Consider the following 56,841-nt stretch of genomic DNA (forward strand, 5'->3'; position numbering starts at 1 on the left):
CCGTTATAGTTACGGCCGCCGTTCACCGGGGCTTCAATTCAAAGCTTGCACTTCTCCTTTTAACCTTCCGGCACCGGGCAGGCGTCAGACCCTATACGTCGCCTTACGGCTTCGCAGAGCCCTGTGTTTTTGATAAACAGTCGCAACCCCCAGTTTTGTGCCCCTCAGACCTGGTTGCCCAGATTGAGGCCTCCTTCTCCCGAAGTTACGGAGGTAATTTGCCGAGTTCCTTCAACATAGTTCTCTCAAGCGCCTTGGTATGCTCTACCTGACCACCTGTGTCGGTTTCGGGTACGGTCTTATAGGGAGGCTATTTCCAGGAACTTCCAGGCTGCATTCCCAATCCAATAAGGGAATACAACTTTCGAAATCCGTCACTCATCCCTTGGCCCACGAATATTAACGTGGTTCCCATCGACTACGCCTTTCGGCCTTGCCTTAGGGGCCGGCTAACCCTGCGCAGATTAGCTTTACGCAGGAACCCTTGGTCTTTCGGCGACAGGGTCTCTCACCCTGTTTGTCGCTACTCATGTCAGCATTCTCACTTCCGATACCTCCAGCAAACCTCACGGTTCACCTTCACAGGCTTACGGAACGCTCCGCTACCACTCTTTCGAGTCCGCAATTTCGGCGAATAACTTTAGTCCCGATACATTTTCCGCGCAGAGGCGCTTGATCAGTGAGCTGTTACGCTTTCTTTAAAGGATGGCTGCTTCTAAGCCAACCTCCTGATTGTCTCAGCACCTCCACATCGTTTCGCACTTAGCTATTACTTAGGGGCCTTAATTGGCGGTCTGGGTTGTTTCCCTTTTCACGACGGACGTTAGCACCCGCCGTGTGTCTGCCACGCATAACTTCTGGGTATTCGGAGTTTGAGAAGGTTTGGTAATCCGGTGAGGACCCCTAGCCCATTCAGTGCTCTACCCCCCAGAGTCTAATCGTGACGCTCTACCTAAATAGATTTCGCGGAGAACCAGCTATCAGCAAGTTTGATTGGCCTTTCACCCCTAGACACAGGTCATCCGAGAGCTTTTCAACGCTCAACGGTTCGGCCCTCCAGTGCATGTTACTGCACCTTCAGCCTGCCCATATCTAGATCACTTGCCTTCGGGTCTAATGCTACGTACTCATTCGCCCTATTAAGACTCGCTTTCGCTGTGCCTACACCTATCGGCTTAAGCTTGCACGCAACACTAAGTCGCTGACCCATTATACAAAAGGTACGATGTCACTCCGAAGAGCTCCATCAGCTTGTAGGCATCCGGTTTCAGGATCTGTTTCACTCCCCTCATCGGGGTTCTTTTCATCATTCCCTCACGGTACTTGTTCACTATCGGTCGGTAAGGAGTACTTAGGCTTGGAGGGTGGTCCCCCCATGTTCAGACAGGATTTCACGTGTCCCGCCCTACTCTAAAAGGTCTTCATTTTACGGATACGGGGCTATCACCCACTACGGCGTACCTTCCCAGATACTTCTCCTTATTTCAGACCAGGCCTGGTCCGCGTTCGCTCGCCACTACTAACGGAGTCTCAATTGATGTCCTTTCCTCCGGGTACTTAGATGTTTCAATTCCCCGGGTTCGCTTTTTAACCCTATGTATTCAGATTAAAATATCTCACTATTGAAATGTTAGACAGGTCGAGCGCCGAAGCGCTCGAATTATCCAACATCTCGGAGATGGGTTTCCCCATTCAGAAATCACCGGATCAAAGGGTGCTCTCGCCTCCCCGGTGCTTATCGCAGAGTGCCACGTCTTTCATCGCCTCTTACCGCCAAGACATCCCCCGGATGCCCTTTTGACGCTTGATCGTTATTTGAAATCCATGTGCAGTGGAAAACGCATTTGCGCTCCACACACTGGATCTCGATCAGACATGTTGGTTTCTTGCAGACTGACCCTTTACCAATACCGCACATTGCTGCGCGGCCGGTTATTCGGCTGAGGCTGGTGACGCAGACCCACGAGGGGTGGCGGCCAGCCGGATCAATCTTTCCCTTACGATAACAAACATCCTGGAACCCTGAGGCCCCAGAAACGGACTAAACTTCTTTCGTTCGTACACCCACCAAGTAAATGGTGGAGCCAGACGGAATCGAACCGACGACCTCCTGAATGCAAATCAGGCGCTCTCCCAACTGAGCTATGGCCCCGTAGTCTGGCATCCCGCCAGGTCGCGTGCCCTGCCCTGCGTTGCCGCAGGCTTCGATGGTGGGCCGAGGAAGAGTTGAACTTCCGACCTCACGCTTATCAGGCGTGCGCTCTAACCACCTGAGCTACCGGCCCGTGACCAAGTCAGGGCCAGGCCCATCGCGGTCAAAGTCGAAGACAGGCGATAAAGCGCCCGCGGGGCTCGCTTAGTATCCAGACTCACTGAAAGCAAGCCTGAACAACGAACGAAGGAAGAGAAACGGAGACGGCGCGATAGCCGCATAGTTTTTTGTCCATCAAAGTGGACTGTCTATAGAGCTCTAGAGCCTCGCGTGAGCAAAGCAATCCAGAAGCATCCTTAGAAAGGAGGTGATCCAGCCGCAGGTTCCCCTACGGCTACCTTGTTACGACTTCATCCCAGTCACTGATCCTACCGTGGCCGCCTGCCTCCGAAGTTAGCACAGCGTCTTCGGGTAGAACCAATTCCCATGATGTGACGGGCGGTGTGTACAAGGCCCGGGAACGTATTCACCGTGGCATGCTGATCCACGATTACTAGCGATTCCACCTTCATGCCGTCGAGTTGCAGACGACAATCCGAACTGAGACAGTTTTTGGGGATTAACCCATTGTCACTGCCATTGTAGCACGTGTGTAGCCCTACCCGTAAGGGCCATGAGGACTTGACGTCATCCCCACCTTCCTCCGGCTTACCACCGGCAGTTTCCTTAGAGTGCCCACCCAAACGTGATGGCAACTAAGGATGAGGGTTGCGCTCGTTGCGGGACTTAACCCAACATCTCACGACACGAGCTGACGACAGCCATGCAGCACCTGTATCCGATCCAGCCTAACTGAAGGAATCCATCTCTGGAAACCGCGATCGGTATGTCAAGGGTAGGTAAGGTTCTGCGCGTTGCTTCGAATTAAACCACATGCTCCACCGCTTGTGCGGGCCCCCGTCAATTTCTTTGAGTTTTAATCTTGCGACCGTACTCCCCAGGCGGAGAGCTTAATGCGTTAGCTGCGTCACCGACAGGCATGCCTGCCAACAACTAGCTCTCATCGTTTACGGTGTGGACTACCAGGGTATCTAATCCTGTTTGCTCCCCACACTTTCGCACCTCAGCGTCAGTACCAGTCCAGTTAGCCGCCTTCGCCACTGGTGTTCCACCGAATATCTACGAATTTCACCTCTACACTCGGTATTCCGCTAACCTCTCCTGGTCTCTAGACTTCCAGTTTCAAATGCAGTTCCGAGGTTGAGCCCCGGGATTTCACATCTGACTTAAAAGTCCGCCTACGTGCGCTTTACGCCCAGTAATTCCGAACAACGCTAGCCCCCTTCGTATTACCGCGGCTGCTGGCACGAAGTTAGCCGGGGCTTCTTTACTAGGTACTGTCATTATCATCCCTAGCGAAAGAATTTTACAACCCTAAGGCCTTCATCATTCACGCGGCATGGCTGCATCAGGCTTTCGCCCATTGTGCAAGATTCCCCACTGCTGCCTCCCGTAGGAGTCTGGGCCGTGTCTCAGTCCCAGTGTGGCTGATCATCCTCTCAGACCAGCTATAGATCGTCGCCTTGGTAGGCCATTACCCTACCAACTAGCTAATCTAACGCGGGCCGATCTTTCACCGATAAATCTTTCCCCCGAAGGGCGTATACGGTATTACCACTCGTTTCCAAGAGCTATTCCGTAGTGAAAGGTACGTTCCCACGCGTTACTCACCCGTCTGCCACTATATCGTTCGACTTGCATGTGTTAAGCCTGCCGCCAGCGTTCGTTCTGAGCCAGAATCAAACTCTCAAGTTGAGTTGATCTGACGATACCATCCATTGGAATATGGATGGCTACTTTAGCTGTTAAGCATCAAGTATTGCGTTCTTTGACGAGAAACCCTTAGTCACAAAGGTCGGGCCGAAACCCAACCGATGGAAAAAGAATTTTCTCTTAAGAAACGCATCCGTCGTGATCGTTTGGACCGTGGCCGAAGCCCGTGTCCGCAAGCCATCACGCCGCCTGCGTTTCTCTTCCTAATCTCTTACGATGTCAAACAGCTGGAACCGAAGCTCCTAAGGTCTCCATCAGAAGCCCGTGGGCCCGTCCGGAAGAGGCGGCTTATATGGGCCGCCGCTTAGCCCGTCAACACTCTTTTTCGCGCCTTCTGCAGTTGAGTGTTTAACCACCGTTCCCGCATCAATTTAAGCGCAAAAGAACCACTTGCCGAAAAGATCCGGCTCGCAAATTCGAGCGTTTCGAGGAACCGCATATATAGCCCCTGTTCGACGAAAAGTTCAAGAACTTTTTCACCAATCAGGTGAGCTTTTCAGCGGGCCCGCTTCAGATGCCCGAGGGCGTCGTCTGCGGAAGAGGCGGCTTATATGGACCGCCCTTCTTCCCGTCAACACTCTTTTCCGCCTCTTCTGCAGTTAGGTGCCAGGCACCGTTTCCGCTTCAATTTTAGCGCAAATGAACCAGCCTGCCGAAATCATCCGGCCCGCAAATTCGAGCGTTTCGAGGAACCGACATCGACGCTCTGATTGGGGAAGAATAGAAACTTCCAAGCCATTCAGAGAACCCGGTGCCGGGCCGCCTCAGAGATCCGAAGGACTCGTCAGCGAGTGGCGGCTTATATGGACCGCCGTTCTTCCCGTCAACACCCTTTTCTGCGCTGTGTGCAGTAGAATGTTTAACCATCCATCCTGCTATGTTTACAGCGCAAAAGATCCCGTTGGCCGAACATGTCCGGCTCGCAGATCCGAGCGATTTTCAGGGAACCGATATCGAGCTCTGTCTGGGGAAGATTAGAAAACTTCCGAACCAATCAGGTGCGCCGTTACCGGGCCCCGCGTCTGAAACCCGAAGGCCTCGTCAGCGGAGGTGGCGATGTACCCCCGCCCCCCGGATGCGGCAACCCCCTAATGCAGGAATTCATCACAAAACTGCAGGAAAAAGACGGAAGCTTGTCGCGGCTTCCTGCCGGCCAATCCCAAAAGCCCAATGAATACGGGGGCTGCCCCCTAATACTGAGCGGACAGGTACGATTTCATCGCTTCTGCTTCAGCTTCCGTTTCAGCGATCTTCCACTTCACCAGATCCCCGATCGAGATCACCCCGACGAGGCGTCCGTCTGTCATGACGGGCAAATGACGAATCCTCCTGTCGGTCATAAGCTGCAACGCGTCATCTATCTTGGTGGTCGATTCGACCTTGATCACGTCGCGTGTCATCGCGTCGCCAACGTTCAATTCCAGCGCCATGGCACCCTGACGCGCCACATGGCGCACAATATCCCGCTCAGACAATACGCCGATGATGGTGCCATCATCGTCCAACGCGACCACCGCGCCGATTCGCTTACCATCCAGCGTGCGGGCTGCGGCCGCCAATGTTTCGCCGGCCTTCACCGAAATGATGGCGAATCCCTTGTCTTTCAGAATTTGGTCGATGGTCATCCATTGCCTCCCTGTGCATACGGCCCCTTTTTTGAGTGCCTGATTTTCAGAAAGCCTATCATAATTCCAATCATGACGCGATCAGGCGTGAAATTGTGCCCGGCCGAGATTGCGTGCGAGGTACCGGAACAACAGGGCCCCGGCGATGTATCCACCAATATGGGCCTGCCAGGCGATTGCCGAGCCGAACAGCGAAGGCCCCAGGAAGGCGAGAATCAGGTTGCCGACAAAAAAGACCGCGCTCGTCGTCAGGAATTTTCGGTCCAGAAGCCTGACGGGAAGCCCATTCTGGATCATCAGAGCCCCGGCAATCAGGCCGGAGACGCCACCTGAGGCCCCGATGGCCGGTGGCCCATCCGGATAGTGAGCCAGGAGATGGGCAACGGAGCCACCCACGACGCTCACCACAAACAGGCCGAGAAAGGCCAGATTGATGCTGAGGCGAGATCGCGCGATTCGCTCGATCACAGCATAGACCGGCTTGCCGACCGCAATCAGCATTACTGTATTCATGAGGACATGGGACCAGCTGCCGTGAACCAGCGCCGTTCCCGCAAGGGGAATCAGCGCATCCAGCGCATTTCCATACGGAGCATAGCCTCCAGCAATGGGAGAACCGCCTATCCAGCCCCAGAAGCGATCCGGGAAGACTGCGCCTACATCCACGAAAAGCGGGTCCAGCGCGGAGCCCGTGATGAGTCTCAGTCCGTGCATTGCAACAATGGCGAGCGCCAATGCGGTTACAAAGGGAGGCGCATTGATAATGGGGGGCGCTCGCCGTGATTGGCGCATGGACGGTCTCCTGAAACACTCGCTCACTGATAGATGGGCCTTTGAAACAGGATGTCACCCCGATTCGCGGAATGATCATCGTCGCCCTGATGCTCTACAGAGCCCACATAGGCCCGACGGCTAGCCCAGCGCGCCACCGCCCCTTTACACCTGCAGCTTCCGATCTAGTTCCTCGGGCATGTTCATACGTATCTTTCTCGGCATTATTGCCCTGACGTTCCTTGTGTTCGGAATATGGTCCTTGCTCGACCCGGCGGCCATGAGCTCATCAATGGGCGTGATCACAGGCGGCCCGAATGGGGTGTATGAAACGCGCGGGATCTATGGCGGCGTCAGCCTTGGCGCAGGTCTACTGGCAATTGCAGGCGTTTTTCGCCCGCGCATGGTCCGCCCTGCCCTGTGGTTTATCACGACTTACATGGGTGGATATGTCTTCGCGCGCATTGTCGGCCTGATTGCGGGTGATGCCCCAACGACGGATTTCCTCATGTTTGCAGGCTTCGAGGTCGCCTGCCTCGTTGTTGCCGTCGTCTCATTGGTCGCTTACCGGCCGGATTGAACTGACCAGCGCCGCATGGAAAAAGCCCCGCCGCAAGCGACGGGGCTTCCTGTTGATTCGAGGCCAAAGCCCTAGAAGGATTTGCGAACCGTCAAGCCATAAGTCGCTGGCTGGATCGGATAGCCAGAGATAGACCCCGCCTGCGCAACGGCCGGAAAGGCAACGGTGATGTACTCGTCATCAAAGATATTCCGTCCCCAGAGCGTAAAGCTCAACCCGGACTCGGTCGTCAGACCTGCCGACGCGTTGAACGTACTGACTTCTTTCTCGTCGCCGATCAGGGCCTGGTTGGCCGGTTCGTCGAAATAGTCAGACGGGCTTTCATATTGCCAGTCTGCCCGCACGAAGGCGTCATAGGTCTTCACATCAAATGTGTAGGTCGCCGAGGTAGAGGTCGAAACATCCGGAATGCCGTATGGCTTCTGGCCGGAAATGTCGCCGCTCGCCGACTCCTCGAAGCTGTCATAGACGGGATCAAGGAACGTACCGGCAAAGCTGAGCAACAAATTGTCGGTCGCATTCCATTGCGCGTCAAGCTCAAGACCTTGCGTGGATTGTTCGCCCGCATTCGCCAGCGCAAAGCCGGTGCCCGTGAAGATGTTCGACTGGAATCCCTCAATGGTCTGGTCGAAGATCGCCACATTGAACGCAAAGTCAGAATAAGCGCCTTTGACGCCCAACTCGTAGACTTTCGATTCTTCCGGCCCGGCAAAGCGCGTACCTGTGGTCAGGTTCGGCACAAGCAAACCACCTTGGGCGAGCAGCGCGTAATCCGCAGATGTTGGCCGACTGTCACGGGACAGGTTCCAGGAAGATGCCTTGAAGCCCGTCGCGTAGGAACCATAGACATTGATCGAATCGGTCAGGTCATAAGCCAGACGGAAAGTGACGGACGTGTCCTCATCATCCGTTGAACCGGTTTCTACAGCATTCGGGAAGTTCAGGAATGGCGGCAGGAACTGCAACTGTTGCAACGCGCCGGGTGCGCCGGCTGCTGTTGCCTGAATGGTCGCAAACTCCGTCGGATAAGCCGCAGCGAATGCGCCGACCGCCGCAGGATCGGTCGGATTCACGCCCGCCTGCAACAACAAGCCACCAGCCGTGGCCTGAGTGATGAACGGCGCGGCGGTATTGAGGTCCACGGCCGCAAATGTGTCAGTCGAGACAGCATTCGCAAAGGCGTCCTTGTTCACCTGGGTATAGTTCAAGCCAAAGGTCGCCGTCAGTCGATCAGTGACTTCATAGTCAATTGTACCGAACAATGATGCGGACGTGTCATCCTGACCATAGAATTCAGTGAATCCTTGTCCGGGCTGGAAGAACGTGCCGGGCGCGACACCAAAGACAACCGGCTCCAGTGATGTCAGGAGGCCGGATGACAGGATGTCGATATAGCCCCGAATATCCTGACCGTAGAGCAGTTGGTTCTCGATATCGACGGTTTCATCGAAGTAGAAGCCACCCACCATCCAGCTCAGCGGACCACTGCCATTGGAGGTCAGACGCACTTCCTGAGTGAAGGTTTCGATTTCGACATCATCGGACTTTCGGCCGAGCAGATCTGCACTCGTGAAGTCGGAGTCCTGGTTCGTGCTGAGATCGGATGTCCGGTAGGAAGTGATGCTGGTCAGCGTGAAGGCGCCGAGGTCGAAATCCCCCTGCAGCGACAGGCCGCCATTCTTGATAAGGTTCTCGGACCCGAAATTGTAGGCCACATCATAAGAGAACGGATCCTCTGCAACCAGGTTTCCGCCCAGCGCCAGGATGGCCGCACCGGTTGGACCATTGATGACGTTCGCGGCTGCACAGCAGATTTCGTCGATCTCGTCATAGTCCGCGATCAGGCGGAACGACATGTCATCATTCGGCTCCCAAAGCAGATCGCCGCGCAGGCCCCAGCGATTGCGCTCATTGGTATCCGGGCCGTCGCCAAGGTCTTCGACATAGCCATCGCGCGTATTGAAGTTTCCGCCCAGGCTGAAGGCCAGCGTGTCAGAAATCGGGCCAGTGACAAATGCGCCAGCACGGTAACCATTATAGTTGCTGACAGTGCCCTCAACATTGCCGCCCCACTCAAATTGCGGCTTCTGGGTCACGATCGAGATCACACCCGCCGATGCGTTCTTGCCGAACAGAGTCGATTGAGGTCCGCGCAGGACCTCGACGCGCTGAAGGTTTGGCAGGTCAGAAATCTGCGAGGTCGACCGAGAACGATAGACACCATCCACAAACACACCAACCGACGGCTCAATGCCGGCATTGTTGGCGCCGTTGCCGAAGCCCCGAATGATGAAGTTCGTGTTGGACGAAGACTGCTGCTGGCTCACGCGCAGCGATGGCACGACAGATTGCAGGTCTCCCAGATCCACAATCTCTGCCTTTTCGATGACGCTCTCATCCACGACCGACACTGCGACTGGCACGTCCTGGAGTGTCTGCTCGCGCTTGGTAGCCGTAATTGTCACCGTCTGGAGCGTGCGGCTTTCATCTTGGTCGGTGTCCTGCGCGTGGGCAGGCGTGGAGAGGGTTGCGAATGCAGCAATGCCAGCACTGACATAGAGCGCCGACTTGAAATGAGCCATTTCAAGAACACTAAATTTTCTGGATTTCACGTGTGGGTCCCTTTGAGCAAGTTTCGATTTTTGTAGGTGGGAGGAATTCAACGGCAACGGATGCCATACTTAATTGTCTAGTCAGATGACCATTCATGACAAGTCATGACCATGAGTAATGGTTAAGAAACCGCATATGCTCTGCTTTCTGGATAGCAGATAGCGAGTTCACAGCCGATCGCGGCGCGAGAGTTCTCCGAGGGCGCGCCTGCGTGATTCGAGTTCGTCCAATCTGTGTACCGAGATGAGACTCGCGCACCGTGCCCCAAATGACGCTTCCTGAAAATTGCTGCCTTGGAGCCGGCAAAACCTCCTCAATGGGGAAAACCTGATCACGGCGCACCCGAAATTTCCCCCGCGGGGGGAAAGCGGAACTGGAACAGATATTGCGGAACTGGTCTCCGAAGCAGGCCCAGCGGGCTTTGATATCTTTTACGGAGCGAACGCCCCTCATGCACGACCGGTCTATTCACCCGAACACACGCATTATGCTTGAAGCCTGGAAGCGCATGAGCGTTGATCCAGCCTCAGAAGAAGACCGCACACCGCGTGCGAACGACCATCCAGACCTGATCACGAATATCTTCATGATCCAGTCCACACAGGATGGCGCATGGATCTTTCGCACTGCAGGTGACGGCGTATCACAGCTGCTCGGCCGGACGTTGCCGAATCATGACTTTCTCGCGCTTTGGACAGGTCCCGACCGGTCCATGGTCTCGGGCTTGCTGGATGCTGTAAGGCTGGACAGCGCTCCGGGCGTGATCCGCGGCAGCGGCGAAACCCTTACCGGCCAACGTGTTGAAGTAGAGATCACGCTGATGCCGCTGGCTCAGTCTTCCGTAGACGGAAATGTGACCCGTTTCCTCGGCCTTTACCAGACCCTCGGCGGCCTGCCGATGCTCAAGGGCAGACCAATCTGGCGCCACCGGCTGGCTATGCTGGTGCCCCCGGATACGCGTCGCTCGGAACCAGCCCTGAAACTGGTCGCAAGCAACGCGCACTGAACTCTTCGAGGGTCAGGCAGCCACAGTCTCCGGCTCTTCCGCCGCGAGAGGCTCCTTACCAAGAATCATGTCGGCAGCCTTCTCGGCGATCATGATCGTCGGTGCGTTGGTGTTGCCACCGATCAGTGTTGGAATCACGGACGCATCGACCACGCGCAAGCCTTCGACACCCCGTACACGTAATTCTCCATCGACAGGCGCGTCGTCGCCCGCACCCATCGCGACTGTGCCAATCGGGTGATAGATCGTCTCGCCGGTCCGCCGGATGAAGGCATCAATATCCTCATCCGTCTTCACGCTCTCGCCGGGCATCATCTCTGCGCCTGTGAACGGCCGCAAGGCATTCTGCGAGCATAGATCACGCAGCATCTTCACCGCTTCGCGCATTGCGCGGCGATCTTCCTCAGCTTCGAGATAGTTCGGATCGATGGCCGGATGCTGGAACGGATCAGATGAGGCCAGGCATACCGTACCGCGGCTTTCCGGGCGCAGCTGGCAAGCGTGGACCGTATAGCCGTCCTTGTTTGCCTGGTGCTTGGCGTGGTCCATCATGATGGCATTGACGAAGTGAAGCTGAAGATCCGGCATTTCCAGGCCCTCACGCGACTTCAGGAATGCTCCCGCCTGAAGATGGTTGTCGGCGCCTGCGCCTGTCTGGTTCATGAGATACTGCAAACCAACGCCGATCTTCTTGAGCCCCTTCTGCATGGAGTAGGCAGAAATCGGCTGGGTCATCTCATGGATGACGGTCAGGTCCAGATGATCTTGCAGGTTCTGGCCGACATTCGGGGATTTCACCTCCGTCTTGATGTCAAAGCGGCCCAGATGGTCCGGATTACCAATGCCTGAGAGTTGCAGCAATTGCGGCGACTGAACTGCGCCAGCACAGACAATGACTTCGCTTGATGCATGGATTTCCTGAGCCAATCGGCCCTTGCCTTCAACCACTTCGACGCCGGTCGCCCGCCCCTTCTCCATGAGAATCCTGGTGACAAGCCCCGTCGAGATCACGGTGAGATTGTCCCGGACACCAACTATGGGGCGCAAATAGCCATATGACGCGCTCCAGCGCTCACCCTTGTGGATTGTCCTTTGATAGCGGCCAAAGCCCTCTTGCTCTGCGCCATTGAAATCTTTCGTGCTGGCATATCCGGCCTGTTCTCCGGCTTGCAGAAAGGCCCGGTAGATCGGCGACGATAGCGGACTCTCGGAAACTTTGAGGGGCCCACTCGCCCCATGATAAGCGGAATCGCCGCCTTCATAGCCCTCTGATTTCCGGAAATAGGGCAGCACATCTGCGAAACTCCAGCCGCGCAGCCCCATTTGGGCCCACTGATCGTAGTCGCGAGCATGTCCACGAATATAGATCATGCCATTGATTGAGGACGATCCTCCCCAGCCCTTGCCACGTGGCCACCAGAGTTTGCGTCCATTCATGTGCTTTTGGGGTTCGGTCCAGAATCCCCAATTGTAAGCGCCCTCCGCTTTGATGAGATTTCCTACCCCAGCGGGCATTCTTACCATCAGAGCATTATCTTTCTTACCAGCCTCAACCAGACAGACCTTGATCGTCGGGTCTTCGCTCAACCTGTTGGCAAGAGCGCAGCCTGCACTACCTGCACCAACAATCACATAATCATACGTCTCCATGAATGGAGCACCTCCCATTAAACCCTATGGTGAAGGAATTCCGCAATTCCATCTGTTTCCCGCAACAGTTTGTGAACGAAACTGGCGTAAGTAAAGTCTAGATGGAGAAGTACAGGCAGGTTGCCCCAACGGCCTCAGGAGATTCCACATGCCAGCACTAGACTTGTCAGTGCCGCAGTTCAAACCGGTGATCAACACCGAAGAGGATCGTCGCCAATACAAGCGAGTCGATCTCGAGCTGGAAGGCTGCTTCCTCGATGAAACCAGCGAAGATCATCAACTTGTAACCGAAAACCTGTCCTGCTCCGGCGCCTTTATGCGGGCTGCTACGGTCCCAGTGCCGGGCTCCAATGTGATTTGCTATTTCGACGATCTGGGTCGCGTCGCCGGGACGGTCGTGCGCACTTCCAAGGATGGGTTCGCGGTTGAATTCAACGTCGTGCCACACAAGCGCAAGAAACTTGCAGACCGCCTGAGCTGGCTGATCAACAAGGATTTGATGGAAGCGCCCGAACAGCGCGCGGCCGCCCGCTTTCCTACCGGAGGCCCGGCCTTTATCGGCCGCAAGGATGGCATGCAGATCCCTTGTACGGTCGTCGACATCTCCCTCACGGGCGCCAGCTTCCAGACTAATGGCCAGTTCCAGCCTCCGCCAATTGGTGAAGTCGTCACAGCCGGCAACTTGCGGGGCCGCGTCGTGCGCTCCAGCCAGACCGAATTCGCCGTGAACTTCCTGCGCCCGGACGAGGACGACGCCTAGTCGATGCGTTTTACGCTGTTGCGATGGCGTTTCCAGTTCTCCACATAATGCACTGCTGACATTCGGATCACCTGTATCTGGTGGTCGGAGATCTCCTTCACCACCTTGCCCGGCGCGCCCATGACGAGCGAATTGTCGGGGATTACCTTGCCTTCGGGAATCAATGTGTGCGCCCCAATGATGCAATTCTTGCCAATCTTGGCGTTGTTCAGAATGGTCGAACCAATACCGATCAGCGTTTCTTCGCCGATCGTGCACCCATGAAGCATCACCATATGGCCGACGGTCACGTCTCGCCCAATCGTTAGCGGGCATCCGACATCGGTGTGGAGCACGCTGCCATCCTGGATATTGGAATTCTCGCCAATCGTGATCGGGTCGTTATCGCCGCGCAGCACGGCACCATACCAAACCGAGGCGTTCTCCTTCATCACGACATTGCCCATGACCTGCGCATTGTCGGCTACCCAGTAACTGCCACTCTCCGGTAGGGTCGGTCGGGTTCCGTCAATCTCGTAAATAGCCATGGGTCTTGCGTCTCCTCATTATTTCGCGGGCGGAATTATCATTTAATCTTCTGATAACCTTGGTACACTCTAATCATCAACAGATTCGGAGTTGGAGACGGTCATCACCAGACCTTGTCACACCCCGCCGCCCGGAGAACGCTCCCGGGAACTGGCCACACCGCCCACGGGGCGGATGGCCCTTTCTTCCTCCCAGTTTCCGCCAAGCCATCGCGCGATTCCGCCGGTGGCTTTTTTCTTGCCCGCAACCAAGGAGAACTTCCATGGGTAAACGCAATGCAGCAAAACGGATGAAGCAAGGTTCAGAGATGAACCCGAATATCTGGTTCGAGGAGGGTGCCCGCGGCAAAGGCCCGAAGCTGCAAGCCATAGAAGGCGGACGAGGCTGGCATCCAGACGATGCCGACCCGAAACAAGAACATCAGCGTGCTGAAGGTGGTCGCACACAACGTTACCAGAAAACAGTCAAGCCCCGCACCGAGAACCAGGCCGAACTGATGAAGGCCATGGATGACAAGGCGCTTGTCGCGGCACTCGGCCCTGCCGGGACGGGCAAGACATATCTTGCCGTCTGCAAAGCGGTCGAGGCGCTGCAGAAGGGCAAGGTCGCCCGGATCATTCTGTCTCGCCCTGCGGTCGAAGCTGGCGAGCAGATCGGTTTCCTGCCCGGCGCAATGGAAGACAAGCTTGCCCCGTACCTGCGTCCTCTTTACGACGCACTGTCCGACCGGCTCTCGCCCGGACAGCTGAAGCACATGCTGGCCGAAGGGGTCATCGAGATTGCCCCGATCGGGTTCATGCGGGGCCGAACCCTGAACAATGCCTTCATCGTCATCGATGAGGCACAGAACTGCACTTACACCCAGCTGAAGATGTTGCTCACCCGACTGGGCTGGCACTCGACGATGGTTATCACGGGTGATCCGGCCCAGTCTGACCTGCTGCCGGAATTCTCAGGCCTCGCGAATGCCGCCGAACGGCTCGAAAAACTCGGCGGAGCCTCAGTCATTCGCCTCGAAGGCAAGGATGTTGTCCGCCATCCACTTGTCGCGGAAATGCTCGACGTTCTTTAGTCTGACTTCAAATGAGTATCTCGCCCGCCCTGGAGATTCTTCGGGGCGGGCTTTTTTTAGCGTCAGGCGTTTCGCGTGATCCAGTCCGGATAGCTGACATTCGACCAATCGCCAAAGCCAAACCGGTCCACTTGCCGGGTGAGTTCAGCGGGGTTCTCATGTTCCAGGCACAGTGTGGAATACTGCTGCCCGCCCAGAGAGGCCTTCGCGATCTCCGCGCGCAGGCCACCCGCATCGGTAGCTATGTGACGTCGCTTGTCGACCACGACTTCGTCTCCTTCCGCGAGCAATGCCTCCCGTAACGCCGCCAGGCTGGTCAGCGCTGTGGGAATGGTGGGAAAAAGACGCGCCAGCGTCGCCCGGTCTTCATCATCCAATGGAAAACGGGAGGAAACGACCGGCCGCCAATGTTCGAGGCCGCCGTCACGAGTCAGCAATTCCTTGATCCCGAACTGCGCCCCGCCCCGCAATTTGGCTTGGGTTGGCGCGCGGGATGGCACACGGAAATAGATGTCGGTGCGGGGAGGCTCGGCGGCGAAATCCAGCGCGGCCCGCAGGCGCTGCTCAATCGCGACGACTGCCTCCGGCCAGATCCGGTATTCCCATAGAGCCGGATTAGCTGTCCCCATGCTCGTCCCCTTTTCCGATCGGGGGTTTTCCGAACCAATGTGTTTCCAACATTCGGATCGGCAGCAGGATCAGGACCGACAGCAGCACAGCAAGGAAAGCGAGCCGGAGATAGCCCGCCCCGCAAGCCAGGCCAATCGCGCCTGCGAGCCAGATACTGGCGCCGGTCGTCAGTCCTCGCACGGACCCACGGCCATGGATGATGGTGCCAGCCGCCAGGAAGGCAACCCCCGCCGTCACAGCTTGCACGACACGCGTCGGGTCAAGCTGGGTGATGTCGTCATCCCCGCCGAAGGAATGGATCATCTCGATGGCAATCAACATGAATACGGACGAAGCAAGCGCCGTCAGCATATGCGTTCGCAAGCCGGCGGGCCGGTCGCGAACCTCGCGTTCAAACCCGACGATCAGGCCCGCCACACACGCTGCCAGCAGCCGCGTAGACATGACGCCCAAGGGCACATCGCTGTCGAAGGAAAGCTTCAGCAGATCGTCCATTCAGGACGAACGTACAAGATGCCGTTTGGTTGCGCTGGAAGGCCTAGGCTTCGTCGTCCTCGCCCTTGGCTACCGACGCGGCGAGCGCCGCCGACAGGAAGAGATCAATATCGCCATCCAGCACGCCGGACGTGTCGGAAGTTTCGACCTCTGTCCGGAGATCCTTCACCATCTGATAGGGCTGGAGCACATAGGAGCGAATCTGGTGGCCGAAACCAATAGCGCTTTTCTCTGCATACTGCGCATCGGCGACTGAACGGCGGGTCTGCAATTCCAGCTCATAGAGCTTGGAACGCAGCATCTGCCAGGCCTGGTCCCGGTTGCGGTGTTGCGACCGGTCGTTCTGGCATTGCACCACGATGCCCGTCGGCTCGTGCGTCAGGCGGACGGCGGAATCGGTCCGGTTAACGTGCTGGCCACCCGCGCCGGATGCGCGATACGTATCGGTGCGCACATCCGACGGATTGATTTCGATCTCGATATTGTCGTCGATCACGGGCGTGACGGCGACCGACGCGAAGCTCGTATGGCGGCGCGCCGAGGAGTCGAATGGCGAAATCCGCACAAGGCGATGCACGCCCGTTTCTGATTTGAGCCAGCCATAGGCATTCTCGCCCTTGAACTGGAGCGTAGCAGACTTGATCCCGGCTTCCTCGCCTTCGCGCTCGTCGAGTTCCTCGACCTTCATATCGTGCGCCTCGGCCCAGCGGACATACATGCGGCGCAGGATATTGGCCCAGTCCTGGCTTTCTGTGCCGCCTTCGCCCGCATTGATCTGGATGAAACAATCATTGCCGTCGGCTTCACCGGACAGTAGCGCCGCGAGTTCGGCCTTCTCGGCGCGCGCCGCGGCCTTTTTCAGATTGGCCTCAATATCGGCAATCATGTCGTCATCGCCCTCGGCGAGTTCGAGCAATTCCTCGGCATCATTGGCTTCGCGCTGCAGCGCTTCGACGGTCTCAATGCCGTCAGCAAGGCGCTGGCGCTCGCGCATCATGGCCTGGGCGGCCTGCGGGTCGTCCCAGAAATCCGGGCGCTCGGAGAGTGCAGTCAGCTCATCGAGACGTTTTGTGGCTGTATCCCAGTCAAAGACGCCTCCGTAGCAAATCGGCGGACTGGCGGATCTGGTCTGTAAGCGTTTTGATTTCTGCGGACATGGGATCAGCCTCTATTTGCACACGTCATTGAAAATGCGAGAGGCGGGGCATAGCGCGCCCGCCTCTCTGCGTCAAAAGTCGATTTGTCAGTAAATGTCGCCGAGATTGTCATCCACTGGCGCTTCAGGCGCTGGGCGTGGCTGTCCGGGCTGGCCCGGGAACAGTCCCTGATCCTCCTGAACAATGCCGGCATCTCGCTCCGGATCGAATCCACCCGATGCGGCGCCTGTACCTGCTCCGCAATTCCCCGAAATAGACAGGCAGTCGCTGGTATCGCGGAAGGCGCTCATGCCGGGCTCGGTGCCGGGGCGGAATGCTTCATCAATGATGACTGCCGTGTCCGGTCCAGGCAGTTCACCCGTGCGCGCATCGATTTTCACGAGGCGTACGCCAGGCGGAATACGGAACGGAATGGCCGGATCATCTGCCAGCGCCTTTTCCATGAATTCGGTGAAGATCGGCGCAGCAACCGAACCGCCAGCCTCCCCCTCGCCAAGCGAACGGTTGTCATCGAAGCCGACGCGAACACCGACGACGAGGTCCGGAGAATAGCCCATGAACACCGCGTCGCGATACTCATCTGTCGTACCGGTCTTGCCAGCCAGCGGCTTGCCAACCCTTCTGGCCCGGCGGCCTGTCCCGCGTTCGACCACGCCTTCCAGCATATGCGTCACCTGGTAGGCCACGATCGGGTCCAGAACCTGCTCGCCAACTTCCTCAAGTTGAGGCGGTTCCCCGCCGTTCCAAACTTCAGCATGACAATCTTGGCACGGACGCTCGTCATGCTGGAACAAGGTGCGGCCATGACGGTCCTGCACCCGGTCCAGAAGGGTTGGGTTGATCTTCCGGCCACCATTCACAAAGCCCGCATAGCCACGCGCCATGTCGATCAGATAGGCATCCCCGGCGCCCAGCGACATGGCTGGATAAGGTGGCAGGTCTTCATAGACGCCCATGCGTTCGGCAAGGTCAGACACAGCATCCATGCCGATGTCCTGCGCAACGCGCGCCGTGACAAGGTTCAGCGATTTCTCGAGCGCAATGCGCAACGTGACCATGCCGTAGGTGCGCCCTTCGGTATAGTTTGATGGGCGCCAATAATCATCCGTAGACACGTCGAACGCCACGAAGGGGGCATCCAGCATCCGGCTGGCCGGCGTATAACCCTTTTCCAGGGCAGCCGCGTAGACAAACGCCTTGAAGCTCGAACCCGGCTGACGCTTCGATTGCGTGACCCGATTATAGCTCGACTTGAAGAAAGAATACCCGCCCTGCATTGCCAGGATGCGTCCGGTATGCGGGTCCAGCGCGACCAGCGCACCATCCGCTTCCGGCACCTGCCGCAATATCGCATTGCCAACCGGGATCATCATCGGCTCGGGTTCTGGCTGGTCGATCTCGTCGCCATCCGGGTCGAGTTCCAATTCTGCCGGCGCAGCTGTCTCTTCGGCATTCAGAACTTTACGCTTCAATTCGGCGATCACGACGTCGCCCACATTCAGGCCGCCCTTGCCTTCGGCCGGCTTGTAAGTCGCAGCCCATTCGACTTCCTCGGTGGGCAACGGGATGGTCGCGCCATCTGTCAGCAGCAATTCAGCGCCTCTGGAGCCAAGCTTGGTAACCAGCGCAGCTTCCCAAGTGCCATAGCCACCGGGCAGTTTCACATCGTCCAGCTGTTCGAGAATGTCTTCAGCCTTCGGGTCCAATGTCGTGACAGGACCGCGCCAACCATGACGACGGTCATAAGCAATCAATCCGTTCTGCAACGCATCTTGCGCGGCCAGCTGCAGCTTGGTGTCGATGGTTGAACGAATGGAAAGCCCGCCTTGCTGGAGCGTGTCTTCACCATATGACTTGATCAGGTCCCGGCGCAGCTCCTGTACGAAATAGGTCGCTGCCGCATATTCCGGCCCTTTCAGGCGACGCGTCGTTGTCAGTGGCTTTGCAACAGCTTCGTCGGCCTCTTCGCGCGTGATGTAGCCATCCTCGACCATACGGCGCAAAACATAGTTCCGGCGCTGAAGCAGGCGCTTGGGACGACTATAGGGGTTCACCGACGAAGGTGCCTTGGCCAGCGATGCGAGGATCGCAGCTTCCGAGAGGTCGAGTTCCGGCAGTGACTTGTCAAAATAGTTCAGCGCCGCCGAGCCGACACCGTATGAGCGATATCCGAGATAGATTTCATTGAGATAGAGTTCCAGAATCTCTTCCTTGGAGAATTCCTTCTCCATGCGCTGTGCGATGATCGCTTCCTTGGCCTTCCGGGTCAGGTTCTGGTCGCGTGTCAGCAGCATGTTCTTGGCGACCTGCTGGGTGATCGTTGAACCACCTTCAAGCCCACCGGACCGGGTGATCTTGTTCTTTGCAGAGTTCAGCCCACCGCGCACAATACCTTTATAATCGAGCCCGCCATGCGTGAAGAAACTCTTGTCCTCGGCCGACACGAATGCGTACACGACATGGTTCGGGATGGATTCATACGGAACAAACACCCGGTGCTGGTCTGCAAATTCGGCGATCAGCGTGCCATCGCCCGCATGGACCCGCGACGTAATCGGCGGCTCATATTGCTTCAGCTTGGCGATGGACGGCACTTGGCGGCCAAGGGCTGCGAAATACAGCCACAACGCCACGAAACCGAGCGCTGCAAGCACGAAGCCCAGAATGACCAGGCGGCGGGCCCAAACCCAAACCCAAGGGGGGCCGGGCAGAAACCGGCGCTTTGGTTCAGGTTCCTGCATGTGAGGATTCATATGATTCGACATAGTTTTCCCGTCAGCGTTCGCATCGCGGAATCGCATTGATATCCGGCAATAGTAAGGCGCGTCGGGGGCCGGTAAAAGGTCTCAGCTGCCTGACAATTCAGTCAGATATCCTGCCGGTCAATCTCCCCGTCCCCGATGGAGACGCTGGGCAATGGCCGGCGCTCGGGTCTCGGAGACGTGAGGCCATCCGCCAACTTGGCTTCCAGCTCCGCTCGCTCCCTGGCCGGCGGACGATTTTCGATCGCGTTTTGCCAGGCTTCGCGCGCCTCTTCCTTCTTGCCCTGATGCCAGTAGATGTCGCCGAGGTGCGTTTCGATTTCCCAGTGCTTGTGGGGTTTCAGCTCCGCGCGAGACTGTTCGATCAGCCGCTGGGCATCCTTCAGGTGCCCCATCTTGAAATAGGCCCAGCCGAGCGAGTCCGTAATGTAGGGATCGCGCTCGGCCAGCGAACGTGCCCGGTAAAGCACCTTGAAGCCTTCTTCATGCTTTTCGGTATACTCGATCAGAAAATACCCGAGCGAATTCAACGTGTAGGGATCGTTTGGTCGGCCCAGCAGCTCGGTGCGCAGAATGGCCAGCGCCTGATTGACCTCGCCAATCTTGCCCAGAGAGTTAGCCAGCGCCATGCGCCGATCATGCGTATCATCCAGTTCACGGGCCTTCGCCGCGTGTACGGCAGCGGCTTCCAGGTCGCCAAACTGGCCCTTGATCTCAGCAGCGAGACCATGAGCAGAGGCGCGCTCCGCCTGGTTCGAGGCCAACGAAATCACCTCGTCCACCAATTCGGACGAACCATTCTGATCATTCAGCAAGGTGCGCAACTGCAGCGCACCATACAGCGTCCGCAGGCGGTCATCTTCATCCGTGATTTCCAGCGCGCGCGCCACCGCAGCCCGTGCTCCTGCCTCATCACCCGACATGATCAGCGCCTGTCCGGCCGCGATCTGCAGTGAGGCCGTCTCTTGCGGTGCGCTCAGCGCAACATGAGCCACGCCATCATACAGCGCGCTTTCGTAAAGCTGGTCGATGACGGCGGCACGCAGCCCTTCATCTTTCGGATTTATCAGCAATGCGACCTGATCAAAGGCCGAGCGCTGGTCATCAAATCCCTCAATCCTGCCACCCATCATGATCGTGCGAATAATGCGCTGCTCCTGCAGAGCGCGCGAAACATCCGCCAGCGACTGCGCAAATGCAGCCGGCACATCCAGGGGTTCATTGTCGAGATTTTTTCCGGTCTCAAGGCTTTCAATGGCGGCTGCGTAGCTGATCGCCTCTTCAGGCTCTGCATCAGCCAGCTTTTGGTAAACCGCCTTGGACTCCTCGATCCGACCAAGCCGCTGCAACAACAGTGCATGGCGAGAAATTACCGTGCGGACGTGGCTATAGAGCAGGCCCTTCGGATCAAACTGATGTTCCGGCGCCTCGATCTCGGCAGGTGTCATGAACTCATAGACCGCGAGCGCCTGCTCTGGCCGTCCCGATGCTTCCAGCATGGCGGCAAGGGACAGGTCTCCCGTCAGACCGGGCATGGCCCCCGCAGCACCGCGATGGCGCTCGATCGCCTCATCCGGACGCCCGTCCATGGCGAGCAACCACGCATCAAGAAAGGCGTAAAAGCCGGTCTCGCCCTCTTCATCGCTCTGGCTGTTGGAGGTCTTCAATATGTTGCGCGCCGCAACCGTGTCGCCGTCAGCCGCCCGGTCCAGCGCCAGGAAGGCATCAAATAGTGGACTGACATCGCGGTCTTCCTGCGACAGGCCGGAGGTCATCTGAAGGAAGGCGGCCATGTCACCGGCCTTCACCGCATCCAGCGGCGCCGGATACGCGGAAATACCGACCGGCTTGCCGTTTGCCCCTATCACGGCCGTGGCGCGGGCCGCCGGGGAGAGTGGCACAGCGCTTTGAGCGATCGGCACTTCGGCCTCGACCTCCTGCAAGGCAGGCGCGGGCTCTGTGGCGCAGGCCCCAAGGGCGAGCGAAAGGGTCAGGATAGAGGCAGTAAGAGTTAGTCTTGGGCGCATATGAATGGCTCACTTCGGGTTCGCTTTGACGCCGAGTGAAGCAGTCCGATGCGGCAAGAGCAAGGCGCGAAATGGAGAAAGCGCGACAGGGTTAACCCCATCGCGCTTTCCGGAAACCATAAGGCTTGAAGCCCTGATTACATGTTCGGATAGGCCGGGCCGCCACCACCTTCGGGCACGGTCCAATTGATGTTCAGATTTGGATCCTTGATGTCGCAAGTCTTGCAGTGAATACAGTTTTGGGAGTTGATCTGGAACTTCAGTTCGCCGCCCTCCTCAATCCACTCATAGACGCCTGCCGGGCAGTAACGCGCCGATGGGCCAGCATAGACATCATGCTCGGAAGCCTTCTGAAGCGCCATGTCCTTCACGACAAGGTGAACGGGCTGGTCTTCGCCATGATAGGTATTGGTGAAGGACACATTGGTCAGCTTGTCGAAGCTGATCTTGCCATCCGGCTTCGGATAGTCGATCGGCTTGAACTTCTTGGCTGGCTTCAGTGCGGCTGCATCCGTCTTGCCATGCTTCAGCGTACCAAAGAAGGAGAAGCCGCCGAACAGGCTGGAAATCCACATTTCGAGGCCGCCCATCGGAATACCGATCGCCGTTCCCAGCTTGGACCAGAGCGGCTTCACGTTCCGCACCTGCTTCAGCTCCTTGTAGACCGAAGAAGCCTTGTAGGCGTCCTCGTATGAGGTCAGCACGTCGCCCTGACGGCCAGCCTTGATGGCTTCATAGGCGGCTTCCGCACCCATCATGCCCGTCAGGATCGCATTGTGGCTGCCCTTGATGCGCGGCACGTTGACGAAGCCTGCACCACACCCGATCAGCGCGCCGCCGGGGAATGAGAGTTTCGGCACCGACTGAAAGCCGCCCTCGGTGATGGCCCGCGCGCCGTAGGCGACACGCTTGCCGCCTTCCAGGTGCGGCAGCACGGAGGGGTGGTGCTTGAAGCGCTGGAATTCCTGATACGGCGAAATGTACGGGTTCTCATAGTTCAGGTGAACCACGAAGCCGACCGATACGAACGGCTCGCCATTGTCTCGGAAATGGTAGAGGAAGCTGCCTCCGCCGGTCGAATTATCGAGCGGCCAGCCCATCGTGTGCTGGACGTAGCCCTCATTGAATTGCTCTTCGGGTATGGACCACAGCTCTTTCAGGCCGAGGCCAAATTTCTGCGGGTCGCGGCCTTCATCCAGATTGTACTTGGCGATCAGCTGCTTCGTCAGCGAGCCCCGGGCGCCTTCGGCGAACAGGACATATTTGCCGAGCAACTCCATGCCCGGCTCATAGTCCGGCTTGTGCGTACCATCGGCGGCGATCCCCATGACACCGGCCACGATGCCTTTGACTTCGCCATTTTCACCCAGCACGAGATCTGAGGCGGCAAAGCCGGGGAAGATTTCCACGCCCATATTCTCGGCCTCCTGGCCCAGCCAGCGCGCCACATTGGCGAGCGAGCCAGTATAGTTGCCATGGTTCTTCATGAAGCCCGGCATAGGCAGCCAGGAAATGTCTGCCTCGCCCTTCGGGCCGAGGAATTTGAACTTGTCGCCGGTGACTTCGGTCTTCAGCGGACGGTCGTCGCGCTCACGCCAGCCGGGGATCAGCTTGTCGAGGCCGACCGGGTCCATGACCACGCCGGACAGAATGTGAGCGCCGATCTCGCCGCCCTTCTCGATCACGACGACTTCAATGTCTTCGCCAGCTTCCTGTGCGAGTTGTTTTGCCCGGATCGCCGCGGACAGACCCGCAGGGCCACCGCCAACGATGACCAGGTCATATTCCATCGACTCGCGCTGTACAGCGTCATCAGCCATTGGTTTCTCCTCCTTGCGGGTGATAGGGTGCCCGCTCATAAGCCCATTTGATTAAGCAATTACAGCGTCTATCAGGAAGGTCCAGAGCGTCCAGATGCCCACCCCTGCGTCAATTGATGCAATTAAGGCCCTCACCGAGTGGTGGGGCGACATGGGCGTGGAAGTCGATGACGCTGCGGTAAAGGCCTATCTGAAGGTTGCCGACAGTGCCGCGCCGCCTGCTGCAGTTGCCCAGGATGCCCCTGTGCGCCGCCCACGCCGGAAGAAAACGGACTGGGTTGAAGAGGCCAAAATTGCCGCAGCGGCCTGTGATTCGGTCGAGGCGCTAAAAGCCGCCATCGTAGCCTTTGAAGGCAGCCCGCTGAAAAGCGCATCAGAAAATACAGTCGTCTATGATGGCACGCCGGGTGCCAGCCTGATGGTGATCGGCGAAGGACCGGGCGCCGAAGAGGACCGCAAGGGCCTGCCCTTTGTGGGCAAGGCCGGACAGCTGCTCGACAAGATGCTGGCGGCCATTCACCGTGACCGCACGGAAAATGCCTTCATTACCAATGTGAATTACTGGCGCCCCCCGGCCAACCGCAATCCGGAAGCCGAGGAGCTCGCCGTATGTCGTCCGTTTGTGGATCGGATGGTGGAACTGGTCGCTCCGAAAGTGATTATTGCCGCGGGCGGCGTGCCAGCCAAGTCCTTGCTCGATAGCGCAGATGGCATCATGCGCCTGCGTGGCACGGAACATGTTTTCAAGACCGCCGGTGGATTCACCGCCCCGCTGATCCCGATCCTGCACCCGGCCTATCTTTTGCGCCGCCCACAGGACAAGTCCCGCGCATGGCGGGACTTGTTGCTGGTCGAGCAGCGTCTGGGAGAACTTGGAGGCTAGAGGTCAGCCACCCGGAGGAACTATTCCTCCAGAGCCTCCTCGGCCTTCTGATCAACCAGCTTCATTTCGCGTTGCTTGCGCTCAAGGAAGGCTTCGCCGATCGAGCCATCTTTATCAGGGCCAATCACGTCCTTTGCGACGGGGAAGATTTCGGTCTCTTCCTCATCGATATGATGCTCGTAATCATGGCGCAGCGTCTTGAAACGCGTCAGCCAGCCGGGCGAACTCATGTCCATTTCATTCAGTTCCTGAATGATGTCGTCCAGTTCCTTGTGCTCGGCAACCGAGTGACGGCCCTTCGGCTGGCCCTCCTCGCCCTTCATCAGGGGCGCATAAAATGTCTCTTCCTCGGCGGCGGCATGGCCGCCCACATCGTAATAGAACTCCTTCCAGAGCTTGCGGCGCTTGGACGAGTCGCCTTCTGTCTCGGCTAGCTGGGCTAACAGGTCGCGATGGGAGTCATGGTCTTTCTTCAGGGTTTCGTAAATCGAGGGCATGTGAGGGATCCTTTGTCTGGTTTCTCTCAAACGCGTTAACCCCTGCCCGGTTCCGCGCCATGCGATTGCCTGATAGGGAGAAAAAATGCCCGCACCGCTCTCGATCATCATTCCCACACTGAACGCCGCCAGCGACCTGCCGGAGTGTCTTCAGGCCTTGATGCCGGGGCTTGAGCTGGGGCTGATCCGTGAGGTGATTGTCTCGGATGGCGGCTCCGACGATGCTACGCCGCGCATTGCCGGGGACACCGGCGCGACGTGGATCACCGGCGCCAGCGGTCGCGGCGCGCAACTCGCCGCCGGCGCCGACACTGCACGCGGCGACTGGTTGCTCTTTCTGCATGCCGACACGTATCTCTCGCCCGACTGGGCTGAACGCGCCGCCCACCATATGGAGCGCCGCGCTGAATCGGCCGCGGCTTTCACACTGAGATATCGCTCGGACGATCGCGCCGCCCGCTGGTTGGAAGCTCGCGCCAATCGGCGCGCGCGCATGTTCGGCCTGCCCTATGGCGATCAAGGTCTGCTGATCTCCCGCAAGCTGTACGATGCGGTCGGCGGCTTTGCCGACGTGCCCTTGATGGAAGACGTGATGATAGCAAGGGCCCTCGGCAAGAAACGGCTTGTCCTCCTGAGCGCCGACGCGCGCACCTCGGCTGAAAAGTATGAGCGCGATGGCTGGCGCAAGCGCGCCTGGAGCAATGCCTTCCTGCTCACCCGTTTCTTGTTGGGGGCGAAACCTGAAATCCTCGCCAAGGCGTATCGTTGATGCGGCGCACCCGTGTCCTCATCTTCGCCAAGCCGCCCCGCATGGGGCTGGCCAAGACGCGACTCGCCGCCGGTTTGGGCCGTACCGAAGCGCGCCGCATTGCACATTTCACGCTCGCCCGCACCATGCGAGCCGTCCGCTCCAGCGGCCTGGACGTGGCCCTCTATCTCGCGCCAGAATACGCGCTTGGCGAAACACTGGGCGGAACTTGGCCGCCACACCTGCCCCGCTTCAGTCAGGGGTCAGGCACGCTGACCGAGCGACTTGGCAAAGGCCTCGCCGACTCGCCGAATGGGCCGGTCCTCTTCATTGGCACCGATGCTCCGGACATTTCTGCCACTCTGCTACGCCAGGCCGTTCGTGCGTTACAACGCAACGATGCCGTATTTGGCCCAGCAGATGATGGAGGCTTCTGGCTTTTCGGTGTGAACAAACGCCCCGGTCTTCCATCACTTTTCGACAATGTACGCTGGTCCGGCCCTCATGCACGCGCTGATGTGCAAGCAAACCTTCCCTCCTCATTTCGCCTGACACTGTTGGAAACATTGCAGGATCTGGATGAAGAGCCGGATTGGCGAAGGTGGAATGCAAACAAACTTCGTTAACTTGACCCAGGTTATCGTCCCCAACGGAAAAGCATTGTCCAACAGAATTCTTGGCCCCAGAGAGCAGGACGCCCATGTATCGACTGATCTATATCAGCACTGCGTCTGACGCCCTCACGTCCGCCGATGTCGATGCGATTGTTGACGCGTCGATCCGCAATAATGCACCTCGGAACATAACGGGGGTCCTGATCTATAATGGTTTGAACTTTCTCCAGGTGCTGGAAGGCACACGACTGAACGTCGAAGAGGTCTTCAACCGTATTGTCCAAGACCCTCGCCATATTTCGGTCACCACGGTTCTGGCCGAATCCGCAGAGCTGCGCATGTTTGCCGGCTGGAGTATGGCCGGACGAAAGACCTCGGCGCTGGCTGGCCGACATGAATATGAGAAGATCGGTGAAACGCAGGATGTCCTGGCCCGCCAGATGCCAGCCCGTGTCCGCCAAATTCTGGAAAATTTCTGCTCGCTAAAGGGCATTTGATTCCACAGGTTTTCGGCATTCACCGAAATTTATGTTCTTTATTTGTTCCGTTATCTGTGGCCTGTTCTGGTCATGAGAACTGGACAGAAACTCTCCCCCACCGGCAGAATAAATTTGATCGACACACGCCAGGTTGAAGAACGCTTCCAGCAGCGTGGGCGCGGAGCGATCTCAAACCAGACCGGCCGTTTCGAGCTCGAAACACGCCAGGCCTTTGATGATGGCTGGGGCACGATTGAGGATGATGACAGCCGGATGGAGACCCTTCTGATGAAGGATTCGGCCCGCACCATCATCACCTTCAACAAATCGCCTGACATCTCGTTCGACAGAACGGTAAACCCGTATCGCGGCTGCGAGCATGGCTGCATCTATTGCTTTGCCCGACCAACCCATGCCTGGGGCGGGCTTTCGGCAGGGCTCGATTTCGAGAGCAAGCTGTTCTTCAAGGACAATGCCGTCGAGCTGCTGAAACGGGAATTGTCGCGGCCGCGCTATATCCCCCGGGTCATCGCGATGGGTATGAATACCGATGCCTACCAGCCCGTAGAGCGGGAAAAGCGCCTGACCCGTAGCCTGCTGGAGGTTCTGTCCGCGCACCGCCACCCGCTCAGCCTTTTAACCAAGTCAGCTCTGATCCAGCGCGACATCGACCTGATCGCGCCGATGGCCGAAGCGGGGCTTGCACGGGTTGGCATCTCTCTGACCACGCTGGATCGCACGCTCTCACGCAAGATGGAGCCGCGCGCCGCCACGCCGCAGCGTCGACTGGCCACGATCCGCGCCCTCAGCGACGCAGGTATTGAAGTAACCGTAATGACTGCGCCAATCATTCCCGGCCTCAATGATCATGAGATCGAAAACCTGCTGGAAGCCGCCGCCGATCATGGCGCGACCCGTGCGGGCTATGTGCTGTTGCGCCTGCCCTACGAGATCAAGGATCTGTTCCATGAATGGCTGGTCCAGCATGTACCGGATCGGGCCGCCCGGGTGATCAACCACATCAGGGACATGCGCGGCGGCAAGGATTATGACGCCAACTGGCATGAACGGATGCGCGGCGGCGGCCCGGTGGCCGACATCATCTCACGGCGCTTCGGCCGCTGCGCTGCCAAGCTCGGCATGAACCAGCCACGGGGCGCCCTGCGCACTGACCTCTTTCGCATCATTGAGGATTACGGCGGCCAGATGCGCCTCGATATCTAGGAGAAATCGAGCACAATCCGTCCGTCGATGTCACCCGCGAGCATCTTGTCGAATACACTGTTGATCTCTTCCAGACGTGCCGTTGCCGTATGGGCTTTCACGGCGCCAAGCTTGGCGAAATCCAGCGATTCCTGGAGATCCAGCCGCGTCCCGACAATGGACCCGCGCACCGTGATCCCATTCAGCACCATGTTGAAAATCGACAGAGGAAAGTCGCCGGGCGGCAATCCGTTCAGCGAAACCGTCCCACCCCGCCTGACCATGCCGAGCGCTTGCTCAAAGGCCTTCACTGACACGGCCGTGACGAGAGCGCCATGTGCTCCGCCAATCTCCTTGCGCAGGAAGGCTGCCGGATCCGTTTTGGCGGCATTCACAGTCACTTCCGCGCCAAGCTGTTTCGCGAGAGCAAGCTTGGAATCATCGATATCCACCGCCGCCACGCGACGCCCCATGGCTTTTGCGTATTGAACCGCCATGTGGCCAAGACCGCCCACGCCTGAAATCACCACCCAGTCGCCGGGCTTGGTGTCGGTCACCTTGAGCCCCTTGTAGACCGTAACGCCTGCGCACAGGATCGGTGCGATTTCCACGAATGGAATATTATCCGGCAAATGCCCCACATAGTTCGGGTCCGCTATGGCGTATTCGGCAAACCCGCCATTCACGGAATAGCCGGTATTGCGCTGGCTCTCGCAGAGAGTCTCCCAGCCGCCCATGCAATGATCACAATGCCCGCACGCGGAATAGAGCCACGGCACGCCCACCCGGTCGCCTTCCTTCACATGCGTGACACCCGCTCCCACGCCCGAGACGAAACCAACGCCCTCATGACCCGGTATGAAGGGCGGATTGGGCCTTACCGGCCAGTCACCATGCGCGGCGTGCAAATCGGTATGGCAGACTCCGCACGCTTCGATCTTCACCTGAATTTCGCCCGGCCCCGGCTCCGGAGTTTTCACCTCCTCAATCACCAGCGGTTTGCCAAATTCACGCACCACGGCGGCTTTCATGCTTTTTGCGGTCATTGTCGTCTCGCCTCCATTTTCCGGAAGTGTAGGCAAAGCCTCAGAAAGCGGGATAAGGACAAACCCTGAATTTGGCTGGGTAACGGGTCTTTTCCGAAATGTGGCCTTGCATGCCGCACCTTACACACTGCCAATTCACAGGCTTTCCCCGATTTTATCCACAGCACTATCCACAGGGAAAATCTGCGGTTAGTTTCGATATCGAAACATTTCGGGCTGATTCGGATGCGCAATAATTAGGGATTCAGAAACCGGCGTCCGGCACTGATTCGCGCTTCGATAAGACACATAGCGCAAGCGGGGCTGAACCAATGGAATTACAGAAGAACGTGATCATGCAGGGCGATTGCATCGACATCCTGTCACGCCTGCCGGACAGGTCGGTTGATCTCGTCTTTGCCGACCCTCCCTACAACCTCCAGCTTGGTGGTGGTCTGACCCGTCCCGACCAGTCCGTGGTCGATGGTGTTGACGACGATTGGGACAAGTTCGACAGCTTCGATGCCTATGACCTGTTCTGCCACCAGTGGCTGGAAGAGTGCCGCCGCGTCCTGAAGGATGATGGCGCAATCTGGGTGATTGGCTCGTACCACAACATCTTCCGCGTCGGCGCGATCCTGCAGGATCAGGGCTTCTGGATCCAGAATGACGTGATCTGGCTGAAATCGAACCCCATGCCGAACTTCAAGGGCACCCGCTTCCAGAATGCCCACGAAACCCTGATCTGGGCCGGAAAGTCCGAACAGTCTAAATGCACATTCAATTACGACGCGCTGAAAGTCTTCAATGACGACAAGCAGATGCGCTCCGACTGGATGATCCCGCTTTGCACAGGCGGCGAGCGCCTCAAGGATGACGACGGCAAGAAAGCCCACCCGACGCAGAAGCCGGAAAGCCTTTTGCAGCGCGTCCTGCTGGCAACGACCAATCCGGGCGACACGGTCCTCGACCCATTCTCCGGCACCGGGACCACCGCCGCCGCTGCCAAACGCCTCGGTCGCAACTATGTCGGCATCGAGCGCGACGAGACCTATGCGCGCCTGTCGCGGGCCCGCCTGAAGGCTATCGAGCCCATTGAAGGCGCTGTGCTCGAAACGGAGCGCAGCAAGAAATCCCTGCCGCGCGTGCCATTCGGCGCACTACTGGAAAATGGCTGGCTGAAACCTGGCGACCGCCTGTTCAGCCCACAGCGCCGCTATCAGGCACGCATTCGCGTCGACGGGTCGCTGACCACCGGCACGTCCACCGGATCGATCCACCGCCTCGGCGCACATGTCCAACAGGCGCCGGCCTGTAATGGCTGGACTTATTGGCACTATGAGGATCCCAAGCGGAACCTCGCTCCAATCGACATGCTGCGCCGACGCTACCGCGAGGAAATGGGCCTCAACTAGCGCCTGTCCGACCCCTTGGACGAAGGCGGCGCTGGATCAGTCCTGCGCCGCTTTTTCTATGGCATCATAATAGCGTTGCCAGCAGATCTGTCCGATCTGATTGTATTCCAGCATCTTGTCCGCCATCCGCAGGAACCCTTCCTGGTCTCCGAGCGCCGGTGGCAGCAATGGGTCGAAATTGATCGCCCGGATCACCGGCTGCCCGATCAGGAGGGTCTCGCGCGCTGCCTCATCCACGCTGCGCGTCATCAAGCCAGCCAGACTGGTCTCCATGGCCTGGATCGCGCGCGCATAGGATTGCGACAACTCTTCCGGTGACCACAGGCGCGTCCAGTCAAACGACCCCGCCATCGCGACCTGAGAGGTTCGGGTCAGGATAATACCGTCATCCGCGCCGATATCGATCAGACTGGTCCGATGCGTGTCCAGTTCACTCGCCAGGTTGGCAGGACGAACCCAGAAACCTTCCTCCGTCTGCTGGTATCCGAACAGGGCCAACGCCCGCTCACGTGCCCGAAGCTGCTTACGGTCGCTCCGGCCAAGATGCTTGGTCAACGCCACCAGCCAGTCGCCATTCCAGTCGACCACCCGGTCACCCACATTCTGCCACTGCTGCACCCGACGCTTGAGTGCCTGCGCTCTGGGGCCTGGAACATAGACACCGCGTTCTCGGCTCTCCAGCAGATCATCCTTCATCAGGCGCGTCACAGCCACACGCAGGGTCGCCGCCTCGATCCCGAACAGTGCCGCCGCATTGATAAGCCGACCAATCGGCTGGGGCGCATCCGTCGTACTGCTCATCAAGGACAGGATAAGCGCGCGCGCTGACACGTCTTCAGACTTGAGAGGCTCAAAATAATACACGAATTGACTCATAATGAAATTATATGTAACAAACCTTAAAGCACAGGATGGAGAACTGCCATGTCGAACACGATGAAGCTATCCGAAGCGCTGACAAAGGATGAGCTTCGCGAGTTGCGCAAGAAGTCTGATCTTCGCGCGTTGGCGACGCTTGTCTGGAATTGGGGGTTGATCATTGCGGCCTTTGCGGTCGCCATCATCTGGCCAAATCCGCTGACAATCCTCGCAGGTATCCTCATTCTGGGAGGTCGCCAGCTCGGCCTGGGCATCATCAATCACGATTGCGCCCACCACGCCTTTTTCAAGAGTCAGCGGGTCGATGATTTCGTGGGCCACTGGATCGCGGGCGCGCCGATGAACATCTCCCTGCCCGCCTATCGCGCCTACCATTTGAAGCACCACAAATATGCGGGCACGCCAGACGATCCGGACATCATCTTTGTAAAGAACTACCCTGTCCCGAAGGACAGCCTGCGTCGAAAATTCGTGCGCGACCTGACCGGCCAGACGGGCCTGCGCGATACGCTGCGCAAGATCCGCAGCTTCAAACTATCGCGCAACTGGCCGTGGCTCACGTTCCATATCGCACTGGCCGGCACCCTCACCGCTATTGGCGCACCGTGGGCCTATCTCATGTGGTGGGCGGCAGAACTCTTCATCTATCCAGCCATAGTGCGCCTGCGCCAGATCGGCGAGCATGGCACCGCGAAAGACCGGACCAGCCTCGATCCGCGCCTCAATACCGGCACCACGGTCGCCCCATTCTGGCAGCGCGTGCTGATCGCGCCGAATGATGTGAACTATCATCTCGAGCATCACATGTTTGCATCAATCCCGCCTTACAGGCTGAAACGGCTCCACAAGCTGCTGTCATCCCGCGGCTATTACGAGACATTTGATTGCATCTCGCATGGCTATGACGATGTTATCCGCCGCGCTGTCCACAATGACGCCCCAGAGATGGTGCCTGCTGAATAGGCTGGCGCTACTCAACCGCGATCCAGAACGGACCGGCCGGCATCCCGGTCCCGTCGAAGAGATTGCAGAGGGGGGAATCGCCCTGACAATAGCGGACCTCGGACACCGCCTCATCTTCTGCCTGCACGACCACAGTATCGCCATCAAGCTTGGCTGAAGCATATTTGCACGCATCCGCATCACACAGCTCCATGCCAATCACATTCCCTGCACTGACCGTCACCAAGCCGTCTTCCACACCCTCAAACGCAATACGAATTGTGCTGCCGTTTCGCACCGCCCGACTCGCCACGGCGCCAGACGCGCCTGCATCCACCTCACCATAAACGAGAGACTTCATCACCCGCACGACCCGTTCGGCCACCGCGAGCTTGTTTGGCGGATGAATGTCCACCGGATCGCCCATATCAATCGTCACGGCGAGCGCCACACGATCATCCCTGGCAGCGACGCGGCGCATGGATTCTCGGATCACCCCCCAGCCCGGCTTGCCAGCCTCTGTGGGTAGCGCGCCATATCGCGGCAGCTGCACAACAGCTACGGGCAAGTCAGCTCCAAACTTCGCGCGCCAATCCTGCACCAGCAGATCAAGCAGACTTTCATAGGCGACGCCATCGCCCGCATTGGATTCGCCCTGATACCAGATTGCCCCTTTCAGGCGGATGCCAGACAACGGCGCAATCATCGCATTGTGCAACATCGTGTAGCCCTTGATCGTGAACCAGGGCGCAGGCTTCGGAGCGCTTACGGCCGAATCCACTTTGCGATAGGCCCACCCGTCGGCCAGCGACAGGCTTGAGCCGTCCTCCAATTCCACGCGCAATTCAGAAGCCGGTCCGTTCATGCCACCATCGCCATAATCATTATGGGAGTTGACCAAAATAGTGTTCTTGCCCGGCTTGAGGAGATCGGCTGAAACCCCGTACGCGCGCAATCCTCCCCAATGGAATGTCGTGCCAATTGCCGTGCCGTTCAGCCAGGTCATGTCGGTATCATCGACCGCGCCAATATGGATCGTCGCAGCCTGCTCTGCCTGCTGAGGAGTCAGATCAAAACTGACCCTGTGCCAGACCATGCCGAGATGATCGGTGAGTTCCGCGTCTCCCCATTTGCGCCAGTCGCGTAGCGTGCCGGGCACGGGCTTCCACTCGTCTGCGTCTGCATCTTCCCACGGCGCAGTTCCTTCGGTCGCGGGGTCGTCCCGCCAGTTCTGCTGCCAGCTTTCCGAATAGATCTTCGCTGCCGCGCCCCGGTCAGTCTTGTAGGTTTCCAGCAAAGCCACTTGTTCGGTATGGTCCGGCATTGCGCCGATGATCTCGCCGTCAATCCAGGGCTCGATGCGTGAGCCGCCCCAGCTCGAATTGATCAGACCGACAGGAACATCATAGGCTTCTGACAATGCCCGCCCGGCATAGTAACAGACTGCCGAGAACCCCGCTGCGGTCTCCGGCGTCGTGACGGCCCAAGCGCTGTCGCCCGGCAAGTCCGCATTCGGAGCAAGCGAAAGATCCTTCTCGACTTGCAGCAGGCGAATATTGGAGTGGTCCGCAGCTGCGACTTCCCGTTCAGCATAGGTCACACGTGACAGTGGATATTCCATGTTCGACTGGCCGGAACACAAGAACACATCGCCCGCCAGCACATCCTCTAACGCCTGCACTGTATCGCCTTCAACGGTGAGCGAAATTTCATGTGATCCGCCTGCTGAAAGCTCGGGAAACTCGACCCACCATCGGCCGTCCCGGCCGGCACGAACAGGCGTGGACGCCGCGTCCAGCGAAACGATGAATTCCGCGCCGGGATCCGCCGTTCCGAACAGGCGCACCGGTGCATCGCGCTGGATCACCATATGGTCACCAAATAGGCTGGCGAGCTTCGGCGCCTCTGCATGTGCGCCCAGTCCAATCAGGGCCAATGCCCCGCATGCCATCATCGTCTTGCTGGTAAACATGTCCTGTTCCGCCCTCTTGTATTTTGGCAGGAACTTTCCCGAAGGCGATGATATTGTCCAGTGTTAGCGGTAACTAAATTTACGCAACTGCCAGCCGGAACGCCTTGGCAAACACGCTTGGCAGGCCTTCGACCTCATCGAGTTTAACCCACCGGCCATCGGCAACTTTCGGCTTGCGCGATGCCTCGGCGCGCATCACCCGAAAGCGAAACGCGAAATGCGTGAAGACATGGCGTACCTCGCCGACCTCCTCCCAGGCCGCTTCGGCAGGCGAAGGCGTTTGCGGAAAATCGCCCTCCACCCAATCGCCCGTCGGCAGCGCCAGCATCCCGCCGAGCAGGCCCTTGTCCGGGCGGCGCACCAGCAGCGCTTCCCCCTTCACGACCAACACATAAGCAATTCCAAACCGTACGGGCTTTGGCACTTTTGCGGGCTTGATCGGATAGCGTTCAGGCGCCCCTTCGGCCCGCGCTGCGCACAGGGACGACAGTGGACAGATCAGGCAGTTCGGCTTGGTCGGCGTGCACACGGTTGCGCCCAGATCCATCAGCGCTTCAGCAAATTCTCCCGGCCGGTCCTCCGGCACCAGCGCCCGCACTGTTTCGGCAATCACCTTCTTCTCAGCGGCCCATTCGCCTTTCAATGCCAGCAGGCGCGCGAACACGCGATCGACGTTGCCATCCACCGCCGCCGCTTTCTGGTCAAAGGCAATCGCCGCGATCGCGCCAGCCGTATATGGCCCGATACCGGGCAGTTTGCGCAGTTCGGCCTCTGTTTCCGGAAAGCCTCCGCGTGCAGCGACTTCACGCGCACATTTCAGCAAATTCCGCGCTCGCGCATAATAGCCGAGGCCCGCCCACGCACTCATCACCTCTTCATCCTTTGCCGCCGCCAGCGCCTCAATGGTTGGCCAGCGCGTAAGGAAGGTATGAAAGTATGGGGTGCCATGCGGGATGGTCGTCTGCTGCATCATGATCTCGCAGAGCCAGACACGGTACGGGTCAGGCCGCTCGCCCACAGCCCGGTCTGCCGGCAGCGTGCGCCAGGGCAAGTCGCGTGCATGACGCTCGAACCACGGCAGCAATTTGCCCGGCAGGCTGTTCAAATCTCTGTGCTTTGCCGGTGCCATGCCTTTTCCTCGCCCGAAAGCCGTGCAATCTCGTACGAATGGTCACGAGATCAACCCTTGATCCCATAGAGGAAGCTCGCGCGCGCGTCCGCCTGCGCTACCAGCGCGCGACACGCACTTATTCCAACATGCGCCAGGTCGGGCTTGCCGCGGAACGGGTCGGGCGTAAATCCGGCGCCAAGAAACTGCCCCCCATTCAGGTACTCCGCCAGCGCTGGCGCGAGATCGCAGGCGAACAACTCTATAAATACTGCCGCCCGGAGCGGCTCAGCGGTGGCAAGGATGGTCGCGTGCTGACCCTGCTCGTCGTGCCGCAAGCCGCCCCGATGGTGCAGCACCAGTCCGAAACGCTGCGACAGCGCGTGTCAGTGTCCGCAGGCGGCGACATTACCGCCATCAAGATCAAGCAGGGATCGCTCGGCACAGAACCGCCCAAGACACTGCGTCGCAAAACGCGGCCGCTCTCACTGAAAGAGCGCAAGGAACTTGAGGAATCGACCTCCGGAATCCAGAACGACAAGCTGCGCGCCGCAATTGTTGCGCTCGGTGAGGCCATGTTAACCGCAGAAGATACGCCGCCCCCTGCCAAGCCTGGCAAGGATGGCGGCCTGCCATTCTGACCCCGCCCTGCCCGCAAGGAGCCCCGACATGCTGAAATCCATTCTGACTGCCGTCACGGCTGCCGCCTTCCTGGCCATGCCTGCCCTTGCCGAAGACCTGTCTGTTGGCCACTCCAAGGGCTCGAAAGACGCGCCACTGACGATCATCGAATACGGGTCTCTCACATGCGGTGGATGCAAATACTTCCACGACAAGATCCTGCCACGCATCGAGGCCGATTATATCGAGACCGGCAAGGTCCGTTTCATCTTCCGTGAAGTCCTGCGCAATGATGTCGATACGGCCCTCGTCACCATGGCGCGCTGCGCCGGCCGGGACAAATTCTTCGAGGCAACCGACACAATGTTTGCGCGCCAGCCTGATGTCATCAAGTCTGCGCAAGCTGGTACAGTGCTCGACACTTTCATCGAGATCGGCACGCCCTATGGCATTCGGGACGTCGACACGTTCAATGCCTGCTACACCGACATGAATGTTCGGCTCGACATGGCCGAAGTGCAGGAAAGCGCCGAGGCATATGAGCTGCGCGGCACGCCAACGCTGGTTATCAATGGCGAGGAAAAATATGTCGATGACGACTTCAAGTCGGCCGATGCGTTCGCCGCTTACCTCGACACACAGCTTGCCGCGCTCTCCGATTCGACCGGTTCAGAGGCAAATTAGTTAACAGAACAGGTGGTTGCAGTTAATCAATTGGCAACCAAACCGACTCAATCCTTAACGCGAAGGTTATGACCATGAATTTCTTCTCACGACGCACTGCGCTTGCAGCGATTTCAGCGCTGGCCCTGGTCGCCTGTGGCGACACCGGTGCCGACACATCGCCTGCAGGTGGCGACGCCGTGACCGCTGGCAGCGAGCTTGGCCACGTCAAAGGGGCGGCCGACGCACCTGTCACCCTGATCGAGTATGCCTCACCCACCTGCCCGGCCTGCAAATACTGGCATGACGACATCCAGCCAGTTGTCCAGTCGGACTATATCGACTCCGGCAAGGTGAAACTCGTCTTCCGCGAATACCCACTGCACGCACCGGATGTGCCTGCCTACCTCGTCGCCATGTGCGCGGGCGAAGACAAGTATTTCGACGTGCTGGACGAGCTGTTCGAATACCAGTCCGGCATCATTGAATCTGCGCAAAACGGCGTCCTGAAGGCCATGCTCCAGACCATTGGCCAGCGTCATGGCATCGAGACCGAGGCCGACTTCGATGCCTGCATGAACAATCGCGACTTGCGCCAGCAGATGGCGGACATCTACCAGACATCCGAAAAGTTCGGCGTCACCGGCACACCAACCTTCATCATCAATGGTGAAGTGCACCAGTTCGCCAACATGAACTCCGCTGACAAGGTCACAGCCGCGCTGGACGCTGCGCTTGAAGCTGCCGGCGTCTCCACAGACGAGTAGGGATATGGGGGAGCCAGTATGAAGATAACCGAACTCCGTATTGCTGGCTTCAAATCCTTTGTGGACCCTCAGGACGTGCCAATCGAACCCGGCCTGACCGGGATCGTCGGGCCGAATGGCTGTGGCAAGTCCAATCTTCTGGAAGCCCTTCGCTGGGCCATGGGCGCAAGCTCTGCACGTGCCATGCGCGGCGGGGAGATGGATGATCTCATCTTCTCCGGTGCGGATGGCCGCCCCGCCCGCGAGACCGCCGAAGTCACGCTCGTGCTGGACAATTCCAAACGCACCGCGCCACCGGAATTCAACGCCTCCGACACACTGGAAGTCATCCGCCGCCTGAAGCGCGGCGCAGGCTCCACCTACAAGCTGAATGGCCGGACTGTACGCGGCAAGGACATCCAGCTCCTGTTCGCGGATGCTTCGACCGGCGCGAACTCCCCGGCTCTCGTACGCCAGGGTCAGATTTCGGAACTGATCGGCTCCAAGCCGCAGAACCGCCGCCGTATCCTTGAGGAAGCCGCCGGCATTGCAGGCCTCAATTCCCGCCGTCACGAAGCCGAGCTGAAGCTGAACGGCGCCGAGACCAATCTGGAGCGCCTGTCGGAAGTCTCCGCTGAAGTCGAGCGCCAGCTCGCCAGCCTCAAGCGCCAGGCCGCCAAGGCCCGCAAATACAAGCGCCTGTCTGAAGAGATCCACGCCCTCGACGCCCTGATCGCGCACCTGCGCTGGCATGAGGCCAAACTCGCCTGCGATACGGCTCGCACGCAATTGGACGAGGCCCGCCGCGCGGTTGAGGAAAAGACACGCGAAGACGCGATGCGGGAACGCGAGCGCATTGAGGCCGGTGAAGGACTCAATCCCCTGCGCGAAGCTGAAAGCGTTGCCGCCGCCAAGCTCGGACAGGCCCGCATCACGCTGGCAAGGCTGGAAACCGAGCGCAAGGTCGCCGCCGAGACCCATGAACGCCTCGATGCCGAAGCGACCCGCCTGATGGAAGACATCGAGCGCGAGCAGGATCAGAAACTCGAAGCCGAAGACGCCCTCGCCCACGCAAAGTTTGAGCTGTCTTCGCTACCGGTCCTGAACGAGGCCCAGAACGAGGAAATCGAGGCCGAGACCCGGAAGGCGCTGGAAGACGCCCGCACACGTCTCGCGGGCGCCGAGAAAGCAGCCGACGAAGCGCAGGAACGCCTGTCGGAAGTGCGTGCCCAGCGCCGCGCTTCGGAGGAGAACGCCTCCGCTCAGCGGCGTCGCCAGTCTCAGCTCAGTTCTGAAATCGACCGCCTGAAAGGCGAAATGGCCCGGATCGAAGATGCCGCGTCGCTGGTCGGCCGCCTGCGCGATGCCAAAGCGGCCGAACAGGATGCCGAAGCCGCCCTGCAAGACGCCGAACGCGCCGTCGAAACCGCCGAGTCTACGCTCAATTCGACCCGTGAGGCGGAAACGTCCGCACAAGCCCCCCGGGATGCGGCCCAGCAAGACGTGCGCGCACTCGAGGCCGAAATTGCTGGCCTGCACAAGCTGCTTCGCAAGGCCGAAGGCCCGAAAGCCCCGCCAGTTGTCGAGCGCATTCGTACGCAGGATGGGTACGAGAAAGCCATTGCCGCCGCTCTGGGCGATGATATCGAAGCGCCAACCGATCGCTCTGCCGCAATGTATTGGGGCGGCGCGTCGCTGGCGTCGCAATCCCTGCCGCAGGGTACCCGCCCGCTGACAGATGTGACCGAGGCTCCCGGCGAACTCGCTGCGCGGCTTGCCCAATGCGGCGTTGTGGACGTGACCGATGGCGAGCGCCTGATGGCCCAGCTCCAGCCCGGCCAACGACTGGTTTCCGTCGAGGGGCATCTCTGGCGCTGGGATGGTTATATCCGCACACCAGCTGCACCGGTCAGCGCAGCCGCACGTCTTGAACAACAGGCCCGGCTTGAAGCCGCCGAAGCTGAACTGCCCGCTCTGACCGCCACCTATGAGGCGCGTGAGGCAGACCTTGTAGCTGCCCGTGACGCCCGTCAGACGGCTGAGGTGAAACTCCGCGACCTGCGCCAGGCCATCGCCCCGGCCCAGCGCGCGCTCAGCGAGGCACGCAATCGCGTCTCACAGGAAGCACAAGCCTCCGAACGCGCAGCCATGAAGCGTGACACAAGCGGAGAAGCCCTTACCCGCGCCGAGGCCGACCTCGCCATCGTCAACGAAACGCTGGCCATGATTGCACCGGAAGGCCCGGCGGAAGATGAAGCCGCGCTCGAAACCCGGCTCGCCGAAGCCCGCACAATGGTGGCCGAGGCCCGCACCGCTGAGATCGAAGCGCGCGGCCGCCTGACAGACATTACACGCGGTCGCGAACAGGCTGCTGCGCGTCGCGATGGCCTTGAACGCGACATCAAGACATGGTCCGGCCGCATTACCGCGACCGAGGAGCGCGTCGCGCGCCTGATCGAGCGCCGCCAGTCTGCCGCTTCCGATGCCCTGGCCGCCAAGGCACGCCCCGAACAGCTGGCCGCCGAGATCGAGAACCGCAGCAACGAAGTCGACGCGCTGGAGACCGAACGCAAGCGCGTCGCAGACCAGCTCGCCGAAAAAGAAGCCGCCATCCGCGAAGCCGAACAGGCAGCCCGCGCAGCCGCCAATGCCGCCTCAGAAGCGCGCGAGAACCTTGCCGGTTGGAAGGTGAAGCTCGAAAACGCCGAAGGCCGGCTCGAAGAATCGGTCGAGATCGCCCGCAACAATTTCCAGCGTACGCCGGAAGGCCTATTGGCGATTGCCGAAGCAGGCCTCGAAGAAGAGACGATGGGCGAGTTCACGCCCCGCGATGCCGAACGCCGCGCCGATGAGCTCCGCCGCACGCGCGACCAGCTGGGCGGCGTGAACATGAATGCCGAGGAAGAAGCCGAAGAACTCGAAGAACGGCTCGGTTCGCAGGTGACCGAGAAGGAAGACCTCGTCGCTGCAATCGCCAAGCTGCGCCAGGGCGTCGATGCCCTGAACGCCGAAGGCCGCGAACGCCTTCTGAAAGCGTTCGAGCAGGTCAATGAACACTTCAAGGCGCTGTTCACGGCCCTGTTCCGCGGCGGCCAGGCTGAACTGCGCCTCGTCGATGCCGATGACCCGCTGCAAGCCGGGCTCGAAATCATGGCCCAGCCACCCGGCAAGAAGCTCGGCACGCTGAACCTCATGTCCGGCGGCGAACAGGCCCTGACGGCGGCCGCGCTGATCTTTGCGGTCTTCCTGTCCCGCCCCGCGCCGATCTGTGTGCTGGACGAGGTGGACGCGCCGCTCGATGACGCCAATGTCGACCGTTTCTGCAACATGCTGAACGAAATGCGCCAGCGCACCGATACGCGCTTCGTGGTGATTACCCACAATCCGGTCACGATGAGCCGGATGGACCGTCTTTTCGGCGTCACGATGCGGGAAAAAGGCGTTTCCAAGCTGGTTTCTGTGGACCTGCAGGCAGCCGAAGAGCTCGTTGCGGCGGAGTAGCGCACACCCACACTATAGAAATCCAATAGAATCAGACCTCTAGCTTTCTGCAATCGCGGTTGACTTGCCTGCCCCCAATACATAGTTTGCGCCGAAATCCGGGGGGCACCCCATCAGAAGGGATTCGCTTGCGCGAAGCTTAGCAAACCATGTCCAGTGAAGGCCCGAACGACCTCGGTGAACGTATCGCCCAGGCTCAGGCGGCCAGAGCGGCAAAGGATGCGGCAAAACGCAAGTTGGATGCAGATGATGGAAGTCTTTCGGCCGGGGCCTACGCCCTGCGATACGGCGCGGAATTTGTCGCCTGCATCTTTGTCGGAGGCCTCATTGGTTTCTGGATCGACGCATTCGCAGGAACAAAGCCCTGGGGCCTGCTGATTGTCGGTACAATCGGCTTCGCAGCAGGTATACGAGCGATGATGCGCGCCTATCGGGAACTGAATGCCCGGGCGCTAGGGAATTTATCGGAGCCTGAGGCTCCAACAGACGGGACCGGGAACGAATGAACTTCGCTCTGCAAAACACCGCGATTGATCCGATCCACCAGTTCCAGGTCACGAAGTGGCTGGACCTGCGCCTCGGCAATATCGACATTTCCTTCACCAACGCCTCCGGCTTCATGCTGCTGGGCGTGGTGCTCTGCATCGCCTTCTTCGGCTACGCCGCTTCCAAGAAGGCGCTGGTGCCGGGCCGTACGCAATCCATGGCCGAGATCGGCTATGGCTTCGTCGCCGACATGGTCCGCTCGACCGCTGGTGAAGAAGGCCTGCGCTTCTTCCCGTTCGTCTTCACGCTCTTCTTCTTCGTATTCTTTGCCAACATGATCGGCATGGTGCCTTACGCCTTCACCACAACCAGCCATCTGGTCGTGACCGGCGCCCTGGCCCTGCTCGTGATCGGCATCGTCATCGGCTTCGGCATCTGGAAGAACGGCCTCAGCTTCTTCAAGCTGTTTGCCCCATCGGGCGCCCCTTGGCCGATCTATTTCATCCTCGTGCCTATCGAGGTCATTTCCTTCCTGGCCCGTCCGGTCACGCTGGCGCTGCGTCTGTTCGCCAACATGCTGGCTGGCCACATCATGCTGAAACTGTTTGCAACCTTTGCAGCCCAGCTCATCGGCGCGGCCTTGTCCGGCGCGGTGTTCATGGGTGTGGTCGGCATCCTGGCCTTCGGTATGGGTATCGCGCTCAACGCTCTCGAACTTCTTGTGGCAGGTCTTCAGGCCTATGTTTTCGCAATCCTGACCTGCGTTTACCTGAACGACGCACTGCACCCGTCACACTAAGGACTCTTCGCCAGTGCGGCCCTTGGGCACGCACTAAAAAACTTGACGCAGCCCAACGAACACGCTTCACGGGCCGCAAATTATTGAAACCCTTGCATTCCAAACAGGAGACGACCATGGAAGGCGATATCGCACTCGGCCTCAAATATGTAGGCGCTGGCCTCGCAACTCTCGGCATGATCGGTGCCGCGATCGGTGTGGGCAACATCTTCAGCTCGTTCCTCGACGCTGCCATGCGCAACCCGTCCGCTGCACCACAGCAGACCGGTAACCTCTTCATCGGTATGGCCCTCGCAGAGGCACTCGGCATCCTGTCGTTCCTCGTGGCCGTCCTGATCTTGTTCGTGGTCTAAGCCACTTACACGCCAAGAACGGGCCGGCGGACTTGATAGACCACCGGCCCGATCCAGCCTGATGCTGCACTTGAGGTACTGAAATGCTGCTCGCCCTGCTTGCGGAAACTGCCCATCACCTACCGGATGACGCGCCGCCTCCGTTCCCGCCTTTCGAGGCGTGGCACATGCCGGGCCAGTTGTTCTGGCTCGCGATCCTTTTCGCGACCCTCTACTTCTCCCTCTCCCGCTTCATCCTGCCAAAGATGTCGGACACGATCGAAAAACGGTCTGACCGCATCGCCTCTGATCTTGATCAGGCAGCCAAGCTGAACGAGCAGGCCACCGAAGCCCAGCAGGCGCTCGAACTGCGCATTGCCCAGGCCAAGGCGAAAGCCCGCGAAACAGCGAACAAGGCAGCGGCCAAGGTTGATGCCGAAATGACGGCTGAAACGGCTCGCGTCGACGCCGAGATCGAAAAGAAGCTGGACGCTGCCGAAGAGCGGATCTCCGCCCTGCGCGCAACGGCCATGCAGAATGTCGAACAAATCGCTGTAGACGCAACTGACGCCATGACGGCCCGTTTCGGCCTCAAGGCCTCTGCGGCTGACCTCAAGAAAGCCGTTTCGACGGCTCTGAATTAAGAGAGACATGCAGATGCCCCTTCGTCTTGCCCCTGCCCTCACCTTCGCTGCGCTGGTCGCATCACCCGCCTTTGCCGCATCTGATGCGCATGGCGGTGGCGGCTTCATCGGCGGCTTCATGTATTCGCTGACCGATCCGGTCACGCACACCGCATTCCTGGCTTTCGCGGCCTTCCTGTTGATCGCATGGCGCATGGGCGCCCTGAAGACGATCCTCGGCGGCCTCGACAAGCGCGCAGACGACATCCGCAACGAGCTGGAAGAAGCCCAGAGCCTGCGCGAGCAGGCGGCTGAAGCCCTCGCCCTCGCTGAGCGTCGCCAGCAGGATGCAGACAAGGAAGCCGAAGCAATGATCGCCCAGGCCAAGGACGACGCCAAGCGGATCATGAAAGAGGCCCGCAAGGATATTGCAGACCGCCTCGCCCGCCGCGAAGCGCTGGCCGAAGCCCGCATCACCCGCGCCGAAGCCGAAGCGACCGAGGAAGTCCGCCGCGCCGCTGCAGACGCTGCCACGGCCGCTGCGAAACGCCTTCTGGCCGAAGACACGGCCGTCGACCAATTCGAATCCGCTGCCCGCGAAATCGAAAAAGCCCTCGGCTAGAGCGGGGACACCTTTCAGCCTCTCCCCAGCTCATATTTTTCAAGACCCCTGACCTGCCGCGCAGTTCAGGGGTTTTTTTTATCTGCTATCCAACCGCCCTCTGCTCGACGGCAAACTCTGGGGCATGGACACCCTGCTCGCTCCACTGGCTTCGCCCCTGCCTTCCTGTCTGGAACCCCACCGGTTCTGGATCTGGCTGCAGATGGTCGCGTGGCGTCTCTATGTGCGCGCCGTGAAAGGCAGGGGCATCCCGTTCATGACGGTCATTGATCGGCAGGGAACCGTATACCTGAAATGGATCGGGCATCCTCCGCACGAATTCCCGCAAGCTCCCGACGACCCGCTGGCCTTCACACCGTCAAAAGCCTTCCGCATCGCGCTTGGCGATCTGCCGTCCGCCCATCCGGGTGAGCGTGGGAGACTCAGCTCAACTACCACGAGGACCCCGACCTGCGCCCCAGTCAACTCACCAGTCAGCGCCCATGCGGCCGCTGTGCCCGCTCCGGACACCTGACCGCAACCCTTCCCCCGGAAAACTCATCAGCCCACCCAGCGCCCTCACAGGCGTCGCTCAGGCTTGTCCTATTGCGGGCGGACTGGCGCGGCGTGCCCGACCCGGCGTCTCTCCGACATGTTTCTTGAATGCCCGTTTGAAAGCTGCCTCGGAGCTGTAGCCCACAGTTTCTGCCGCTTCTGCGATCGACACGCTGCTGTTTGACAGCAGGCTGGAAGCCAGTTGCATCCGCCAGCGCGTCAGGTAACGGGATGGCGGCTCGCCCGTATATGCCGCGAACCGGTCAGCCAGAGCCGAACGCGACATGCCCGCTTCCTTGGCCAGCTTGTCCAGCGTCAACGGCTCAGCGGGGCGTGTATGGATCAGGCGCAGTACCGCGCCCACCCGCTCATCCCGCAGGCCCGAAATCCAGCCAACCGAATCTTCACTCAAGGTCTCGATATAGTGGCGCAGCGTCTGAACGAACATCAGCTCGCTCAACTTGGCCAGAACCGTCTGGCTGCCGGCTTCCGGACGCTCATCCTCGTCCAGCGCCGAGACGATCAAATTCTGCATCAACGCCCATGTACTGTCGGTGGGCCGCACGATCATCATCCCTGGCAAGGCGCTCAGCAGCGGATTGAATGGCCGGGCATCACAGCCGAAATATCCGCAAACAAACGTTGCGGGCCTGCCGTCTCCGCCAATCTGGACGTGATTATAGGGCGTCACGCGCTTGGCCGCATCCCGATACGGCTCCACGTCAACTTTCGGGATCATGTTCGGCTTCTGATCGGATGCGATGAAATGCTCTGCCCCCTGAGGCAAGATCATGATCTCGCCAGACCGCAGGGTCTGCGGTTCGGTATCGCCTGCGGCTGACCACGCCCACGCATCGCCATCAATCATCACGTGAAACGGAATCACATGCTGAACATGCGGCATCACGATGGAGCCGATCTCGTCCATTGACGGGTTGGTTGTCACCCAGGGCGCCGACGCATTGACCTTGAAATAAAAGGCCGCTTCAAATCGAACGGCACTCAAAACCTGCGATAATACATCCATACGCGTCCCCCTGAGACCGAAACGGTCTCGATCCGAGCCACACTCTGGATGAATGAGCATTTTTTCCGGATGCAGGAGAATTACGTATTTAGGGCAACAATGCAAATATCCTCCCACGAACAGCGCGATTGTCGTGCTTATGGGGGACGGAGAAACGCAATGACCAATGTTGTAATCAATACACTGGGCGGGAGCACGCAAAGCTATTCCGCAAACGAACTTCAACAGTCGACCGGATGCCGGATCATCACGCCGGAGGCCGATGACTATGACGCGCGCCGCGCCATCTGGAACGGCATGATCGACAAACGGCCGGCCGCCATCCTGGTCGCCAAGGACGAAGCTGGCATCGCCGCTGCGGTAAGCTTCGCTTCCACCAATGGCTTGCTCATGTCGCTGCGCTCTGGCGGACACAACATCGCTGGCATGGCCCTTTGCGATGACGGGCTCGTGCTCGACATGCAGGACATGAAATCGGTCACTGTCGATCCGGAGGCCCGGACGGCGCGGGTTCAGCCCGGCGCGTCTCTCGGCGATGTCGACCGGGCCACACAGGAATTCGGACTGGTCGTGCCAACGGGCATCAATTCAACAACAGGAATAGCCGGGCTGGCGCTGGGGGGCGGATTTGGCTGGGTGACGCGGAAGTATGGACTGACGGTGGACTGCCTGAAATCCGTACGGCTCGTGACCGCTTCCGGCTCGATCATCACTGCAAGCAAGACTGAAAATTCCGATATATTCTGGGCCCTTCAGGGTGGCGGTGGGAATTTCGGTGTCGTCACCGAATTCACTTTCGACCTGCACCCCGTTGGCCCGGAAGTGTTTGCAGGCATGCTGGTCCATCCGATTGCGGATTTTCCAGATGTGACCCGCGCACTTCAGGCGCTCGTTGCAGACGCGCCGGACGAACTGACCTGCTGGGCCGTTTCGCGCAAGGCCCCGCCCCTGCCTTTCATACCTGAGGAATGGCATGGCCGCGAGGTCATGGTGGTTCCTTTCTGCTTTATCGGTGATCTGAACGCTGCAGAGGCCGCCACATTGGGCGTGCGCTCCATCGGAAATCCGATTGCAACTCATTTTGGCCCGATGCCGTTCGCCGACTGGCAAACCAGTTTCGATCCGCTGCTCACCGAAGGCGCACGCAATTACTGGAAAAGCCATGATGTCGCCGCCTTCAGTGACGCCGCCATCGACATTATACATGAAGCGGTCAACAATCTGCCTTCGGATGAATGCGAGATTTTCTTCGGGCATGTCGGTGGCACTGCGACGCGCATTCCGGCGGATGCCACGGCTTGGCCAAACCGTCAGTCCCATTTTGTGGTCAACGTCCATACGCGCTGGCAAGACCCGGCCGATGACGGAAAATGTGTTCAATGGGCCCGGAAACTGTTCCAGGCATTGGAGCCCCACGCCATGGGTACGCGCTATGTAAACTTCATTCCCGAGGGGGACGAAGCCAATAATCTGGAAGACGCCTTTGGGGAAAATCTTGACCGGCTTGTACGCATCAAGGAAGCAACCGACCCCGACAATCTGTTTCGCACGAACATCAATCTGACGCGCAAGATACCAGCCGGGGTGGCCGGCTAGCTCAGCTGGAGCTCGACCAGGCGCTTATAGGCGCCACTGGAGGCCATCAGCGCGTCATGCGTGCCTTCCTCCACCGCGCGGCCGTCTTCCATCACAATGATGCGGTCGGCCGCGCGAACTGTAGAAAGGCGATGCGCAATAATCAGCGTGGTGCGGCCCTTGGAGAATTCCGCAAGGGCCGCCTGCACTTTTGCTTCGCTCTCGGCGTCGAGGGCCGATGTCGCCTCGTCCAGCAACAGGATCGGCGCACCGCGCAGGATCGCCCGCGCCAGGGCCACGCGCTGGCGTTGGCCGCCGGAAAGGTTGCGGCCCATCTCACCCGCCGGCGACTGGTAGCCGTCCGGCATGGCAGTAATGAAGTCATGCGCATTGGCCGCCTTGGCCGCCGCCTCGATCTCTGCATTGGTCGCGCCAAGACGCCCGAGCGCAATATTGTTCTGGACCGTATCGTCGAACAGCGCCGAATCCTGCGCCACCAGCCCGATATTGGCCCGGAGCGTATCGCCCACAACGCCGCGCACATTCTTGCCATCCACGCTTACCGCGCCGGACTCGGCATCATAGAGGCGCATGAGCAAGTTGAAGACAGTCGACTTGCCCGCGCCCGACGGTCCGACAATCGCCACCGTTTCGCCCGGCGCCGCAACAAAGGACAATCCGTTCAATGCCCGCGTGCCATCCGGATAGGCAAAGCTGACCCCATCAAACACCACATGTCCGTTGACCCGGTTCAAGCGCTCAGCATCTGGCGCATCCGCAATATGAGTCGTCGCGTCGACAATCTCGAACACGCGATCAGCTGCTGCGCCGCCTTCCTGCGCCACAGCATTCAGTGTGCCGAGTGCTCGCAATTCTGGCGAGACGATGCCCAGCGCGGCAATGAAGCCGAGCAGGTCGCCAAGGGTCATTGCCCCCTGCGACATACGCCAGGCCGCAAAGCCGAGAATCCCGGCCAATGCAGCGCCACCCGCGACTTCAAGAATCGGGTCAACCGCCGCCCGGTCCGTCAGCACTTTCAGGAACAGTTTGGAACGCTCGACAAAACCCTGCCGCGCACGGGATTTCTGGTACGGCTCAAGCCCGTAAGCCTTCACCACCCGCGCCGATTGGAAGCCTTCCGACAGGAGCGATGTCACCTGCCCGACCTGCTTCTGGGCCTGTTTGGAGCGTTTGCGAATGCGGTTGCCGAGGCCGATGACCGGCCCGAACGCAATCGGATAGGCGACCAGCAACAGCAGGGTCAGCTGCCAGTCGATGACCAGCATCACACCGAACATGCCGATCACGGTGATTGTGCTTTTAGTGAAATTGTTGGCAAAGCGCAGCGCCGCATCGCGGATCGCGTTCACATCATTGATGAAGCGCGAGACAAAGTCGCCGGACGCATCCGCCGCCACACGCGCATAGTCACCATCGGTCAGGGAATCGAACTGGCTCGATTGCACCGACACCAACCCGCGCTGGACGCCGGTATTGTTGAACAGGGTCATCAGGTAGAGCGAGAGCGCCCGCGCACAGGACAGGGCCACGATTGCGCCGCCGATCCACCAGATCCAGTCAGGGCCGGACACGGGCACCTGCGCCTCATCCCCGAAACTCGCCTGCAGCCGATCGCCAAGCATCTTCAGCACCAGCGAATAGCCCATGGCGCTGAGCGAGGTCAGCAGGGCCATGAGCGTGCCGGCGGCGAACCAGCCGATATGCTGGCGGAAATAGGCTGCAAACAGGCGCCTCAGGCTCCCCTTCTGCTTGGGGGCCTTAGCTGTCACCACCTCAGACGTGATGGTGGTCTCCCGTTTCCGGGTCCAGCAGCTTGTGAGCGTGCAGGATGAAATAGCGCGTTTCGGCATTGTCGACCGTACGCTGGGCAGCATTCTTCCAGGCGTCGTAGGCTTCCTTGTAGTTCGGGAAAGCCCCGACAAAGTCGACCTTGGACAGGTCTTCGAATTCCACTTCGGTCACATCCTTCAGCTCGCCGCCGAATACGATGTGGAGAAGTTGTTTGGTCTCGCGGGTAGTATCGCCCATTTTGGCTGGCTCCGTAGTCGCTGGAGGCACCATTTTCGGCGCCCTTTCCTGTGGGTCAGGTATATCCACAAATTCTGACCTGCGCACTAACAGAGGATGCAGGGCGTTTCCAGAAGCAATAACGCTCCTTTGTGCAGGTACTGCCCGGTTGAATATGAGTTTTTCGCCGCGATGTGTCGTGGCAACACCACCCGCTTCCTCGATGAGGATCGTGCCCGCAGCCAGATCCCAGTCCGCCTTCTGACCCAGAACGAGCGTTGCATCCCATTTTCCTGCCGCCACGAAGGCCATCCGCAACAGGGTGGAGTTGGGCTTCGGCCGGGCGACGGTAACGGGCGGCCAAGGCTCCGGCCAGCCTGGGTGCTCCAGCATTGTCTCCGCCGCAATCAGGCGGCAACCTGCCTCGGCGGCGCACTCACTGACCCGGATGGCGGCGCCGTTCAGAAACGCCCCCTGCCCGCGATGCGCCTCGTAGAATTCGTCCAGTTCCGGCGCATACAGCACCCCACCCACCGAGATGCCCTCTTCCACAATGGCAAGCCCGATGCACCAATGCGGATCACCGCGAATATAGGCACGGGTGCCGTCAATCGGGTCCACGACCCAGCAGCGATCCTTTTGGCGCGCATGGGGATCGTCGAGCGTCTCTTCGGACAGCCAACCATATTCCGGACGGAAGCGTGTCAGTCGATCCGAGCAGAGCTGGTTCACGGCCATATCGGCTTCGGTCACCGGACTACCGCCCCTCTTGTGCCAGGTCTCTGCCGTTTGGCCGCCAAGCATGAAGGACTGCGCCAATTTCCCGGCTTCCTGCGCGAGCTCACGCAGGATTTTCATGTCTTCAAACAGGGTGCGGTCAGCTACCCGCAAGACTCATATCCTCGATGAGAATGCTCGGCGCGTCCCGCGTTCCCCGGAACTCAAGGTCCGAGGCCGGGATCAGCCGCGCAAACATGGAAGGCAGGTCACCCGCGATGGTGACTTCGGACACCGGATAGGCAATCTCGCCATCCTCGAACCAGAAGCCCGACACGCCGACCGAATAGTCGCCATTGTTCGGATTGATGGACGGCCCGAACATGTCGGTTACCAAAAGGCCCTTGCCCGCCCCCTTGACCAGTTCGCCGGGGGTCTTGTCTCCGGCCTTCAGGTAGAGGTTCGACGTGGTCACGCCGGGAGGATCGCCAAAGCCGAGCGCGGAAAAGCCGTTCGGCTCCATGCCCAGCTGGCGCGCCGAAGAGGAATTCAGCAGCCAACTGGTCAGTCGGCCATTATCGATCAGGTGAGTTTCCTGCACCGGCAGGCCTTCACCATCATGGCTGCGCGAACCCATGCCCATCGGGCGGAATGGATCGTCGATGATGTGGATACCATCCGCGAAGACCTGCTCGCCCATCCGGTCTTTCAGGAAGCTGACACCGCGCGCAACTGACGGGCCGGAAATCGCCCCCAGGAATGCCCCTATGAGACCCGCAGAGACCCGCCGATCATACAGGACAGCGGCCTTCTGCGTGTTCAGCTTGCGTGAGCCAAGGCGCGAGATCGTGCGCTCACCTGCCGTGATTCCGATCTCGGCAGCTGTCGGGCGGTCTTTCTTGAAGCGGACTGACCAGCTGTCATAGTCCCGCTCCATATGGCCATCGCGCTCTGCCACCGCAGCAAGGCCAAGGCTGGTCGACGTGCCTGTCTTGAAGGCGGAAAAGCCATTGCTGGCCGCAACCCAGCGCGAGGAACGGTTCCAGGATGCGCCACACCCGGCGACCGTCTTGATGCCTTCAATGCCCAAGGCGGCTGCTTCGGCTGTCCGCGCTTCGGATTCCAGGATGTCGGCGGAGATTTCCGGTTCGCCGGTCAGATCCATGTCGAGATCGCCTGTCGCCAGCTTGTCCGCATCCGGCAGGCCGCAATATTTGTCTTCGGGCACAGCGCGCGCCATCGCCACGCAGCGTTCCGCGAGCGCCTTCAGCCCTTCCGGCGACAAATCCGCGCCGGATACGTGCGCCTGTCGCTTGCCATACAGGCAGCGAAGGGCGACCGAGCGCCCCTCTTCACGTTCAATGCTCTCCAGCGCGCCGTCGCGGACGGAAACGCTTACGCCTTCGCTCTCGCCAATCCGGGCGTCGGCAGCGTCTGCACCTTCCTTTCGGCAATGGTCCAGTAGTCCGGCAAGCAATTCGGCCGGCGGTATCTTGAAATCAGCCATTCTGGCTAGATGGACGCTGCGCTCGCCTCGCGCAACTGCGCAAATCAGGCGAAGGCGTGGTACAGGATCGCCAGCGCCGTCAGCACCATTGCAATCCAGCTGAGCAGGATGCCTCCGGCCCGCATGGCCATGATTGTCCCGCCAAGCCCGATGACATGCATCAATCGCCCGAGCGTGAAGACGCCACCTGCAACATGGATGGCCCAGGCCGGCAGTCCCATCAGTGCCAAAATGACAAGGCCGACCAGCATGGACGGGATGTATTCCGTGGCATTGCCGTGCACTCGCGTACGCAATTCCAGCATCTCATTGCCACCGGTCCCGACCGAGACTTTGGCCGACTGCCGCACGGACACGACCCGGAACGCCAGATAGATCAAGAGCAGCATGTTCACGGCGACATATACGCCGGCCACTTCAAGTGATGTCATTGTGGTTTCCTCCCCATTTGAAAAAGGCCACCGACGCGAATCGATGGCCTGTTCTTATTCAATCGTGATTCTGATTGAGTCGCTCAGTCGTCGCGACGCGCATCAGGCAAGCGGTCGTTTATGTCATCGCGAATATCCAGCAATGTCACGATCAGGCCGCAGACGAGGCTGGCCGCGATCCATCCGCCCACTGTGAACACCGCAAAGTCGGCCACTTGAGCAATCGTATCGGTCAGACCAAGCAACTCGCCCGTAAATTCACCCCGATTGTAAAGGCCAAGCGCGATGCCCCCCACGATGATCGCAATATATGCGACATAGACCATCGTGCGGAAGCTATTGATAATAAAGAACTTCATGAGATCCCCTTCCTATATTCCAAACTAATTCTATGCAGATTGGTGCCACCCGTCGCCCAATTACACGCGAGAAGCGAACTTCCCATGACCGGGCGACGTCGATTTTGCGACAGGCCCTGATTATTCATCGTCTGCCACCGCCAGTTCGCACGAAATCATTGCGGTCAGCGAAGATGCAAATTCGAGCTGGTCAGCCATGGTCAGGGATTCCACGAAATCCTCGACATCGCGCTTCTCGCGGCCGATCGCAGCGGCTGTGCGCCGAAACAGGTCCGGACTCAGCTTTTCTTCCATGGCGCCGGTGATACACGCGCAGGTCTCCGGACCTTCACCATCGGCGATGCAGGCCTCGGTCAACATTTCACGGTCGGATTTCTGGCTGCAGGCGGCAAGCATGGCCAAGCAAAGGCCGGTCAGGATCAGGACGCGCATTCTGGCAGCTCCGGTATCTGTTCGGCTCAGCCAAGCACGAAATTAACTAACAGGAAAGCAACTATTCCCGTTGCAGGATCTTGTCGACCTGGATGCCTTTTCCGAACTCGCGCAGGAAACTTTCCTTCACTTCCATCCGGTCATAGTCGTCTGAAACCCAGTCGAGAAAAGGTTTCCAGTCTTCAGGCGCGCGCCCGGCATTGTAATCGGCATAGGCTTGGAAAAACGCGTCCAGCATGCCGGTCTTGCCATGTTTGACGTGAAGGTATTTCAGCGACAGCTGCTCCACCGCTTGCTCGAACGGAACCTTTTCCCGCAACAGCTTGTAGAGCACGGACATCAGCCCCGCCCGATCTGCGCCCGACTTGCAATGCATGAGCGCCGGGTATTCGATCGATTCGAACAAGTCTTTCGCTGCGAACAATGCCTCTTTCGTCGGTGTGTCGCGGGAGAAGACCTGGAAATCGACAAGCGTGATTCCCGCTTTTTCGCAGGCCTCCTTCTCCAGAAGGTAATAGCCCTTGGTGCTTTCCCCGCGCAGGTTCAGGATGGTGCGAATGCCGAGCGTCTCGGCATATTCAACCACCTTCTTGGGCGAGGGCTGGTTGGCGCGCCATATCTCCGGCGAAATCTGGTGCAGGTTCGAGAACGCTGCCCGCAGAAACCCGTGGTCTCCCCAGACCAGTTCCCGGCGCGCGCGGGCACGACCCTGTGTCGTCGACAGGTCCGGCGCTATATGCGGCTTGCGATTCTTTTTCGATCTCAGCTTTACCATTGCCCCGCGATTAGCGGTCGGGCCCGCCATCGGCAAGCACAGGCGACACAAAGAAAAAGTCAGGTGCGCTGCATCCAAACACGCCTCTGCCGGCATCTACCCTACAAAGGCGCCGAACACGACGCCCCGGAACAAGCCTGAAGGAGCTTTTGAAATGAGCGAAGATATTGTTGTCCCCGTAGTCTTTTTTGGTGCCATTGCCGGGATTGTCTGGTTGGTTAGTCACTACAATTTCAAGAAACGCCTGACCCTGCATGAAACTGTGCGGCATGCGGTCGACAAGGGCCAGGACCTGACCGGCGAGACGATGGAAAAACTCGCCCTGATCACCGATCCGGTCCGCGCCGATTTGCGCCGGGGCGTCCTGTTCCTTGCCGTCGGAGTGGCCTTCGGCTTTCTCGGTGTGATGGTTGGCATGGAAGAAGGTGAAGCCGTCAAACCCATGATCGGCGTCGCATCCTTCCCTGTCTTCATCGGTCTGGCCTATCTTGGTCTCTGGGCGGCGAGTCGTCGTGGGCAACAGGGTTGAGCTGAGGCTGGTTGCCAAGGGAGGGCGCGACATGCGCAGCGATCCGGACCTGGCCGCAAGCGCCGCACGAGGCCATGAGGCAGACTTTGCCGAACTCGTGCGCCGCCATCAGGCCCGCATACGCGGCATGGCGAGGCGCCTGACCGGCTCGGCCAGCGACGGGGATGACATCGCGCAAGCGACGTTCCTGAAGGCCTGGCAGAAGATTGGTTCCTATGCTGGCGGAACCTTCTCGGCCTGGATCTGCACGATCTGCTGGCGCGAATATCTGCAATCCCGCCGAAAGCAGAAGATCGAGATAGAGTTTGACGAAACGGCAGAGATCATTCCGTTCGAGCGCACCCAGTCCGATCAGGTCGGTGACCAGATGGACCTCAACCGGGCGCTGGACACCTTGTCTGAAGCCCAGCGGGTCTGCGTGGTGCTGTGCGTCGCCTCAGGCCTGTCCCATCGCGAAGCGGCCGAGGCCACCGGCTGGCCGCTTGGCACGATAAAATCCCATGTAACGCGCGGCGTGGCCGCGCTCCGCAAACACCTTGAAAGCAGCCATGTGGCGTGATGGAGTACGATGATGCGTGACCAGGAAACCTATTCAGACCTGACCGATCTCTTCACGGCGGAAGACCGCGCGCTGGATCCGGCCCCGTTCGTGAATGACGTGATGGGCGGCATTCGCCGAAAATCCCTCTTTCGCAAACTGGTGCTGGGCGCTGTCGGTATGGTGGGTGCTGGCGTGGCGGCCGTGCAGTTACCGGGCTTGCTGACAGGTTGGAGCGGGCTGGATACGCTGGTCACCCAGACTGTTACCGATGCCCAGCAGGATGCCAGCCTGCTCGCGACGGCCGATCCGATATGGCTCATGGTAGGCGGCGTGGTCGCGCTGAGCCTTCTGGCCATAACGGCCTGGGAGAAAGCCTAGGCCTTCACGCGCCAGCCCATGCCTTCCAGCAGGGCTTTTGTCTCGTAGAGCGGCAGGCCGACAATCGCGGTGTAGCTGCCGCTGATATGGGTGATGAAGGCGCCGGCCATGCCTTGAATGCCATAGCCGCCCGCCTTGCCCTGCCATTCGCCGCTGGCAATATAGGCAGCGATTTCCTGATCTGTCAGGCGCTTCACCTTCACCCGAGCAAGCACGGTACGGCTGCTCACGCGGCCATCGGGGGCTTTCACGGCGATACCGGTAAGACATTGGTGTGCCCGGCCTGAAAGAAGCCGCAGGAAGGCCTCGGCCTCTGCCGCATCGGCAGCTTTTTCGAGGTTTCTCTGGCCCAGCGAAACCACGGTATCCGCGGCCAGCACAAACCCAGCCTCCGGACAGGCCATGGCCTTCTCCCGCGCCAGCCTTTCGGCCAGCGCACGCGGAGATTCGTCCTTGCGACGGGATTCGTCGATGTCAGTGGGGCAGATCGCGTCCGGCACAATCCCTATCTGGGCGAGCAGGTCTCGCCGCCGGGGACTCGCACTGGCGAGGATCAGGGGAACATGCCCTGAGGACGCCATATCTCTTATTTGAAGCGGTAGGTGATACGACCCTTGGTCAGGTCGTAAGGGGTCATCTCAACCATGACCTTGTCCCCGGTCAGCACGCGGATGCGGTTCTTGCGCATCTTGCCAGCCGTATGGGCAATGATTTCGTGGTCGTTCTCGAGTTTAACGCGGAACGTCGCGTTCGGCAGCAGTTCCACGACTGTGCCTTCGAATTCAATCAGTTCTTCCTTCGACATGCAGTCTCCAATAAAGGGCGGTCCATTGCGCCGCCGAAACGCATATAGGGGGCGCATAAAGGTTTGCACGGATTCCGGCAAGATTTGAAGTTCAGCAAAATGCCCCGTCATGCGGGCATTTTCAGCGTATTCCCGCCCGTCTCTTGCAGACGCGACCCTGTTTCGCACCATCTTAATGCTTATATTCGCATATTGGCTGATACGCCGCCCGCAACAATCACTACGAGCACATCCTGATGAAAGCCCAGCACAAACCCCAGACGAAGGATGCCTTTGACCTCATGTCGGAGCGCATTCACGAGGCCTCAGACGTGCTGAAGGCCATGTCGAGTGATACGCGGTTGAAGATCATGTGCGCGCTGAATGAAGGCGAGCACCCTGTTCATCAGCTGGCCGACATGACCGGCCAATCGCATTCCGCTGTATCCCAGCACCTGGCAAAGCTGCGTGCGGCCGGTCTGGTTGAAAGCCGCAGGGATGCGCAGACGATCTATTATCGTTGTGCGGGCGGGATCGGCCGGGCGCTGGTCGACACGCTGTGCGCCTATTACCGCTAGGCCTGTTGCAGCAACGCCATATTTGAAAACATCCTTTTGAATCAGGATACGTTTTCGATACAGATTCCTGCTATAAGACCCGCATGTCGCAGTCACTGACCCGGGCGAGTTTCGAACTCCACCAGATTGAACCGATCCTGTCATGGGCCGGAACGTCGGGTGTGGACGTTGACGGCCTGCTGGATCGACTGGGCATCGATCCGGGCAAACGCACAAGCCAACCCGGCACGCAGATTGATCTGGTAGACTATTATCGCATCCAACGCGAGATCGCCCGGTCCTTCGACGACCTGACTGCGCAACTTTCTGAACGAAAGCTGCTCTACCAGACCGGCACATTTGTCGTGACGCAGATCCAGGCGGCCTCGACCCTGCAAGACGCAATCCGGAGCCTCGCTTCGCATTTCAACATGATGCATGGCGGGCGCTACAACTATGTCCGCCAGACCGATTCCATGCTCGCGCTCGTGGTGGACGATTCAACCTTCCCCTATCGCTTTCGCGATGACCGTGCGTTGACGCATTTCGTCGGCGACGCCTTGCTGATCAAGACTCATGCCCTGCTCGACAGCCTGACCGGCGGCGCCGCAGGCCGGGCGCTCAAACGGGTGAGCCTGCTCAGGAACCGGAATGATGACGGCAATGGCCAGCTGCAATTTTGGCAGGTGCCCATCGGCTACGGTCATGCAGCCTATGAACTGATCTACGATATCGACATAGCCTGCGAGACCATTCCCGCCACCCCGGAAGTCGATCTGACCGCTGACGGGATTTTCGCGCGCGTCATCCGCCATCTTGAAGCCATCGCGCCTTCTTCCGACTCGCGAAGCTATTCAGTACGCACAGCCGACCTGATTTCGGATGGACACGAAACCCAGCAAGCTGTCGCCCGGCATCTGGACGTGAGCGTTGCAACCTTGCGCCGCCGCCTGAGCGAAGAGCACACAAGTTTCCGGGACATCCTCCAGGAAAGCCGCGCCGAACGGGCCGGCCTGATGCTGGCACAA

General features: G+C 59.3%; 52 protein-coding genes, 2 tRNA genes, 2 rRNA genes and 1 pseudogene (1 of these 57 only partly in view). 27 read left to right on the forward strand and 30 right to left on the reverse strand.

The window, feature by feature from the left end:
- From B3527_RS00005 to B3527_RS00030, 6 genes are all read right to left on the reverse strand, one after another.
- Nucleotides 1–1,810: ribosomal RNA gene (locus B3527_RS00005) — 23S ribosomal RNA — on the reverse strand; the annotation flags it as partial.
- Between the two features lie 266 nt (nt 1,811–2,076).
- Nucleotides 2,077–2,152: transfer RNA gene (locus B3527_RS00010), tRNA-Ala, on the reverse strand.
- 56 nt (nt 2,153–2,208) lie between these two features.
- Nucleotides 2,209–2,285 (reverse strand) — tRNA-Ile (locus B3527_RS00015).
- Between the two features lie 227 nt (nt 2,286–2,512).
- A 16S ribosomal RNA gene (locus B3527_RS00020) occupies nt 2,513–3,967 on the reverse strand.
- A gap of 1,208 nt (nt 3,968–5,175) precedes the next feature.
- A complete protein-coding gene (locus tag B3527_RS00025; RefSeq protein ID WP_290479461.1) occupies nt 5,176–5,610 on the reverse strand; it encodes a CBS domain-containing protein in 435 nt (144 codons plus the stop codon).
- 81 nt (nt 5,611–5,691) lie between these two features.
- Nucleotides 5,692–6,402, reverse strand: a complete 711-nt coding sequence (locus B3527_RS00030; protein ID WP_290479460.1) for a rhomboid family intramembrane serine protease — start codon at nt 6,400–6,402, stop codon at nt 5,692–5,694.
- A 178-nt stretch (nt 6,403–6,580) separates the two neighbouring features.
- Between B3527_RS00030 and B3527_RS00035 the strand changes: the two genes are divergently transcribed.
- Nucleotides 6,581–6,961 (forward strand): DUF4345 domain-containing protein, encoded by a 381-nt coding sequence (locus B3527_RS00035; RefSeq protein ID WP_290479459.1) that lies wholly within the window; start codon nt 6,581–6,583, stop codon nt 6,959–6,961.
- Between the two features lie 71 nt (nt 6,962–7,032).
- Here B3527_RS00035 and B3527_RS00040 read toward each other — a convergent pair whose 3' ends face one another.
- Nucleotides 7,033–9,573 carry a TonB-dependent receptor gene (locus B3527_RS00040; protein ID WP_290481752.1) on the reverse strand — a complete coding sequence of 847 codons (2,541 nt, stop codon included), beginning with the start codon at nt 9,571–9,573 and terminating at the stop codon, nt 7,033–7,035.
- Nucleotides 9,574–10,025: 452 nt separating this feature from the next.
- On the opposite strand from B3527_RS00040, the gene B3527_RS00045 reads away from it, so the two are divergent.
- On the forward strand, nt 10,026–10,580 hold the full coding sequence (locus tag B3527_RS00045) for a PAS domain-containing protein (protein WP_084333010.1): 555 nt from the start codon (nt 10,026–10,028) through the stop codon (nt 10,578–10,580).
- 12 nt (nt 10,581–10,592) lie between these two features.
- Here B3527_RS00045 and B3527_RS00050 read toward each other — a convergent pair whose 3' ends face one another.
- Nucleotides 10,593–12,230 carry a choline dehydrogenase gene (locus B3527_RS00050; protein WP_206990852.1) on the reverse strand — a complete coding sequence of 546 codons (1,638 nt, stop codon included), beginning with the start codon at nt 12,228–12,230 and terminating at the stop codon, nt 10,593–10,595.
- 148 nt (nt 12,231–12,378) lie between these two features.
- Between B3527_RS00050 and B3527_RS00055 the strand changes: the two genes are divergently transcribed.
- Nucleotides 12,379–12,990, forward strand: a complete 612-nt coding sequence (locus B3527_RS00055; RefSeq protein ID WP_206990853.1) for a PilZ domain-containing protein — start codon at nt 12,379–12,381, stop codon at nt 12,988–12,990.
- Nucleotides 12,991–13,160: 170 nt separating this feature from the next.
- On the opposite strand, the pseudogene B3527_RS00060 reads toward B3527_RS00055, so the two are convergent.
- A pseudogene (locus B3527_RS00060) lies at nt 13,161–13,517 on the reverse strand (gamma carbonic anhydrase family protein); the annotation flags it as partial.
- Nucleotides 13,518–13,780: 263 nt separating this feature from the next.
- Between B3527_RS00060 and B3527_RS00065 the strand changes: the two are divergent.
- The gene (locus B3527_RS00065; protein WP_206990855.1) at nt 13,781–14,590 is read left to right on the forward strand and encodes a PhoH family protein; all 810 of its coding nucleotides are present in this window, start codon (nt 13,781–13,783) and stop codon (nt 14,588–14,590) included.
- A 62-nt stretch (nt 14,591–14,652) separates the two neighbouring features.
- Here the strand turns inward: B3527_RS00065 and B3527_RS00070 are convergent, their stop codons facing one another.
- The 6 genes from B3527_RS00070 to B3527_RS00095 form a co-directional block, all read right to left on the reverse strand.
- The gene (locus B3527_RS00070) at nt 14,653–15,219 is read right to left on the reverse strand and encodes a hypothetical protein (RefSeq protein ID WP_290479458.1); all 567 of its coding nucleotides are present in this window, start codon (nt 15,217–15,219) and stop codon (nt 14,653–14,655) included.
- The gene (locus tag B3527_RS00075; protein ID WP_206990857.1) at nt 15,206–15,715 is read right to left on the reverse strand and encodes an MgtC/SapB family protein; all 510 of its coding nucleotides are present in this window, start codon (nt 15,713–15,715) and stop codon (nt 15,206–15,208) included. The genes B3527_RS00070 and B3527_RS00075 overlap by 14 nt, the downstream gene beginning before the upstream one ends.
- Before the next feature lie 43 nt (nt 15,716–15,758).
- Nucleotides 15,759–16,872 (reverse strand): peptide chain release factor 2 gene (gene prfB / locus B3527_RS00080; RefSeq protein WP_156947800.1). Its coding sequence is split into 2 segments (ribosomal slippage): nt 15,759–16,802 and nt 16,804–16,872, totalling 1,113 coding nucleotides; the frame shifts between segments, so codons are not numbered across the junction.
- 86 nt (nt 16,873–16,958) lie between these two features.
- Nucleotides 16,959–19,613, reverse strand: a complete 2,655-nt coding sequence (locus B3527_RS00085; RefSeq protein ID WP_290479457.1) for a penicillin-binding protein 1A — start codon at nt 19,611–19,613, stop codon at nt 16,959–16,961.
- Nucleotides 19,614–19,738: 125 nt separating this feature from the next.
- Entirely contained in the window at nt 19,739–21,661 is a 1,923-nt protein-coding gene (locus tag B3527_RS00090) for a tetratricopeptide repeat protein (protein ID WP_290479456.1), read from the reverse strand.
- Between the two features lie 137 nt (nt 21,662–21,798).
- The gene (locus tag B3527_RS00095) at nt 21,799–23,481 is read right to left on the reverse strand and encodes an electron transfer flavoprotein-ubiquinone oxidoreductase (protein WP_034811469.1); all 1,683 of its coding nucleotides are present in this window, start codon (nt 23,479–23,481) and stop codon (nt 21,799–21,801) included.
- Nucleotides 23,482–23,575: 94 nt separating this feature from the next.
- Between B3527_RS00095 and B3527_RS00100 the strand changes: the two genes are divergently transcribed.
- Entirely contained in the window at nt 23,576–24,364 is a 789-nt protein-coding gene (locus B3527_RS00100; protein WP_290479455.1) for a uracil-DNA glycosylase, read from the forward strand.
- 20 nt (nt 24,365–24,384) lie between these two features.
- Here the strand turns inward: B3527_RS00100 and B3527_RS00105 are convergent, their stop codons facing one another.
- Complete coding sequence (locus B3527_RS00105; protein ID WP_290479454.1) at nt 24,385–24,861, reverse strand: hemerythrin domain-containing protein; 477 nt, start codon at nt 24,859–24,861, stop codon at nt 24,385–24,387.
- Between the two features lie 85 nt (nt 24,862–24,946).
- Here B3527_RS00105 and B3527_RS00110 point away from each other — a divergent pair, with 85 nt between their 5' ends.
- The 4 genes from B3527_RS00110 (at nt 24,947) to B3527_RS00125 (ending at nt 27,926) form a co-directional block, all read left to right on the forward strand.
- A complete protein-coding gene (locus B3527_RS00110; protein WP_290479453.1) occupies nt 24,947–25,630 on the forward strand; it encodes a TIGR04283 family arsenosugar biosynthesis glycosyltransferase in 684 nt (227 codons plus the stop codon).
- Nucleotides 25,630–26,235 (forward strand): TIGR04282 family arsenosugar biosynthesis glycosyltransferase, encoded by a 606-nt coding sequence (locus B3527_RS00115; protein ID WP_290479452.1) that lies wholly within the window; start codon nt 25,630–25,632, stop codon nt 26,233–26,235. Before B3527_RS00110 ends, B3527_RS00115 begins: the two co-directional genes overlap by 1 nt.
- 74 nt (nt 26,236–26,309) lie before the next feature.
- The gene (locus B3527_RS00120; protein WP_206990864.1) at nt 26,310–26,720 is read left to right on the forward strand and encodes a BLUF domain-containing protein; all 411 of its coding nucleotides are present in this window, start codon (nt 26,310–26,312) and stop codon (nt 26,718–26,720) included.
- Nucleotides 26,721–26,834: 114 nt separating this feature from the next.
- Nucleotides 26,835–27,926: a PA0069 family radical SAM protein gene (locus B3527_RS00125; protein ID WP_290479451.1), complete on the forward strand. Its 1,092-nt coding sequence runs from the start codon at nt 26,835–26,837 to the stop codon at nt 27,924–27,926.
- On the opposite strand, the gene adhP is transcribed toward B3527_RS00125, so the two are convergent.
- Nucleotides 27,923–28,951 carry an alcohol dehydrogenase AdhP gene (gene adhP / locus B3527_RS00130; protein ID WP_206990866.1) on the reverse strand — a complete coding sequence of 343 codons (1,029 nt, stop codon included), beginning with the start codon at nt 28,949–28,951 and terminating at the stop codon, nt 27,923–27,925. The genes B3527_RS00125 and adhP overlap by 4 nt on opposite strands.
- Before the next feature lie 311 nt (nt 28,952–29,262).
- Between adhP and B3527_RS00135 the strand changes: the two genes are divergently transcribed.
- The gene (locus B3527_RS00135) at nt 29,263–30,345 is read left to right on the forward strand and encodes a site-specific DNA-methyltransferase (RefSeq protein ID WP_034811455.1); all 1,083 of its coding nucleotides are present in this window, start codon (nt 29,263–29,265) and stop codon (nt 30,343–30,345) included.
- Between the two features lie 36 nt (nt 30,346–30,381).
- On the opposite strand, the gene B3527_RS00140 is transcribed toward B3527_RS00135, so the two are convergent.
- On the reverse strand, nt 30,382–31,221 hold the full coding sequence (locus tag B3527_RS00140) for a hypothetical protein (RefSeq protein WP_290481746.1): 840 nt from the start codon (nt 31,219–31,221) through the stop codon (nt 30,382–30,384).
- Between the two features lie 48 nt (nt 31,222–31,269).
- Between B3527_RS00140 and B3527_RS00145 the strand changes: the two genes are divergently transcribed.
- Entirely contained in the window at nt 31,270–32,187 is a 918-nt protein-coding gene (locus B3527_RS00145) for a fatty acid desaturase family protein (protein ID WP_290479449.1), read from the forward strand.
- 7 nt (nt 32,188–32,194) lie between these two features.
- Here B3527_RS00145 and B3527_RS00150 read toward each other — a convergent pair whose 3' ends face one another.
- Nucleotides 32,195–34,138: a sialate O-acetylesterase gene (locus B3527_RS00150; protein ID WP_290479448.1), complete on the reverse strand. Its 1,944-nt coding sequence runs from the start codon at nt 34,136–34,138 to the stop codon at nt 32,195–32,197.
- A 79-nt stretch (nt 34,139–34,217) separates the two neighbouring features.
- Entirely contained in the window at nt 34,218–35,267 is a 1,050-nt protein-coding gene (mutY, locus tag B3527_RS00155; RefSeq protein WP_290479447.1) for an A/G-specific adenine glycosylase, read from the reverse strand.
- Nucleotides 35,268–35,305: 38 nt separating this feature from the next.
- Between mutY and B3527_RS00160 the strand changes: the two genes are divergently transcribed.
- The 10 genes from B3527_RS00160 to B3527_RS00205 all read left to right on the forward strand — a co-directional run bounded on the left by B3527_RS00160 (nt 35,306) and on the right by B3527_RS00205 (nt 44,153).
- Nucleotides 35,306–35,887 carry a DUF721 domain-containing protein gene (locus tag B3527_RS00160; protein WP_051607507.1) on the forward strand — a complete coding sequence of 194 codons (582 nt, stop codon included), beginning with the start codon at nt 35,306–35,308 and terminating at the stop codon, nt 35,885–35,887.
- 28 nt (nt 35,888–35,915) lie between these two features.
- Nucleotides 35,916–36,551 (forward strand): DsbA family protein, encoded by a 636-nt coding sequence (locus tag B3527_RS00165; RefSeq protein WP_206990872.1) that lies wholly within the window; start codon nt 35,916–35,918, stop codon nt 36,549–36,551.
- A 74-nt stretch (nt 36,552–36,625) separates the two neighbouring features.
- Entirely contained in the window at nt 36,626–37,297 is a 672-nt protein-coding gene (locus tag B3527_RS00170; protein WP_290481743.1) for a DsbA family protein, read from the forward strand.
- Nucleotides 37,298–37,315: 18 nt separating this feature from the next.
- Nucleotides 37,316–40,777: a chromosome segregation protein SMC gene (gene smc / locus B3527_RS00175; protein WP_290479445.1), complete on the forward strand. Its 3,462-nt coding sequence runs from the start codon at nt 37,316–37,318 to the stop codon at nt 40,775–40,777.
- A gap of 149 nt (nt 40,778–40,926) precedes the next feature.
- Entirely contained in the window at nt 40,927–41,283 is a 357-nt protein-coding gene (locus tag B3527_RS00180) for an AtpZ/AtpI family protein (protein WP_290479444.1), read from the forward strand.
- A complete protein-coding gene (locus B3527_RS00185) occupies nt 41,280–42,062 on the forward strand; it encodes a F0F1 ATP synthase subunit A (protein WP_206990875.1) in 783 nt (260 codons plus the stop codon). The genes B3527_RS00180 and B3527_RS00185 overlap by 4 nt, the downstream gene beginning before the upstream one ends.
- Nucleotides 42,063–42,178: 116 nt before the next feature.
- On the forward strand, nt 42,179–42,415 hold the full coding sequence (locus B3527_RS00190) for a F0F1 ATP synthase subunit C (RefSeq protein ID WP_027838455.1): 237 nt from the start codon (nt 42,179–42,181) through the stop codon (nt 42,413–42,415).
- An 83-nt stretch (nt 42,416–42,498) separates the two neighbouring features.
- Complete coding sequence (locus B3527_RS00195) at nt 42,499–43,038, forward strand: hypothetical protein (RefSeq protein WP_290479443.1); 540 nt, start codon at nt 42,499–42,501, stop codon at nt 43,036–43,038.
- Between the two features lie 13 nt (nt 43,039–43,051).
- Nucleotides 43,052–43,639, forward strand: a complete 588-nt coding sequence (locus B3527_RS00200) for a hypothetical protein (RefSeq protein WP_290481741.1) — start codon at nt 43,052–43,054, stop codon at nt 43,637–43,639.
- Nucleotides 43,640–43,763: 124 nt separating this feature from the next.
- Entirely contained in the window at nt 43,764–44,153 is a 390-nt protein-coding gene (locus B3527_RS00205) for a hypothetical protein (RefSeq protein ID WP_290479441.1), read from the forward strand.
- A gap of 57 nt (nt 44,154–44,210) precedes the next feature.
- On the opposite strand, the gene B3527_RS00210 is transcribed toward B3527_RS00205, so the two are convergent.
- A complete protein-coding gene (locus B3527_RS00210; protein ID WP_290479440.1) occupies nt 44,211–45,200 on the reverse strand; it encodes an AraC family transcriptional regulator in 990 nt (329 codons plus the stop codon).
- A gap of 159 nt (nt 45,201–45,359) precedes the next feature.
- Here B3527_RS00210 and B3527_RS00215 point away from each other — a divergent pair, with 159 nt between their 5' ends.
- The gene (locus B3527_RS00215; protein WP_290479439.1) at nt 45,360–46,796 is read left to right on the forward strand and encodes an FAD-binding oxidoreductase; all 1,437 of its coding nucleotides are present in this window, start codon (nt 45,360–45,362) and stop codon (nt 46,794–46,796) included.
- Here the strand turns inward: B3527_RS00215 and B3527_RS00220 are convergent.
- The 7 genes from B3527_RS00220 to B3527_RS00250 form a co-directional block, all read right to left on the reverse strand.
- On the reverse strand, nt 46,793–48,565 hold the full coding sequence (locus B3527_RS00220) for an ABC transporter ATP-binding protein (RefSeq protein ID WP_290481738.1): 1,773 nt from the start codon (nt 48,563–48,565) through the stop codon (nt 46,793–46,795). The two genes, B3527_RS00215 and B3527_RS00220, sit on opposite strands and share 4 nt — an antisense overlap.
- Nucleotides 48,566–48,569: 4 nt before the next feature.
- Nucleotides 48,570–49,694 (reverse strand): inositol monophosphatase family protein, encoded by a 1,125-nt coding sequence (locus B3527_RS00225; RefSeq protein WP_242517336.1) that lies wholly within the window; start codon nt 49,692–49,694, stop codon nt 48,570–48,572.
- Nucleotides 49,681–51,027 (reverse strand): TldD/PmbA family protein, encoded by a 1,347-nt coding sequence (locus B3527_RS00230; protein WP_290479437.1) that lies wholly within the window; start codon nt 51,025–51,027, stop codon nt 49,681–49,683. The genes B3527_RS00225 and B3527_RS00230 overlap by 14 nt, the downstream gene beginning before the upstream one ends.
- Before the next feature lie 44 nt (nt 51,028–51,071).
- Entirely contained in the window at nt 51,072–51,458 is a 387-nt protein-coding gene (locus B3527_RS00235) for an MAPEG family protein (protein ID WP_034811435.1), read from the reverse strand.
- An 83-nt stretch (nt 51,459–51,541) separates the two neighbouring features.
- Complete coding sequence (locus B3527_RS00240; protein ID WP_034811433.1) at nt 51,542–51,817, reverse strand: hypothetical protein; 276 nt, start codon at nt 51,815–51,817, stop codon at nt 51,542–51,544.
- Nucleotides 51,818–51,937: 120 nt separating this feature from the next.
- The gene (locus B3527_RS00245; protein ID WP_034811431.1) at nt 51,938–52,249 is read right to left on the reverse strand and encodes a hypothetical protein; all 312 of its coding nucleotides are present in this window, start codon (nt 52,247–52,249) and stop codon (nt 51,938–51,940) included.
- Nucleotides 52,250–52,310: 61 nt separating this feature from the next.
- Complete coding sequence (locus B3527_RS00250) at nt 52,311–53,024, reverse strand: fused DSP-PTPase phosphatase/NAD kinase-like protein (protein WP_290479436.1); 714 nt, start codon at nt 53,022–53,024, stop codon at nt 52,311–52,313.
- 154 nt (nt 53,025–53,178) lie between these two features.
- Between B3527_RS00250 and B3527_RS00255 the strand changes: the two genes are divergently transcribed.
- The 3 genes from B3527_RS00255 to B3527_RS00265 are packed head-to-tail and all read left to right on the forward strand — an operon-like array spanning nt 53,179 to nt 54,472.
- The gene (locus tag B3527_RS00255) at nt 53,179–53,553 is read left to right on the forward strand and encodes a DUF6249 domain-containing protein (RefSeq protein ID WP_206990885.1); all 375 of its coding nucleotides are present in this window, start codon (nt 53,179–53,181) and stop codon (nt 53,551–53,553) included.
- A gap of 31 nt (nt 53,554–53,584) precedes the next feature.
- Nucleotides 53,585–54,112 (forward strand): RNA polymerase sigma factor, encoded by a 528-nt coding sequence (locus B3527_RS00260; RefSeq protein WP_290479435.1) that lies wholly within the window; start codon nt 53,585–53,587, stop codon nt 54,110–54,112.
- Nucleotides 54,113–54,124: 12 nt separating this feature from the next.
- Nucleotides 54,125–54,472, forward strand: a complete 348-nt coding sequence (locus tag B3527_RS00265) for a hypothetical protein (RefSeq protein WP_290479434.1) — start codon at nt 54,125–54,127, stop codon at nt 54,470–54,472.
- On the opposite strand, the gene B3527_RS00270 is transcribed toward B3527_RS00265, so the two are convergent.
- Together B3527_RS00270 and infA are read right to left on the reverse strand one after the other, a co-directional pair.
- Nucleotides 54,469–55,053, reverse strand: a complete 585-nt coding sequence (locus tag B3527_RS00270) for a Maf family protein (RefSeq protein WP_290479433.1) — start codon at nt 55,051–55,053, stop codon at nt 54,469–54,471. The genes B3527_RS00265 and B3527_RS00270 overlap by 4 nt on opposite strands.
- A 5-nt stretch (nt 55,054–55,058) precedes the next feature.
- The gene (infA, locus tag B3527_RS00275; RefSeq protein ID WP_011646371.1) at nt 55,059–55,277 is read right to left on the reverse strand and encodes a translation initiation factor IF-1; all 219 of its coding nucleotides are present in this window, start codon (nt 55,275–55,277) and stop codon (nt 55,059–55,061) included.
- Nucleotides 55,278–55,513: 236 nt separating this feature from the next.
- Here infA and B3527_RS00280 point away from each other — a divergent pair, with 236 nt between their 5' ends.
- Nucleotides 55,514–55,834 carry an ArsR/SmtB family transcription factor gene (locus B3527_RS00280; protein ID WP_242517337.1) on the forward strand — a complete coding sequence of 107 codons (321 nt, stop codon included), beginning with the start codon at nt 55,514–55,516 and terminating at the stop codon, nt 55,832–55,834.
- Nucleotides 55,835–55,917: 83 nt separating this feature from the next.
- Nucleotides 55,918–56,841, forward strand: the 5' portion of a protein-coding gene (locus tag B3527_RS00285) for a helix-turn-helix domain-containing protein (RefSeq protein ID WP_290479432.1). The gene runs 135 nt beyond the window's last position; the window shows 924 of its 1,059 coding nt (coding positions 1–924); the start codon lies at nt 55,918–55,920; the stop codon falls past the right edge of the window.

The sequence above is a fragment of the Hyphomonas sp. UBA4505 genome (assembly GCF_002388685.1).
Lineage (GTDB): Bacteria > Pseudomonadota > Alphaproteobacteria > Caulobacterales > Hyphomonadaceae > Hyphomonas.

What these genes read in the sequence shown, in the direction of transcription:
- B3527_RS00025 (WP_290479461.1), bottom strand. Translation starts at nt 5,610, where the DNA reads ATGACCATCGACCAAATTCTGAAAGACAAGGGATTCGCCATCATTTCG.
- B3527_RS00030 (WP_290479460.1), bottom strand. Translation starts at nt 6,402, where the DNA reads ATGCGCCAATCACGGCGAGCGCCCCCCATTATCAATGCGCCTCCCTTT.
- B3527_RS00035 (WP_290479459.1), top strand. Translation starts at nt 6,581, where the DNA reads ATGTTCATACGTATCTTTCTCGGCATTATTGCCCTGACGTTCCTTGTG.
- B3527_RS00045 (WP_084333010.1), top strand. Translation starts at nt 10,026, where the DNA reads ATGCACGACCGGTCTATTCACCCGAACACACGCATTATGCTTGAAGCC.
- B3527_RS00050 (WP_206990852.1), bottom strand. Translation starts at nt 12,230, where the DNA reads ATGGAGACGTATGATTATGTGATTGTTGGTGCAGGTAGTGCAGGCTGC.
- B3527_RS00055 (WP_206990853.1), top strand. Translation starts at nt 12,379, where the DNA reads ATGCCAGCACTAGACTTGTCAGTGCCGCAGTTCAAACCGGTGATCAAC.
- B3527_RS00065 (WP_206990855.1), top strand. Translation starts at nt 13,781, where the DNA reads ATGGGTAAACGCAATGCAGCAAAACGGATGAAGCAAGGTTCAGAGATG.
- B3527_RS00070 (WP_290479458.1), bottom strand. Translation starts at nt 15,219, where the DNA reads ATGGGGACAGCTAATCCGGCTCTATGGGAATACCGGATCTGGCCGGAG.
- B3527_RS00075 (WP_206990857.1), bottom strand. Translation starts at nt 15,715, where the DNA reads ATGGACGATCTGCTGAAGCTTTCCTTCGACAGCGATGTGCCCTTGGGC.
- B3527_RS00085 (WP_290479457.1), bottom strand. Translation starts at nt 19,613, where the DNA reads ATGCAGGAACCTGAACCAAAGCGCCGGTTTCTGCCCGGCCCCCCTTGG.
- B3527_RS00090 (WP_290479456.1), bottom strand. Translation starts at nt 21,661, where the DNA reads ATGCGCCCAAGACTAACTCTTACTGCCTCTATCCTGACCCTTTCGCTC.
- B3527_RS00095 (WP_034811469.1), bottom strand. Translation starts at nt 23,481, where the DNA reads ATGGCTGATGACGCTGTACAGCGCGAGTCGATGGAATATGACCTGGTC.
- B3527_RS00100 (WP_290479455.1), top strand. Translation starts at nt 23,576, where the DNA reads ATGCCCACCCCTGCGTCAATTGATGCAATTAAGGCCCTCACCGAGTGG.
- B3527_RS00105 (WP_290479454.1), bottom strand. Translation starts at nt 24,861, where the DNA reads ATGCCCTCGATTTACGAAACCCTGAAGAAAGACCATGACTCCCATCGC.
- B3527_RS00110 (WP_290479453.1), top strand. Translation starts at nt 24,947, where the DNA reads ATGCCCGCACCGCTCTCGATCATCATTCCCACACTGAACGCCGCCAGC.
- B3527_RS00115 (WP_290479452.1), top strand. Translation starts at nt 25,630, where the DNA reads ATGCGGCGCACCCGTGTCCTCATCTTCGCCAAGCCGCCCCGCATGGGG.
- B3527_RS00120 (WP_206990864.1), top strand. Translation starts at nt 26,310, where the DNA reads ATGTATCGACTGATCTATATCAGCACTGCGTCTGACGCCCTCACGTCC.
- adhP (WP_206990866.1), bottom strand. Translation starts at nt 28,951, where the DNA reads ATGACCGCAAAAAGCATGAAAGCCGCCGTGGTGCGTGAATTTGGCAAA.
- B3527_RS00135 (WP_034811455.1), top strand. Translation starts at nt 29,263, where the DNA reads ATGGAATTACAGAAGAACGTGATCATGCAGGGCGATTGCATCGACATC.
- B3527_RS00140 (WP_290481746.1), bottom strand. Translation starts at nt 31,221, where the DNA reads ATGAGTCAATTCGTGTATTATTTTGAGCCTCTCAAGTCTGAAGACGTG.
- B3527_RS00145 (WP_290479449.1), top strand. Translation starts at nt 31,270, where the DNA reads ATGTCGAACACGATGAAGCTATCCGAAGCGCTGACAAAGGATGAGCTT.
- B3527_RS00150 (WP_290479448.1), bottom strand. Translation starts at nt 34,138, where the DNA reads ATGTTTACCAGCAAGACGATGATGGCATGCGGGGCATTGGCCCTGATT.
- mutY (WP_290479447.1), bottom strand. Translation starts at nt 35,267, where the DNA reads ATGGCACCGGCAAAGCACAGAGATTTGAACAGCCTGCCGGGCAAATTG.
- B3527_RS00160 (WP_051607507.1), top strand. Translation starts at nt 35,306, where the DNA reads ATGGTCACGAGATCAACCCTTGATCCCATAGAGGAAGCTCGCGCGCGC.
- B3527_RS00165 (WP_206990872.1), top strand. Translation starts at nt 35,916, where the DNA reads ATGCTGAAATCCATTCTGACTGCCGTCACGGCTGCCGCCTTCCTGGCC.
- B3527_RS00170 (WP_290481743.1), top strand. Translation starts at nt 36,626, where the DNA reads ATGAATTTCTTCTCACGACGCACTGCGCTTGCAGCGATTTCAGCGCTG.
- smc (WP_290479445.1), top strand. Translation starts at nt 37,316, where the DNA reads ATGAAGATAACCGAACTCCGTATTGCTGGCTTCAAATCCTTTGTGGAC.
- B3527_RS00180 (WP_290479444.1), top strand. Translation starts at nt 40,927, where the DNA reads ATGTCCAGTGAAGGCCCGAACGACCTCGGTGAACGTATCGCCCAGGCT.
- B3527_RS00185 (WP_206990875.1), top strand. Translation starts at nt 41,280, where the DNA reads ATGAACTTCGCTCTGCAAAACACCGCGATTGATCCGATCCACCAGTTC.
- B3527_RS00190 (WP_027838455.1), top strand. Translation starts at nt 42,179, where the DNA reads ATGGAAGGCGATATCGCACTCGGCCTCAAATATGTAGGCGCTGGCCTC.
- B3527_RS00195 (WP_290479443.1), top strand. Translation starts at nt 42,499, where the DNA reads ATGCTGCTCGCCCTGCTTGCGGAAACTGCCCATCACCTACCGGATGAC.
- B3527_RS00200 (WP_290481741.1), top strand. Translation starts at nt 43,052, where the DNA reads ATGCCCCTTCGTCTTGCCCCTGCCCTCACCTTCGCTGCGCTGGTCGCA.
- B3527_RS00205 (WP_290479441.1), top strand. Translation starts at nt 43,764, where the DNA reads ATGGACACCCTGCTCGCTCCACTGGCTTCGCCCCTGCCTTCCTGTCTG.
- B3527_RS00210 (WP_290479440.1), bottom strand. Translation starts at nt 45,200, where the DNA reads ATGGATGTATTATCGCAGGTTTTGAGTGCCGTTCGATTTGAAGCGGCC.
- B3527_RS00215 (WP_290479439.1), top strand. Translation starts at nt 45,360, where the DNA reads ATGACCAATGTTGTAATCAATACACTGGGCGGGAGCACGCAAAGCTAT.
- B3527_RS00230 (WP_290479437.1), bottom strand. Translation starts at nt 51,027, where the DNA reads ATGGCTGATTTCAAGATACCGCCGGCCGAATTGCTTGCCGGACTACTG.
- B3527_RS00235 (WP_034811435.1), bottom strand. Translation starts at nt 51,458, where the DNA reads ATGACATCACTTGAAGTGGCCGGCGTATATGTCGCCGTGAACATGCTG.
- B3527_RS00240 (WP_034811433.1), bottom strand. Translation starts at nt 51,817, where the DNA reads ATGAAGTTCTTTATTATCAATAGCTTCCGCACGATGGTCTATGTCGCA.
- B3527_RS00245 (WP_034811431.1), bottom strand. Translation starts at nt 52,249, where the DNA reads ATGCGCGTCCTGATCCTGACCGGCCTTTGCTTGGCCATGCTTGCCGCC.
- B3527_RS00250 (WP_290479436.1), bottom strand. Translation starts at nt 53,024, where the DNA reads ATGGTAAAGCTGAGATCGAAAAAGAATCGCAAGCCGCATATAGCGCCG.
- B3527_RS00255 (WP_206990885.1), top strand. Translation starts at nt 53,179, where the DNA reads ATGAGCGAAGATATTGTTGTCCCCGTAGTCTTTTTTGGTGCCATTGCC.
- B3527_RS00260 (WP_290479435.1), top strand. Translation starts at nt 53,585, where the DNA reads ATGCGCAGCGATCCGGACCTGGCCGCAAGCGCCGCACGAGGCCATGAG.
- B3527_RS00265 (WP_290479434.1), top strand. Translation starts at nt 54,125, where the DNA reads ATGCGTGACCAGGAAACCTATTCAGACCTGACCGATCTCTTCACGGCG.
- B3527_RS00270 (WP_290479433.1), bottom strand. Translation starts at nt 55,053, where the DNA reads ATGGCGTCCTCAGGGCATGTTCCCCTGATCCTCGCCAGTGCGAGTCCC.
- infA (WP_011646371.1), bottom strand. Translation starts at nt 55,277, where the DNA reads ATGTCGAAGGAAGAACTGATTGAATTCGAAGGCACAGTCGTGGAACTG.
- B3527_RS00280 (WP_242517337.1), top strand. Translation starts at nt 55,514, where the DNA reads ATGAAAGCCCAGCACAAACCCCAGACGAAGGATGCCTTTGACCTCATG.